Below are 55,921 nucleotides of genomic sequence, written 5' to 3'. Positions count from 1 at the left end.
CCAGGTGCGCACCGGCGGCGTCCCCGACGCAGGTGTGCCCGGCGGCGGCCACCGCGGCGCGGACCAGCTCGCGGCGGGCGGCCAGCTCGCGGCGCAGCCGGCGCAGGTGCCGGGCCAGGTCGCCCGAGGCGGCCAGCGCGGCGAACACCCGCTGCCCGGACCGGCCGGGCCGCTGCCCGGTGGCGGTGCGCCGCTCGAGCAGCCGGTCGCGCAGGTCGGACGGGGCCACCAGCCAGCCGAGCCCGAGGGTGGGGGTGAGCACCTTGGACGCCGTCCCGAGGTGGACGACCACGTCGGGGGCGAGCGCGGCCAGCAGCGGCAGCGGGGCGACGTCGTAGCGCAGCTCGCCGTCGTAGTCGTCCTCCCAGACCGTGAAGCCCTCCGCCCGGGCCCGCTCGACCAGCGCGGTGCGGCGGGCGGCGGGCAGCCGGCCGCCGAGGGGGAACTGGTGCGCCGGGGTGCAGTAGACCGCGTCCAGCCCGGCGGGGACGGCGTCGACCACCAGGCCGTCGTCGTCGACCGGCAGCGGGACCACCTCGACGCCGGCCGCGCGCAGCGCGCCGACCGCGCGGCGGTAGCCGGGGTCCTCCACCCCGACCCGGGCGCCGGGACCCAGCAGGCCGGCCAGCTCGACGACCGCGGCCGACGTGCCCGCGGCGGCGAGCACGTCGCCGGGGTCGGCGGGCAGGCCGCGGTGGCGGAGCAGGTGGTCGACCACCGCGGCGCGGAGCACCGGGTCCCCGGCCGCGTCGTAGCCGGCGTCCGGGGGCCGGTCGCCGGCCGCCCGCCAGGCCCGGCGCCAGGCGGCCGGGTCCAGCACCTCGGTGCACGGCGCGCCCGGCCGCAGGTCCACCCCGGGGCCGGCCTCCGCGGGGGGACGCCCGGTCGCCGGGGCCGCGGGGACGGCGGCGCCGACCACGAAGGTGCCCACCCCGCGGCGGCCGGCCACCCAGCCCTCGGCGAGCAGCTGGTCGTAGGCCGCCGCGGTGACCGTGCGGCTGACGCCGAGCGCCCGGGCCAGCTCCCGGGTCGAGGGCAGCCGGTCGCCCGGGCGCAGCCACCGGGCCCCGCGCAGCCCGTCGGCCAGCTGCACGGCCAGCGGCACCCCCGAGCCCCGGTCGAGCACGACGGGGGGCGGCTCGGTCACCGGTGGCCTCCTGGAACAGGTGCGGATTGGCTCTCGGAGGATGCCACGGCCGCCACCACGATGGACGGCGTGAGCACCCCGCTGTCCCCCACGCCCCGCTCGACCGTGCGCCGCAACGCCGTCCGCGCCCGCACCGATCGCGCCGACCTGCACGCCGTCCTCGACGCCGGGCTGGTCGGCCACCTCGGCCTGGCCATGCCCAGCGGGCCGGTGGTGCTGCCGACCGGCTACGGCCGGGACGGCGAGACCCTCTACCTGCACGGCTCCAGCGGCGCGGCGTCCCTGCGGGCGGCGGCCGGGGGCGTGCCGGTCTGCTTCACCGTCACCCTGGTCGACGGCATCGTCTACGCGCGGTCGGCCTTCCACCACTCGATGAACCACCGGTCGGCGGTCGTGCAGGGCACCGCCCGGCTGGTGACCGACCCCGAGGAGCGGCTGCACGGGCTGGCCGTGCTCACCGAGCACCTGGCACCCGGGTCGTGGGACCACAGCCGGCGCCCGGACCGCAAGGAGCTGGCCGCGACCGCGGTGCTCGCGCTGGACCTGACCGAGGCCAGCGTGAAGATCCGCACCGGCCCGCCCGGTGAGGACGAGCGCGACCTCGTCGACCAGGGGGCCGGGCCCGCCGCCGACTGGGCCGGCGTCCTGCCGCTGCGCACGGTCTGGGGGGAGCCCGAGCCCTGCCCGCTGCTGCCCGCCGGCACCCCCGTGCCGGAGCGGGTCAGCTCGCGGGCGTGACGCGCAGCAGCTGGTCGGTGCCGTCGCCGTTGTCGGTGGTCAGGTACAGCGCGCCGTCCCCGCCCAGCTGCGGGCTGCGCACCCGGCCGTAGGTGCCCTCGAGCTCGGGGATGCGGAACTGCTCGACGAGCGAGCCGTCGTCGGCCAGCCGCAGCGCGAGGACGCCGGTGTCCTTCTGCACGCCCAGCAGCAGCAACCCGTCGTAGGCGCCCCACTGCTCGCCGTCGAGGAAGGTGATGCCCGAGACGGCGATGGTCGGGTCGCCGGAGGACCACACGGCCTCGATCGCGCCGGGGATCTCCGGGTCGGTCATGGGCACGCTCTCGTCGTACTCGCCCTCCCCGACCGGGTCCCAGCCGTAGTTGCCGCCGTCGGTGGCGAGGTTGACCTCGTCGTCGACCTGGCTGCCCTGCTCGGCGGTGTAGACCGCCCCCGTGCCCGGCTGCACGGCGATGCCCTGCACGTTGCGGTGGCCGTAGCCCACGACCGCGTGGGAGGTGGGGTCGGTGAGCTCGAGGAACGGGTTGTCCGCCGACGGCTGCCCGGTGACCGGGTCGACCCGCAGCAGCTTGCCGGCCAGCGTGGACAGGTCCTGCGGGTTGGTGCCGACCGCGTTGTCCCCGGTGCCGACCAGCAGCTGGCCGTCGCCGTCGAAGCGCAGCCGGCAGCCGCCGTGCCGGCCGGAGTCGGCGTTCACCGGGATGCCCCCGACCAGCGGGTCGGCGACGCGGGTGGCCGACGTCCAGTCCTCGTCGACGGTCCAGGCGGTGACCTCGATGCCCGGGCCGCCGTCCGCGCCGGCGTCGGCGACGCCCATGCAGGTGTAGAAGCGCCGGTCCTCGGCGAAGCCGGGGTCCAGGACCAGGCCCATCAGACCGGTCTCGCCCTCGGCCCAGAGGTCGTCGAGGTCGGCGGTGACCTCCTGCGCGGTGCCGTCGGGCAGGACGGCGGTGAACCCGCCGCCGCGCTGGTCGAGCAGCAGGGTGCCGTCGGGGGCCTGCGCGACGTCCCACGGGTGGTCCAGGCCGTCGAGCACCACCTCGACGTCGAGCGCGGGGGCGTCGGCCGGTGCCTGCGTGGCCGCGGCGTCGGCATCGGAGGTCGAGGTGCCGGACGAGCAGCCGGCGAGCAGGACGAGTCCGGTCAGCAGGGCGGCGGGGCGACGGATCACCCCGTCCACTCTCCCTGGTGTCGCGACTACGCGCTGCGGGTGACCACGTAGTCGCACAGGGCCGACAGCGCCTCGCGGACCTCGCCCTCGGGCACCCGGCCCAGCCGCGCCCGCGCGCGGTCGGCGTAGGAGTGCAGCACCTCGGTGGCGCGGGTCAGCGACGCCGACCCGCGCAGCAGCGCCAGCGCCTCGGCGTGCTCGGCGTCGTCGGTGATCGGGCCGGCGACCAGCTCGCGCAGCCGGGCCTCGGCCGGGTCGTCGCCGGCGCGCACCAGCAGCACCGGCAGCGTGGCGATGCCCTCGCGCAGGTCGGTGCCCGGCGACTTCCCCGACGTCCCGCCGTCGCTGACGATGTCGATGAGGTCGTCGGCGAGCTGGAAGGCGACCCCGATCTCCTCGGCGTAGGCGGTGAGGTCCTCGACCACGGTGCGGTCGACGCCGGCGAAGGTGGCGCCGAAGCGGGCCGAGGTGGCGACCAGCGAGCCGGTCTTGTCGGCCAGCACCGACAGGTGGTGCTCGATCGGGTCCTCGCCCTCGGCGGGGCCGACGGTCTCCCGGATCTGGCCGGTCACCAGCCGCTCGAAGGTGCGGGCCTGGATGCGCACGGCCTCGGGGCCGAGGTCGGCGAGCAGGTCCGAGGCCCGGGCGAAGAGGAAGTCGCCGGTGAGGATGGCGATGCTGTTGGACCAGCGGCTGTTGGCGCTGGGCGCACCGCGCCGGACGGCGGCCTCGTCCATGACGTCGTCGTGGTACAGCGTCGCCAGGTGGGTGAGCTCGCAGACCACGGCGGCGGCGACCACGTCGTCGGCCTCGGCGTCGCCCAGCTGCGCGGCCAGCAGGGCCAGCACGGGCCGGAAGCGCTTGCCGCCGGCGGTCATCAGGTGCGAGGCCGCCTCGGCCACGAACGGGGAGTCGCTGACGGCCGAGGCGTGCAGCAGGTCCTCGACCCGGGCCAGGCCCGCCGACAGCGAGTCACCCAGCGGGCCCTCGGGCAGCCACGAGCCCACGGTGGACGCCGGCCTGCCCGGCCGGTTCCACGCCTGCGTCTGGCTGCCGTCACCGGTTGCGGTGAGGGCGCTGGCTCCGCTCATCGTCGCTGAATCTAGTCGCCGCAGGCCGGGGCGCCGACGGCTGGCCTACCCGACCAGCCGGGCGGCGCCGTCGGCGAGGTCCAGCACCGACCCGGGGACGACGCCCAGCACCAGCGTGGCGGCCACGGTCACGGCCAGCACGACGGTCGTGGGCAGGCCCGGGACGCCGACCGAGGGCCCGTCCTCGGCCGGGTCGGAGAAGTACATGAGCACGACCAGCCGCAGGTAGAAGAACCCCGCGACCGCGCTGGTGACCAGGGCGACGACGGCCAGCGGCCAGGCGCCGACCTCGATGGCGGCCCGGAAGACGGCGAACTTGCCGGTGAAGCCGCTGGTGAGCGGGATGCCGGCCAGCGCGAGCAGCAGGAAGGTCATGATCGCCGCGGTGAGCGGTGAGCGCCGGGCCAGCCCGGCCCACTGCGACAGCTGCGTGGCCTCCCCGTCGCCGTCGCGGACCAGGGTGACCACCGCGAAGGCGCCGAGGGTGGTCAGCCCGTAGGCCAGCAGGTAGAACAGCGTCGCCGCCAGGCCCGAGCCGGTGCCGGCGCCCAGGCCGATGACGCCGGTGAGCAGGAACCCGGCGTGCGCGATGGAGGAGTAGGCCAGCATCCGCTTGACGTCGGTCTGGGTCAGGCCGAGGACGGCGCCGACCACCATCGACACGATCGCGATGCCGTAGACCAGCGGCCGCCAGGTCCAGTCCGCCGTCCCGAAGGCCACGTACAGCAGCCGCAGGACCGCGCCGAACGCGGCGACCTTGGTGCAGGCGGCCATGAACGCGGTCACCGGGGTCGGGGCGCCCTGGTAGACGTCCGGCGTCCAGGTGTGGAACGGCGCGACCGAGGCCTTGAACATCAGCCCGACCACGAGCAGGCCGAGGCCCAGGACCAGCAGGGTGCCGGTGCCGTCGGTGGTGACCGACTCCCGGATGCCGGCCAGCCGCACGGTGCCGGTGGCGCCGTAGACCAGGGCCAGGCCGTAGAGGAAGAAGGCCGAGGCGAAGGCGCCGAGCAGGAAGTACTTGACCGCCGCCTCCTGGGACAGCAGCCGGCGCCGGCGGGAGAGCCCGCAGATCAGGTACAGCGGCAGGCTCAGCACCTCGAGGGCGATGAACATGACCAGCAGGTCGTTGGCCGCGACGAACAGCATCATGCCGCCGACGGCGAAGGTGGCCAGCGGGTAGACCTCGGTCTGCACCCGCTCGTCGGTGAGCAGCTCCCGGTCCCGGGGGCTGCCCGCGGGGACGGCGGCCGAGGCGACGAACGCCGACCTGGCCGGGTCCAGCGCCCGCTCGGCGAACAGCAGGACCGACAGCGCGCCCAGCCCGGCGATCGTGGCCTGCAGGAACAGGCCCGCGCCGTCCACGGCGAGCGCGCCGGCGGCGGTGACCTCCCCGCGCCCGGCCAGCAGCAGGGTGCAGGCGAAGCCGCCGACGGTGCCGACCAGCGCCAGGGCGACCTGGGTGGGCTGGCGGACGTGCCGGGGGGCGAAGGACTCGACCAGCACGCCGACCAGCGCGGCCCCGAAGACGAACAGGAACGGGCTGAGGGCGGACAGCGAGAGGTCCGGTGCCTCGATCATCAGTTGGCCCCCTGCTCGGCGGTGGCGGGCTGGGTCCCCGCGGGGTCGGAGCCGATGTCGCCCATGGTGGCGGCCACGGCCGGGTTGATGAGGTCCAGCAGGGGCTGCGGGTAGACGCCCAGGCCGATGACCAGGGCCAGCAGCGGGGCGACGACCACCATCTCGCGGCGGCGCAGGTCGGGGAAGGCCGTGTCGGTGACCTTGCCGCGGGCCGGGCCGTGCACCGCCCGCTGGATGAGCAGCAGCACGTAGAGGGCGGCCAGCACGATGCCGACGGTGGCGACGATCGTGAACACCGGGCGGGTCGGGAAGGAGCCCAGCAGCACCAGGAACTCCGACACGAAGCTGTTGGTGCCCGGCAGCGCGAGGCTGGACAGGCCGGCGACCAGGAACACCCCGGCCAGCACCGGTGCCTTCTTCCCGATGCCGCCGTAGTCGGCGATGCTGCGCGACCCGCCGCGGGTGATGACCATCCCGACGACGAGGAACAGGATCCCGGTCGAGATGCCGTGGTTGACCATGTAGAGCACCGCGCCCGACCCGCCCTCGGCGGTGAAGGCGAAGATGCCCAGCGCGATGAAGCCGAAGTGGGCGATCGAGGTGTAGGTGACCAGCCGCTTCATGTCCGACTGGCCCATCGCCAGCAGCGCGCCGTAGAGGATGCCGGCCACCGCCAGGCCCAGGATCCAGGGCGCGAAGGTGCGGGAGGCGTCGGGGAACAGCGGCAGGCAGTAGCGGATGAAGCCGAAGGTGCCGACCTTGTCCAGCACCCCGACCAGCAGCACCGCGCCGCCCACCGGGGCCTCGGCGCCGGAGTCGGGCAGCCAGGTGTGGAAGGGCACCAGCGGGGCCTTGATGGCGAAGGCGACGAAGAAGCCGAGGAACAGCAGCTTCTGCACACCGGGGTCGATGTCGAGCTGGCGCAGCGCGTCGAAGGCGAAGGTGCCCTCGCCGATCTGGGAGTTGCTCACCACGTACAGGCCGATGACCGAGGCCAGCATGACCAGCCCGCCGAGCAGGCTGTAGAGGAAGAACTTCACCGCGGCGTACTGCCGGCGGGGCCCGCCGAAGCTGCCGATGATGAAGTACATCGGGACGAGCATGGCCTCGAAGAAGACGTAGAACAGGAACACGTCGGTGGCCGCGAAGACGCCGACCATCATCGACTCGAGCACCAGCAGCCAGGCGAAGTAGGCCTTCATCGAGCGGCCGCCGGGGCCGGTGTCGCGCCAGGACGCGACGACCACGACCGGCACCAGGACCCCGATGAGCAGCAGCATCACCAGCGCGATGCCGTCGACGCCGAGCGCGAACTGCACCCCGAAGGCGGGGATCCAGTCGACCGCGGTGGTCAGCTGGAACCGCTCGCCACCGGTGTCGAACGCGACCGTGGCCAGCACGGCGAGGACGAGCACCAGCAGGCTGACCGCGAGCGCGGCCTGCTTGGCCAGCGCGTCGCGGCCCTTGGGCAGCGCGGCCACCGCGGCACCGCCGACCGCGGGCACCACGATCATCGTGAGCAGCCAGGGGACGTCGCTCACGACCGGGACTCCTTCGTCCGAGGGGGGTTGCTCATCCCGCCGTCACCGCCAGCAGGGCACCCGCGACGAGCACGGCGCCGCCGAGCATGCCGAGGGCGTAGGACCGGACGAAGCCGGTCTGCGCGCGGCCCAGCCGGGCCGAGGACCCGCCCAGACCGGCGCCGATGCCGTTGACCACGCCGTCGACGCCCTTGTCGTCGACGATCCGCAGGGCGCGGACCAGCCGCATGCCCGGGCGCATGAACACCGCCTCGTTGACCGCGTCGGCGTACAGGCCCGCTCGCGCGGCGCGCACCGGCGCGGACACCCGGACCGGGGCCGTGGTGGGCACCTCCCGGCGGCCGACCAGCAGCCACGCGGCCAGCACGCCCAGCGCCACCACGACGGTGACCAGCACGCTGACCGCCAGCGGCGGGATCGCGTGCGCGGCCGCCTCCTCGGGCTCCCCGAACACCGGGGCCAGCCAGTCGGCCAGCGGGAAGGCCTCCACGAGCAGGAAGCCCGCGGCCACCGAGCCGACGGCCAGCACGACCATGGGCAGGGTCATCACCGCGGGCGACTCGTGCGGGTGCACGCCGTCCTCCCAGCGGGGCTCGCCGAAGAAGGTGAGCAGCACCAGCCGGGTCATGTAGAACGCGGTCAGCCCGGCGCCGAGGACGGCGACCCCGCCCAGGACCCAGCCCGAGGCCCCGCCGCGGTCGAAGGCGGCCTCGATGATCGCGTCCTTGGTCCAGTAGCCGGACAGGAACGGGAACCCGATGAGCGCCAGGTAGCCCAGCCCGAAGGTCACGAAGGTGGTCTTCATCGTCGTGGCCAGCCCGCCGAAGCGGCGCATGTCGGTGCGGTCGCCCATGCCGTGCATCACCGACCCCGCACCCAGGAACAGCCCGGCCTTGAAGAAGCCGTGGGTGAGCAGGTGGGCGATGCCGGCGGCGTAGCCGACGGGGCCCAGGCCGACGGCCAGGAACATGTAGCCGATCTGGCTGACCGTGGACCAGGCCAGCACCTTCTTGATGTCGTCGTAGGCGCAGCCGGCGACCGCGCCGATCATGATCGTGACCGCGCCGATGACGACGACGACGGTCTGCGCGGCGGGCGCGGCGTCGAACAGCGGCGCCGAGCGGGCGATCAGGTAGACCCCGGCGGTGACCATCGTCGCGGCGTGGATGAGCGCCGACACCGGGGTCGGGCCCTCCATGGCGTCGGGCAGCCAGGCCTGCAGCGGGAACTGCCCGGACTTGCCGCAGGCGCCCAGCAGCAGGAGCAGGCCGATGGCGGTGACGGTGCCCCCGGCCAGCAGCCCCGCCGAGCCGAGCACGCCCTCGTAGGAGGTGGTGCCGAGCTGGGTGAACATCAGGAAGATCGCCAGCGCCAGGCCGACGTCGCCGACCCGGTTCATCACGAACGCCTTCTTCGCGGCCGTGGCCGCCGCCGGGCGGGTGTACCAGAACGCGATGAGCAGGTAGGACGCCAGGCCGACGCCCTCCCAGCCCACGTAGAGGGCCACGAAGCTGTTGCCCAGCACCAGCAGCAGCATCGCCGCGACGAACAGGTTGAGGTAGGCGAAGAACCGCCGGCGGCCGGGGTCGTGGGCCATGTAGCCCACCGAGTAGACGTGGATGAGCGCCCCGACACCGGTGATCAGCAGCGCGAAGGTCATGGACAGCGGGTCGACGAGCAGCCCGGCGCTGACGTCGAGCTGCCCGGTGGAGACGAAGGTGAACAGGTCGACGGAGACGCTGCGCTCGTCGAGCCCGGCCAGCTCGACCGTGGAGAGCACGGCGAGCACGAACGCGGCGGTGACGGTGCCGATGGCCAGCAGGTGGCCCCACCGGTCGGTGCGCCTGCCGCCCAGCAGCAGGACGGCGGCCCCGGCCAGCGGCAGCGCGATGAGCAGCCAGGTGGCGGCGAGGAGCCCGGTCGCGGGCACGGTGTCCATGTCGGCGCCCTCAGTACTTCAGCAGGTTCGCGTCGTCGACCGAGGCCGACCTGCGGGTCCGGTAGATCGACATGATGATCGCCAGCCCGACCACGACCTCGGCCGCGGCGACCACCATGACGAAGAAGGCGATGACCTGGCCGTCGAGGGTGCCGGTGGACCGGGCGAAGGTGACCAGGGTGAGGTTCACCGAGTTGAGCATCAGCTCGATGCACATGAAGACCACGATGGCGTTGCGCCGCACCAGCACGCCCACGGCGCCGACGGTGAACAGGATCGCGGCCAGCACCAGGTAGTTCGTGAGGCTCATCGGGCCGTCCCCCGGGTCGTGCCGAGCGCGGCGTCCGAGCCCCCCGCGGCGGGGTCGCCCGGGGGCAGCTCCTCCACCACCTGGGGCTCGACACCGGTGGCGTAGCTGGCCTCCGACGGGCTGCCGTCGGGCAGCCGGCCGGGTGCGGCGATGGAGTTGGCCCGGGCGTAGACGCCGGGCCCGGGCAGGGTCTGCGGGTGGTCGCTGGTGAGGAAGCGGGCCCGCGAGCGCTCCTTCTGGGTCAGCCGGCTGCCGGGTTCGCGCTCGATGTGCGCGAGCACCATGGCGCCGACCGCGGCGGTGATGAGCAGCGCGCTGGTCACCTCGAAGGCCAGCAGGTAGCGGGTGAACAGCAGCCCGGCGATGGCCTCGATGTTGCCGTCGGCCGCGCCGCCGGCGCCGCCCTGCACGCCCTCCAGGCCGGTGACCACCATGCCCTCGGTGGCCCGGGCGATGCCCGCGCCGACCAGGCCGGCGAAGCCGATGCCCAGCACCGTGGCCGCCACCCGCTGCCCGCGCAGGGTCTCCACGACCGAGTCCGAGGAGTCGCGGCCGACCAGCATGAGCACGAACAGGAACAGGATCATGATCGCGCCGGTGTAGACGATGATCTGCACCGCGCCGAGGAACGGCGCCTCCTGGACGACGTAGAACACGCCCAGCGCCAGCATCGTGTTCACCAGGAACAGCGCCGAGTGCACGGCGTTGCGGGCGAACACCATGCCCAGCGCGCCGGCCAGGGCGATGGGGCCGAGGATCCAGAAGACGACGGTCTCCGCCGTCCCGATCTCGATGCCGGCCCCCATCACGAGCCTGCCCGCAGGTAGTAGTCCTTCTCGTCGTCCCCCAGGCGCATGGGGTGCGGGGGCTGCTCCATGCCCGGCAGCAGCGGGGCCATCAGCTGCTCCTTGGTGTAGACCAGGTCGCCGCGGGAGTCGTCGGCCAGCTCGAAGTCGTTGCTCATGGTCAGCGAGCGGGTCGGGCAGGCCTCGATGCACAGGCCGCAGAAGATGCAGCGCAGGTAGTTGATCTGGTAGATCCGCCCGTACCGCTCCCCCGGGGAGAAGCGCTGCTCCTCGGTGTTGGTGCCGCCCTCGACGTAGATGGCGTCGGCCGGGCAGGCCCAGGCGCACAGCTCGCAGCCGACGCACTTCTCCAGCCCGTCGGGGTGCCGGTTGAGCACGTGCCGGCCGTGGTAGCGCGGCTTGGTCACCTTGGGCTCGTCCGGGTACTGCTCGGTGGTCACCTTCTTGAACATCGTCGAGAAGGTGACGCCGAAGCCCTGCGCGGGGCCGGGCAGCCGGCTGGTGCGGGGGGCCGGCGCGGAGCGGGTGCCGCCGGCCTGCTCGACCTCGCCGCCGCGCCGCTCCTCGGGGGTCAGGTCAGGCATCGTCGTCCTTCCGGGGGGTGGGGCTGGGGCGGCGTCGCCCCGAGGCCACGGGGGCGCCGGCGGCGACCGGCTCCTTGCTGGCCAGGCGGGGCGAGGGCGGCACCACGAGGTCCATCGGCGGGATGGGGAACCCGCCCTCGGCGCGGGCCGGTCCGCTGCGCTGGGCCGGCCGGTGCCGGGCACCGCCGGTGCGGACCGGGGGCAGCACCTCGGGCTCGGTGGGGTTGGTCGACCCGGCGGCGGCGGCGACCGCGGCGATCCGGGTGGGCTCGTTGCTCTTGCGGGAGGCCACCAGCAGCACCCCCAGCACCACCGCGGCGATCGGCAGCCCGACGTAGACGGCCACCTCGCCGCTGGACAGGTCGTACTCCCGCGAGACGGTGCGCATGGTGGCGACGGCGAGGATCCACACCAGCGCGGTCGGGACCAGCACCTTCCAGCCGAAGCGCATGAACTGGTCGTAGCGCAGCCGGGGCAGCGTGCCGCGCAGCCAGATGAACACGAACAGCGCGGCGACGACCTTGAGCAGGAACCACAGCAGCGGCCACCAGCCGGAGTTGGCGCCGTCCCAGATCGAGATCGGCCACGGCGCCCGCCAGCCGCCGAGGAACAGCGTCGCGGCCAGCGCGGAGACGGTGACCATGTTGACGTACTCGGCGAGGAAGAAGAGCGCGAACTTCAGCGAGGAGTACTCGGTGTGGAACCCGCCGACCAGCTCGGACTCGGCCTCGGGGAGGTCGAAGGGCGCCCGGTTGGTCTCCCCCACCACCGCGATGACGTAGATGATGAAGCTGACCGGCAGCAGGACGGCGTACCAGCTGGGTCCGTCGAAGGTGAGGCCGAAGAAGTCCAGCCGGTTGTCCCCGGCCTGGGCGGCGACGATCTCCGAGGTGCTCATCGTCCCGGCGTAGAGGAACACCGCGACGATCGACAGACCCATCGCGATCTCGTAGCTGACCATCTGGGCGGCGCTGCGCAGGCTGCCCAGCAGCGGGTAGGTGGAGCCCGAGGCCCAGCCGCCGAGCACGATCCCGTAGACGCCCATGGCCGAGCAGGCCAGCACCACCAGCACGCCGATGGGGGCATCGATGAGCTGCAGCGGCGTGCGCTCGCCGAGGATCGAGACCTCCGGGCCCAGCGGGATGACCGAGAACGCCAGGAACGCCGGGATGGTGGCGATGACCGGGGCCAGGAAGTACACCGGCTTGTCGGCCAGCGCCGGCATGATGTCCTCCTTGAACGCGAGCTTCAGGCCGTCGGCCAGGCTCTGGAGGTAGCCGCGCGGGCCGACCCGGTTGGGGCCGGAGCGCTGCTGCATGCGGGCGACGACCTTGCGCTCGAACACGATCGCGAACAGCGTCATGACGACCAGCAGGCCGAACACGCCGACGATCTTGATGAGCACGAGCCACCAGACGTCCTGGCCGAAGTCGGCCAGGGTCGGGGAGTCGTTCATGCCGTGCCCCCTGCGGCGCTGATCGTGACGACCCCGCCCGGGGCGGTGCCGAGGTCGGTGCGGACGTGGCTCCCCGGGGAGCGCATCGGCAGCCAGACCACCCGGTCGGGCATGTCGGTGATGCGGGCGGGCAGCGTGATGGAGCCGGTGTGCCCGGTGACGGTGACCCGCTCGCCGTCGGCGACGCCGAGGCGCAGGGCGGCCTCCTCGGCCAGCCGGACCACCGGCGGGCGGGCGGTGCCGGCCAGCGCCGGCTCGTCGCGCTGGAGCGTGCCGTCGTCCAGCAGCTGGCGCCAGCTGGCCAGCACGGCCTGGTCGGCGCCCAGCCGCGGGCTGCCGGCGGGCGCGACGTCCAGCCCGCGGACCTCGCGGCTGCGCCCGGCACCGCCGAGCGCGACCAGCTCCCGGCGGGCGGCGTCCACGGTGGTCAGCCCGAGGGCCACCCCCATCGCGTCGGCCAGCCCGGTGAGCACCCGGGCGTCGGTGAGCTGGCCGCTGCCGTGCAGGGTGGCGTCGAAGGGCCGCACCCGGCCCTCCCAGTCCAGGTAGCTGCCGGCCTTCTCCGGTGCCGCGGCGACCGGGAGCACGACGTCGGCGTGCGCGGTGACCGCGGTGCCGAACAGCTCGAGGCTGACCACGAACCCGGCGGCGGCCAGCGCGGCCTCCGCCAGCGCCGGGTCGGGCGCGTCGGCGGGGTCGACGCCGCCGACCAGCAGCCCGCCCAGCCGGCCGTCGCGGGCGGCCTGCAGGATGCCGGTGACGTCGCGGCCCTCCTTGCGGGGCAGCTCCACGCCCCAGGCGGCCTCGACGTCGGCGCGGTCGGCGGCGTCGGCGACGCCCCGCCCGCCGGGCAGCAGGTTCGGCAGCGCACCGACCTCGACGGCGCCGCGCTCGCCGGCCCGCCGGGGCACCCAGGCGATGCGGGCGCCGGAGGCGGCGGCCAGCGCCGAGAGCGCGGACAGCGCTCCGGGCACCTCGGCCAGCCGCTCGCCGGCCAGCACGACCGCGCCCTCGGCGCGCAGCGCGGTCGCGGCCTGCGCGCCGACGCCGCCGGCGGACTCGGTGGCCAGCGCCCGCAGGACGGCGGCCTCCATCCCGGGCGGGGTCGCCAGCAGGACGGCGTCCAGCTTCTCGTCCGCGGGCGTGGCGAAGGGTGCGACGTCGAAGACCGGCAGCGCCCGCTCGCGGACCGCCCGGCGCAGCCGCAGGAAGACGATCGGCGACTCCTCCTCCGGCTCGAACCCGACCACGAGCACGGCGGGCGCGGCGGCGAGCTCGTCGTAGGTGACCGCGCCGGCGCCCGGGGCCGTGCCGGCGACGTGCGCGGCCAGGAAGGCCAGCTCCTCGGCGGAGTGCGCGCGGGCCCGGGCGTCGACGTCGTGGGTGCCCAGCGCGACGCGGGCGAACTTGGCGTAGGCGTAGGCGTCCTCTACGGTGAGCCGGCCGCCGGGCAGCACGCCGACCCCGCCGGCCTCGCGGGCGGCGGCCAGGCCCGCGGCCGCGGCGGCCCAGGCCTCGGGCCAGGACGCCGGCACCAGCTCGCCGTCGCGCCGGACCAGCGGCGTGGTGAGCCGCTCGTTGGCCGCGGCGTACCGGAAGGCGAACCGGCCCTTGTCGCAGTTCCACTCGGTGTTGACCGCGGGGTCGTCGCCGGCCAGCCGGCGCAGCACGGTGCCGCGGCGGTAGTCGGTGCGCTGGGCGCAGCCCGAGGCGCAGTGCTCGCAGGTGCTGGGCTCGCTGCGCAGGTCGAAGGGGCGCGACCGGAAGCGGTAGGCCGCGCTGGTCAGCGCCCCGACCGGGCAGATCTGCACGGTGTTGCCGGAGAAGTAGGACTCGAAGGGCTCGTCCTCGTAGATGCTGACCTGCTGCAGGGCGCCCCGGTCGAACAGCTCGATGAACGGGTCGCCGGCCACCTGCTGGGAGAAGCGGGTGCAGCGGGCGCACAGCACGCACCGCTCACGGTCCAGCAGCACCTGCGAGCTGATCGGCAGCGGCTTGGGGTAGGTGCGCTTGGTGCCCTCGAAGCGGCTCTCGGCGTGGCCGTTGCTCATCGCCTGGTTCTGCAGCGGGCACTCCCCGCCCTTGTCGCAGACCGGGCAGTCCAGCGGGTGGTTGACCAGCAGCAGCTCCAGGGTGCCGGCCTGCGCGCCCTCGGCGACCTCGCTGGTCAGCTGGGTCCTGACCACCATGTCGGGGGCGACGGGGACGGTGCAGGAGGCGACCGGCTTGCGCTGGCCCTCGACCTCGACCAGGCACTGCCGGCAGGCGCCGACCGGCTCCAGCAGCGGGTGGTCGCAGAACCGTGGGATCTGCACGCCGATCTGCTCGGCGGCCCGGATGATCAGCGTGCCCCCCGGCACCGCGACGTCGAAGCCGTCGATGGTCAGCCGGACGTGGTCCTCGGGCGTGTGCGGCCCGGGGACGGCGGGGACCTGGGCGGGGGCGGGCTCGGGGGTGGTCATGCCATGGCTCCCACGGGCTCGAGCTTGAGCGTCCGACCCAGGCGGCCCTGCTCGTCGGGCGGCAGCAGCGCCACGTAGTCGTCCTTGAAGTACTTCAGGCTGGAGGCGATGCAGCTGGTGGCGCCGTCGCCCAGCGCGCAGAACGACCGGCCCAGGATGTTGTCGCAGGTGTCGGTGAGCAGGTCCAGGTCGCGCGCGCTGCCGTGCCCGGCGACCAGCCGTTCCAAGATCTGGACCAGCCAGTACGTGCCCTCCCGGCAGGGGGTGCACTTGCCGCAGCTCTCGTGCGCGTAGAACTCGGTGAACCGCAGGGTGGCCTCGACGATCGAGTCGGTCTCGTCGAAGACCATCAGCGCGGTGGTGCCCAGCATCGAGCCGGCCGCGGCGACCGAGTCGAAGTCCAGCGGGACGTCGAGGTGCTCCGCGGTGAAGTACGGCGTCGACGAGCCACCCGGCGTCCAGAACTTCAGCTCGTGCCCGGGCCGCACGCCGCCGGCCATCTCCAGCAGCTCGCGCATCGTCGTCCCCATGGGGGCCTCGTACTGGCCGGGGTGCACGACCCGGCCAGAGATCGAGTAGATCTTGGGGCCGGGCGACTTCTCCGGGCCGAACTCCTTGAACCAGGCCGACCCGCCGCGCACCACGAACGGCACGCTGGCCAGCGTCTCCACGTTGTTCACCACCGTCGGGGCGCCGTAGAGGCCGGCGACGGCGGGGAAGGGCGGCTTGAGCCGGGGCTGGCCGCGGCGGCCCTCCAGGGAGTCCAGCAGCGCGGTCTCCTCGCCGCAGATGTAGGCGCCCGCGCCGGCGTGCACGACGACGTCGAGGTCGACGCCGGAGCCGTGCACGTCGCGGCCCAGGTGGCCGGCGGCGTAGGCCTCGGCGACGGCGGCCTGCAGCCGGCGGTGCGCGTGCACCGCCTCGCCGCGCACGTAGACGACGGCGTAGGAGCAGCGGATCGCGTAGGAGGCGATGGCCACGCCCTCCACCAGCGAGTGCGGGTCGGCCATCATCAGCGGCACGTCCTTGCAGGTGCCGGGCTCGCCCTCGTCGGCGTTGACCACCAGGTACTTGGGCTTCGCGGCCGGGCCGGTGGGGGTCTCCCCCGGCTTGGGCTGCGGGATGAAGCTCCACTTCATGCCCGTGGGGAAGCCGGCGCCGCCGCGGCCGCGCAGGCCGGAGTCCTTGACCAGGGTGACCAGCTCGTCGGGCGTCATGCCCAGCGCGGTCCGCCAGGCCGAGTAGCCCTCGGTGCGCTCGTAGGTCTCGATGGTCCAGCTGCGCGGCTCGGCGAACCGGCTGGTCAGCACAGGTGTGAGCGGCATGGGTCAGACCTCTCGCGGGACGGACGTGCCGGACCCGGACTGGGCCTGGCCGTCGGCGTCGGGGGCGGGTGCGTCGCGGTCGGCGGCCTCGCGGCCGGCCGGCTCGGCGCGGTCGGGGTGGTTCTGCTCGGCGCCGGAGCGCTCGGCGGGGTTGTCCGCGGCGGCCACCTGGGTGTCCGCGGCGGCGGCACCCGGCGTCCGGCCGCCGTCGGCGTCGGGGCGGACGGCGGCTGGGGCTGCGGCGTCGGCACCCGGCCGGGGCTCCGCGTCCGGCATGGCGGGGGCGCTCTCGCCGCGCTCGGCGGCCAGCCGGACCCCGCGCAGGGTGGGGACGCCGGCGCTGGGCCCGTCGACGGCGGCGCGGGCGGCGGCGTCGTCGGCGTGCTGGCTGAACCCGGCGAGCTGGCGGGAGATGCCGCGGAAGTCGGTCAGCGGCGCCCCGCGGGTGGGGTCGGGCTTCTCCCCGCGGCGGAGCGCGGCGACCAGTTCGAGGGCGGAGCCGACGTCCTGCTGGTCGTAGAACTCGTAGTCCACGGTCACGACCGGTGCGTAGTCGCAGGCGGCCAGGCACTCGGCGTGCTCGAGGGTGATCGAGCCGTCGGCGGTGGTCTCGTCGTGGTGCACGCCCAGCTCGCCGGCCACCGCGTCGAAGATCCGCTGCCCGCCCAGGACGGCGCACAGCGTGTTGGTGCAGACGCTGACCAGGTGCCGGCCGGTGGGGCGGCGCTTGAACATCGTGTAGAACGTCGCGACCGCGCCGACCTCGGCCTTGGTCAGGCCCAGCTCCTGCGCGCACAGCGCCACGCCCTCGGGGGTGACGTAGCCCTGCACGGACTGCACCAGGTGCAGCATCGGCAGCAGCGCCGAGCGGGGCACCGGGTAGCGCGCCATGATCTCGCGGCACTCGGTGCGCGTGGTCTCGGTCAGCGGCGGCAGGTCCTCGTGCACCTCGACGGCACTGGAGTCCAGGCCCGTGACCGCCGTCCCCTCGGCGGACCCCGGCAGCGCGCTCATCGGTCGACACCCCCCATGACCGGGTCGATGGAGGCGATGGCCGCGATGACGTCGGCGATCATGCCGCCCTCGCTCATCGCCGCGGTCGCCTGCAGGTTGGTGAAGCTGGGGTCGCGCACGTGCACCCGGAAGGGCCGGGTGCCGCCGTCGCTGACCACGTGGAAGCCGAGCTCGCCGCGGGGGCTCTCGACCGCGGTCCAGACCTGGCCGGCCGGGACCCGGAATCCCTCGGTGACCAGCTTGAAGTGGTGGATCAGGGCCTCCATCGACTGGCCCATGATGTGCTTGACGTGGTCCAGGGAGTTGCCCATGCCGTCGGCGCCGAGCGAGAGCTGCGCGGGCCAGGCGATCTTCTTGTCCTCGACCATCACCGGCCCCGGCCGCAGCCGGTCCAGCGCCTGCTCGATGATCTTCATCGACTCGTTGACCTCGGCCATCCGGACCAGGTAGCGGCCCCAGGCGTCGGCGGTGTCGGCGGTGGGCACCTCGAAGTCGTAGGTCTCGTAGCCGCAGTACGGCTCGACCTTGCGCAGGTCCCAGGGCAGGCCGGCGCTGCGCAGGATCGGGCCGGTGACGCCGAGGGCCACGCAGCCGGTGACGTCGAGGTAGCCGACGTCGCGCAGCCGGCGCTGCCAGATCGGCTGGCCGGTGAGCAGCCGGTGGAACCCGGCCACCCGCTCGGGCATGATCGCCAGCCACTCGCGGATCCTCGCCTCGATGCCCTCGGGCAGGTCCTGCGCGACGCCGCCGGGGCGGACGTAGGCGTGGTTCATCCGCAGCCCGGTGATCTCCTCCAGCAGGTCCAGCACGAGCTCGCGCTCGCGGAACCCGTTGGTCATGCCCGTGAGCGCGCCCATCTCCATGCCGAAGGTGGCCAGACCGACCAGGTGGGAGGCGATCCGGTTGAGCTCCATGACCAGCACCCGGATGGTGGTCGCGCGCTCGGGCACCTCGATGCCCAGCAGCTTCTCCACCGCCAGGCAGTAGCCGGTCTCGTTGAACAGCGGCGCCAGGTAGTCCATCCGGGTCACGAAGGTCGTGCCCTGGGTCCAGGTGCGGTACTCGACGTTCTTCTCGATGCCGGTGTGCAGGTAGCCGATGACCACGCGGGCCTTGGTGACCGTCTCGCCCTCGAGGTCGAGCACCAGCCGCAGCACCCCGTGGGTGGAGGGGTGCTGCGGGCCCATGTTGACGACCAGCCGCTCCTCGGCCGGGCCGTCGAGACCCGACCCACCCGACCCGAAGGTCAGGTCCCAGTCGCCGCCGGTGACGGTGTAGACGCGGCCCTCGGTGGTCTCGCGGCTGCCGGCGTACGGGTCGGTGGTGGTCACCGGTAGGACCGCCTCTCGTCCGGGGGCGGGATGGTCGCGTCGTGGTACTCCACGGGGACCCCGCCGAGCGGGTAGTCCTTGCGCTGGGGGTGGCCGTCCCAGTCGTCGGGCATGAGGATCCGGGTGAGCGCCGGGTGGCCGTCGAAGACGACGCCGAACATGTCGAAGCACTCGCGCTCGTGCCAGTCCGACGTCGGGTAGACGCGGGTGGCGCTGGGCACGTGCGGGTCGGCCGCGGTGACCGCGACCTCCAGCCGGATGCGGCGGCGGTAGGTCATCGAGGTCAGGTGGTAGACCACGTGCAGCCGCTCGCCGGTCGGGCCGCCGGCGTCGAGGTAGTCGACGCCGGACACGCTGCTGCACAGCTCGAACCGCAGCGCGTCGTCGTCGCGCAGCGCCTGCAGCAGGGTGAGCAGGTGCGCAGCGTGCACGAACCAGGTGATCTCGCCCCGGTCGACCAGCACCCGGCGGACGGCGGCGTCGTAGGTGGCCTGCCCGACCGCGTCGGCCAGCGCGTCGGCGACCTCGTCGAACCAGCCGCCGTAGGGCCGGTCGGTGGAGTGCAGCGCGACCGCGCCGCCGGGCTCGACGCGGACCAGGCCGCCGAAGCCGGAGGTGTCGCCGCTGCCGGTGACCCCGAAGGCCCCGGTGCGGAACGCGCCCGTCACGGCCGTTCCCCCGGCAGCAGGACGGCGTTGCCGCCGCGCTGCTCGATGGCGAACTGGCCGGTGCGGCCCGCGGCGGCGGCCTCCTCGTAGGCCTTCCGCGCCTGCTTGTCCGCGCGCACGGTCGACGGCATCTCGACGTGCAGGTCCTTCGCCGTCCCGTCGGTCCGGGCCGCGGCGAGCGCCGCCGCGCGCTTGGGACCCAGCGGCTCGTGCTGGATCTTGTGGTGCAGCTTGAGGATGGCGTCCATCAGCATCTCCGGCCGCGGCGGGCAGCCGGGCAGGTACATGTCCACCGGGACGATGTGGTCGACGCCCTGCACGATCGCGTAGTTGTTGAACATGCCGCCGGAGCTGGCGCACACGCCCATCGACAGCACCCAGCGCGGCTCGGGCATCTGGTCGTAGATCTGCCGCAGGACCGGGGCCATCTTCTGGCTGACCCGGCCGGCCACGATCATCAGGTCGGCCTGCCGCGGGCTGGCGCGGAAGACCTCCATGCCGAAGCGGGCCAGGTCGTAGCGGCCGGCGCCCGAGGCCATCATCTCGATCGCGCAGCAGGCCAGGCCGAAGGTGGCCGGCCACAGCGAGGACTTCCGGGTCCAGTTGACCAGCTTCTCGACGCTGGTCAGCAGGACGCCGCTGGGGATCTTCTCCTCGAGGCCCATCTCAGTCCCACTCCAATCCGCCGCGGCGCCAGACGTAGGCGTAGGCGATGAAGACCGTGGCGATGAAGACGACCATCTCGACCAGACCGAAGACCCCGAGCTGGTCGTTGGCGACCGCCCACGGGTAGAGGAAGACGATCTCGATGTCGAAGACGATGAAGAGCATCGCGGTCAGGTAGTACTTGATCGGGAAGCGACCGCCGGACAGCGGCTGGTCGACCGGCTCGATGCCGCACTCGTAGGCCTCGAGCTTGGCGGAGTTGTACCGGCGCGGGCCGATGAAGGGCGCCGCGGTGACCGAGAACAGCGCGAACCCGGCGGCCAGCACGAACAGGCCCACCAGCGGCGCGTAGGTCGCCAGCATCAGCGCCTCCCCCGGTTCCCGGTCCGCTTGTGAATTGGTTCACAAGTCGACACGTCAGAACCCTATGCCCGAGATCACAGTTCCCGGAAGGGACCCCCTCCCGGCGCGTCGCGACCCAGGGCACCCTCACCGACGTCCACGCAGGTCACGGGCGGGGTCATCCGCTCACCGCGCAGCGGTCCGCTCACCGGGCAGCCATCCGGTCACCGGGCAGCGGTCGGTTCACCGCGCGGTCGGCCGGTCACCCGGCAGCTGTCCGGTGACCCGGCAGCTGTCCGGTCACCGCACACCGTGACCGGACAGCTGCGCGGCGACCGGATGGCCCCGGTGAACGATGGCCGCGGCGGTGACGGGTTGCCGCTGCGGTGACCGGGTGCCGGCGGGGTGACCGGCCGGAGGATCAGCGGGAGGGGGTGAGGCGGTGCAGCACGTCGAGGGCGCGGTCGACGGCGTCGCCGTCGCGGCCGTCGGAGAGGTTGCCCATCAGCCGCAGCGCGACCGAGACCGCGGCCGGGCGCTTGAGGCCGTGGGCGGTGGCGAACCGGACCAGCTCCGGGCGGGCCAGCCCCTTGAGGAACAGCGCGCCCAGCCGGTGGTGCGCGCCGAACTCCGCGCGCAACCGCTCCGGGTAGCGGCGCAGCACCGCCTCCCGCGCCGGGCCCGCGGGCGCGGCCAGCGCGGCGAGCACCACCTCGGACGCCGTCCGGGCGGTCTCCATGGCGTAGCTGATGCCCTCGCCGTTGAACGGGTTGACCGTGCCGGCGGAGTCGCCGACCAGCAGCAGCCCGCGGGTGTAGGCGGGCCGCCGCGACAGCGAGGTGGGCAGCCCGGCGCCGCGCAGCGGGGTGCCCGGCGACTCGGGGTCGATGCCCCACGACGCGGGCAGCGAGGCGATCCAGCGCCGGTAGACGGTGCGGGTGTCGTCCTCGCCGGCGTACCGGGTGTCCAGCAGGCCGAAGCCGACGTTGGCCGTGCCGTCGCCCATCGGGAAGAACCAGCCGTAGCCGGGCATCGACGCGGCGTCGGGGCCCTGCGCGGTGAGGTCGAAGGAGATGTCGAGGTAGGGGTCGTGGGTGCGCGGGGTCGGCAGGTACTGCCGGACGGCGACGCCCAGCGGCAGGTCGGTGCGGCGGGTGAGGCCGATCGCCTTGGCCAGCCGGCCGGACAGGCCCTCGGCCGACACCACCAGCGCGGCCCGGTGCTCCTCGCCGTCGGCGGTGCGCACGCCGCACACCCGCCCGGCGTCGTCGAGCAGCGGCTCGGTGACGGTGACCCCGAACCGGATGTCGGCGCCGGCGGCGACGGCGTGCCGGGCGAGCTGGGCGTCGAGGTCGGCGCGGGTGCGGATCAGGCCACCGGAGGGCCAGCGCGCCAGCCGCGGCCAGTCGACCTCGACGACCTGGCCGCCGCCGTGCACCCGCAGGCCGCGGTGCCGCTGCCAGTCGGCGGTGGCTGACACATCCACGCCCATCGCGGACAGCGCCGCGACCCCGCGCGGGGTCAGCCCGTCGCCGCACACCTTCTCGCGCGGGAAGTGCGACTTCTCCAGCACCAGCACGTCGAGCCCGGCCCGGGCCAGCCACCAGGCCGCGGACGACCCGGCCGGCCCGGCCCCGGCGACCACCACGTCGTGCTGCTGCGTCGCCACGGGGGCGAGTCTAGGAAGGCGGGGGCGCGATCGGGTCGGTCGGGCTGGGCACCGGGGACGGCGGCGCGGGCTCCGACGGCACCGGGTCCACCGGGGTGGGCGGGGGTTCGACGGGGCCGGGGTCGGGCGTGGGCGGGAACGTCATGCGCCCGGTGTGCCCGTCCTCACACGGGGTCAACCGCGCTTGGTGCCCCGGTGCAGGGCGACGATGCCGCCGGTGAGGTTGCGCCAGGCGACGTCGCCCCAGCCGGCGGCCTGCAGCTTGGCCGCCATCGGCTGCTGCGGCGGCCACGCCCGGATCGACTCGGCGAGGTAGACGTAGGCCTCCGGGTTGCTGCTCACCGCCCGCGCGATCGAGGGCAGCGCCCGCATCAGGTACTCCAGGTAGACCGTGCGCCACGGCGCCCAGGTCGGGGTGGAGAACTCGCAGACCACCAGGGTGCCGCCGGGACGGGTGACCCGGGCGAACTCGCGCAGCGCGGCGTCGGGGTCGGCGACGTTGCGCAGGCCGAAGCTGATGACGACGCCGTCGACGCTCTCGTCGGCCAGCGGCAGCGCCATCGCGTCCCCGGCCACCATCGGCACCGGCCGGTGCGCCCCGGCGCGCAGCATCCCCTGGGAGAAGTCGCAGGCGATCGCGGTGACCCCGCCGGAGGCGAGCTCCACGGTGGAGACGCCGGTGCCGGCGGCGACGTCGAGCACGGTCTGGCCGGACCGGGCGCCCAGCGCCTCGCGGGTGGCCCGCCGCCAGCCGGCGTCCAGCCCGCCCGACAGCACGGTGTTGGTGACGTCGTAGCGGCCGGCGACCCGGTCGAACATCGCGGCGACCTCGGCGGGGCGCTTCTCCAGCGTCGCCCGGTAGCCGGCCTGTGTCCGATCTCCTGCGCTCACGCCCGATCACGATACGGGCGCGCTGCCTATCGTGACCGGTGTGACCGGTACGGCGACGACCACCCAGCGGGTGGTCACCACTCCCCTGGGCCGCCGGCGCAGCGACCTGCTGACCAAGCTGCCCGCGCAGGGCGCGCTGGCCTGGGTCCGCGACGGCGAGGGCCTGGTCGGCTGGGGCGAGGTGGACCGGCTGGAGGTCACCGGCCCCGGCGCGCTGGAGCGGGCCGCGCAGTGGTGGGCGCAGCGGTGCGCGGCCACCGAGGTGGTCGACCCGGTGGGCCTGCCCGGCTCGGGTGCGGTGCTGTTCGGGTCGGTCGCCTTCGACCCCGAGCGCGGCCGGTCGGTGTTCGTCGTCCCCGCCGTGGTGCTCGGCCGCCGGGACGGCGAGACCTGGGTGACCGTGGCCGGCGACGACCACCCCGAGGTCACCGAGTTCCCCGCCCAGGCCGCCGACACCTCCATCGGCCGGCTGGTCTACGCCGACGGCGCGCTGGACCCGGTGACCTGGTGCGGCCGGGTGTCCGAGGCGGTCCGCCGGATCGCGGCCGGCGACCTGGGCAAGGTGGTGCTGGCCCGCGACGTGCTGGTCCGCGCCGACCACCCGCTGGACCCCCGCCGGCTGCTGCTGCGGCTGGCCGCCCGCTTCCCCTCCTGCTGGACCTTCGCCGTCGAGGGCCTGCTCGGCGCGACCCCGGAGCTGCTGCTGCGCCGCACCGGCGACGAGGTGTCCTCCCGGGTGCTGGCCGGCACCGCCGCGCGCAGCTCCGACGCCGCGGCCGACACCGCGCTGGGTGCCGGGCTCGCCGGCAGCGCCAAGGACCACGCCGAGCACCGCTACGCCGTGGACAGCCTCGCCGCGGCGCTGCGGCCCTGGTGCACCGACCTCGACGTCCCGTCACGGCCCTCGGTGCTCACGCTGCCCAACGTCCGGCACCTGTCCACCGACGTCCGCGGCCACCTCGCGCCCGGCGCCCCCGGCCTGCTGCAGCTGCTGGCGGCGGTGCACCCCACCGCGGCGGTCGGCGGCACGCCCCGGGAGGCCGCGCTGGAGCTCATCCGGGAGGTCGAGGGCATGGACCGTGACCGGTACGCCGGCCCCGTCGGCTGGCTGGACGCCCGCGGGGACGGCGAGTTCGGGCTGGCGCTGCGCTGCGCCCAGCTGACCGGCGGCGCGGGCGGCGCCGAGGCCCGGCTGTTCGCCGGCTGCGGCATCGTCGGCGACTCCGACCCGATGGCCGAGCTCGCCGAGACCCAGGCCAAGCTCGCCGCGGTGCAGGCGGCCCTGCAGGACTAGTCGAGCGCGGTCGCGGCCGCCTCGCGCAGCGCCGTGGCCAGCTCGGCCTCCACCCGCTGGTCACCGCGCACCACGACCACCCGCGGACCACCCAGCGCCAGCGCGCCGCGCAGGCCGTCGGCGTCGTGCACCGACGTCGCCGCCCAGCCCATCGCCCGGGCGACGGCGACCAGGTCCCGGCCGTGCGGGGTGCCGAAGACCCGGCGGTAGCCCGCGGCGTGCTCGGGCCGGCCGGGCTCGAGCTGGGCGAAGATCCCGCCGCCGTCGTTGTCGGGCACCACCAGCGTCAGGTCGGGCACGGCCTCGCCGTCGCCCAGCAGCAGGCCCTGCAGGTCGTGCAGGAACGTCAGGTCGCCCAGCAGCGCGAACGCCGGCCCGCCGCCGGCGCCCTGGTGGGCCAGCGCGGCCCCGACCGCGGTGGACACGGTGCCGTCGATGCCGGCCACGCCGCGGTTGGCCAGCACGGTCAGCCCGGCCCGCGGCACGGCGTACCGGTCGACGTCGCGCACCGGGTTGGACGACCCGACCACCAGCAGCGCGCCGGCCGGGAGCTCGGCCACCAGGTCGCGGGCCAGCCGCGGCGCGGTGAGCCGGGTGGTGGCGTCCAGCACCCGGTCCACGGCGGCGCCGACGCGGTCGGCCGCCCCGGCCCACTCCTGCGCCCAGCCGTCGGGGACGACGTGGCCGGAGACGTCGACCTCGCCGAGGACGGCGCCGGGGTCGGGCAGCACCCCGCCCACCCGGACGCTCCCCCGGCCGGCGTCGGGCCAGCGGGGGTGCGGGGAGACGGTGTCGACGACGACGTCGGGGGAGGCCAGCAGCGCCGACACCGGCCGGCTCAGCGTCGGCCGGCCGACCACCAGCACCCGGTTGGGCCGGTGCGCGGCGGCCCACGGCGTGCCCAGCAGCAGCGCGGTGCCGCGCACGGAGGTGGTGCCGCCCCAGGTGCCGCTGCTCGGCTCGCCGAGCACCGGCCAGCCGCGCTGACCGGCGACGACGGCGGTGCTGCGGCCCAGCGCGACGGGGGCGTCGCCGGCGACGACGAGGGTGCGGCGGGCGCGCGCCGGGCCGGGGGTGCCCGGCGGCGGCGGGGTGGTCACCATCGCGCCGGGGCCCGCGCCGGGGCCGGTGCCGGGGGCGACCGTCGTCCAGGGGGCGTCGTCCGGGCGACCGGCCCACACCCCGGACGGCGGCGCGGGCCGGGGGTCGTGCCCCTCGGGCAGCAGCGGGTCGCGCAGCGCCAGGTTGAGGTGCACCGGCCCGGGGTCGCCGGACAGCGCACCGGTGGCGACCAGCAGGGCCCGGGCGGCGGTGGACCGCCAGTACCGGTTCTGCGCGGCCTCCCGGCCCTCCTCGGGCGTGCCGACGTCGGCCGCCCAGCGCACCGTGCCGCCGTAGAGGCCGGGCTGCTCGATCGTCTGGTTGGCGCCGGTGCCGCGCAGCTCCGGGGGCCGGTCGGCGGTGAGCAGCAGCAGCGGGATGCCGGACTGGTCGGCCTCGAGCGCGGCGGCGTGCAGGTGCGCGGTCGCCGTGCCCGAGGTGGTGAGCACCGGGACCGGGCGGCCGGTGACCTTGGCCAGCCCCAGGGCGAGGAAGGCCCCGGTGCGCTCGTCGATGCGCACGTGCAGCCGCAGCCGGCCCGACAGCTCGGCCTGGTGCAGCGCGAGGGCGACCGGCGCCGACCGGGAGCCGGGGCAGACGACGGCGTCGGTGACGCCGCCCCGGGCGAGCTCGTCGACCAGCACGCGGGCGAAGGCGGTGGCGGGGTTCACGCCGGGGCCCCCACCGAGGCCACCCGGTCGCGGCGGTCCCGCCAGCGCTGCTCGGTGACGGGGTCGGCCGCGGGGACCCGGTCGGGCACCACCGCGCGCACCGGCAGCGCGCCGTCCACCGGCAGCAGCGGCTCGGTGGTGACGTCCTCGGTGAACAGCGCGACCGTGGCCAGCCCGCAGGCGAAGGGCAGCTCGGGCAGCGCCGCGGCCAGCGCGACCCCGGCGGCGATGCCCACCGAGGACTCCAGCGCCGAGGACACCACGCACGGCAGGCCGTGCGCCTGGGCCACCTCCAGCGCGGCCCGCACCCCGCCCAGCGGCTGCACCTTGAGGACGACGACGTCGCACGCCTCGCGCAGGTCCACCCCCGCGGGGTCGGCCGAGCGGCGGACCACCTCGTCGGCGGCCACCCGCACGTCGACCCGGCGGCGCAGCGCGACCAGCTCCTCGACGGTGGCGCAGGGCTGCTCGACGTACTCCAGGCCGTACCGGTCCAGGGTGCGGATCCGCTCCACGGCGCGGTCGACCGACCAGGCGGCGTTGGCGTCGACCCGGACCGCCCCGCCCGGGCCCAGCGCGTCGCGGACGGCCTCCACCCGGGCCTCGTCGTCGGCGTCGGTCTGGCCGGGCTCGGCGACCTTGACCTTCGCGGTCCGGCAGCCCGACGCGGTGACCACGGCGTGCGCCTGCTCGGGGCCCACGGCCGGGACCGTGCAGTTCACCGGCACCGCGGCGCGCACCGGCGCCGGCCAGCCGACGGTGGCGGCCTCGACGGCCGCGGCCCACCAGCGGGTCACCTCGGCGTCGGCGTAGTCCCAGAACGGGGAGAACTCGCCCCAGCCGGCCGGGCCGCGCACCAGCACGCCGTCGCGGACGTCGATTCCGCGGAACCGGGTGCGCAGCGGGGTGCGGTACACCCGGAGGTCGGTCAGCTGCGGGTCCACCTCGTGATCCTAAGGAGCTCACTACCCTGGCTGCTCGTGGACCGGCGGCTGACCCTGGTGCCCGCGCCGGCCCTCGGCCCCGCGGTGCTCACCGACGTCTGGCCCGCCGTCCGCGCCGCCCTCGACGGCGGGGCGCCGCTGTCCGTCGTCCCCGCCGACCCCGGCCCGGCCGCCCGCGCCCGCGCGGTGCTGCGGCCGGACCTCCCGCTCGAGGACGGCGCCGACCTCGTCGTCCTCACCTCCGGCTCCACCGGCGACGGCCGCGGTGTGCTGCTGCCCGCCGCCGCCCTGCGGGCCTCGGCCACCGCGACGCTGGACCGGCTCGGCGGCCCCGGCGGCTGGCTGCTGGCGCTGCCGGTGAGCGCGGTCGCCGGCCTGCAGGTGCTGGTCCGGTCCGCCCTGGCCGGCGCGCCGCCCGCGGTGCTGGCCCCCGGGGAGCGGCTGGCCGACGCGCTGCCCCGGGTACCCGGCGACCGCCGGTACGCCGCCCTGGTGCCCACCCAGCTGCGCCGCCTCCTCGACACCGAGCCCGGCGCACTGCGCGCCCTGGACGCCGTGCTCGTCGGCGGTGCGGCCACCGACCCCGCGCTCCTCGCCCGCGCCCGCGCGGAGGGCGTCGGCGTGGTCACCACCTACGGGATGAGCGAGACCGCCGGCGGCTGCGTCTACGACGGCGTCCCGCTGGACGGCGTCGGGGTGCGGGTGGCCGACCGCGGCGTCGAGCTGACCGGCCCGCAGCTGGCGCTGGGTTACCGGCTGGACCCGGCCGCCACCGCCGAGGCGTTCGTCGACGGCTGGTTCCGCACCCGCGACGCCGGCACGCTGGTCGGGGGCCGGCTGCAGGTGCACGGCCGGCTGGACGACGTGCTGGTCTCCGGCGGGGTCAACGTGGCCCCGCAGGCGGTCGAGGCCGCGCTGCGCGAGCACCCCGCCGTCGACGACGCCGTGGTCGCCGGCCGGCCGGACCCCGAGTGGGGCCATCGGGTGGTCGCCGCCGTCGTCCCCTCCCCCGGCGCCGAGCCGCAGCTGGCCGACCTGCGGCCGTGGGTCGCCGAGCGCCTGGGCGCACCGGCCGCACCCAAGGAGCTGCTGCTGGTCGACGCCGTCCCCGTCCTGCACACCGGCAAGCCCGACCGCCGGTCGGTCACCCGCCTGTTCGAAGGAGCCTGATGGCCACCCCCGCCCAGTGGCTGGCCGGAGCCCGGCCCCGCACCCTGCCCGCCGCCGTCGCCCCCGTGCTGGTCGGCACCGGCGTCGCCGTGGCGCTGGACGGGTTCCGGCCGGTCCCCGCGCTGCTGGCCCTCCTCGTGGCCTTGGCCCTGCAGGTCGGGGTCAACTACGCCAACGACTTCTCCGACGGCCGCCGCGGCACCGACGCCGACCGGGTGGGCCCGATGCGGCTGGTCGGGTCGGGCGCGGCCGGCGAGCGCGCCGTGCTGGTCGCGGCGGTGCTGTCCTTCGCCGTCGCGGGGGTGGCCGGGCTGGCGATGGCCGCGCTGTCGAGCTGGTGGCTGGTCGCGGTCGGGGCGGTGAGCATCCTGGCCGCCTGGACCTACACCGGCGGCCCGATCCCCTACGGCTACCGGGCGCTGGGCGAGGTGTTCGTCTTCGTGTTCTTCGGCCTGGTCGCCACCGTGGGCACCACGTTCGGCCAGACCCGCACCGTGGAGGGGCTGGCGTTCGCCGCCGCCGTGCCGGTGGGCCTGCTGATCACCGCGATCCTGGTGGTGAACAACCTGCGCGACGTGCACGGCGACGCGGCGGTCGGGAAGCGGACGCTGGCGGTGCTGCTCGGCGAGCGGGCCACCCGGTGGTTCTTCACCGGCCTGGTCGTCGCCGCGTTCGTGGTGGTGCTGCTGGTCGGGCTGGCCCGGCCGTGGGCGCTGCTGGGGCTGCTGGCCGCCCCGGTCGCCGTCCCCCCGGTCCGCACGGTGCTGTCGGGCGCGCGCGGGCCGGCGCTGATCGCGGCCCTGGGCGGCACCGGACGGGCCACCCTGGTGACCGGCGTGGTGTTCGCCCTGGGGCTCGCGCTCAGCTGATCGGGTCGTCGGTGCCCTTCAGCCGGGCGCGCAGGTCGGCCTTGCTGGCCTTGCGGGTGACCGAGCGGGCGGCCATGGCCTCGGTGAGCTTGTCGCGCAGCGGGCGCAGCAGCACGAACGACAGCGGCATCGACAGCAGCAGGCCGAACAGCAGGCCGGGGAAGCTGCCCAGGCCCAGCAGCCACAGCAGGGCGACCAGCGCGGCGGCCAGCAGGATGCGCCCGAGGGTGTAGAGCGCCAGCAGCGGCCACACCGACGGCGGCTGCGCCGGACCGCCGGTCGGGCTCACCGGTCGGTTCTGCTCACTCTGCGCGGCCATGGCGGCCCTCCCACTTGGTCGACAGCACGACGGTCGTCCGGGTGCGTGCGACGCCCCGGATCCGGTTCAACGCGTTGATGGTGTCCTCGAGTGCCGGGATGTCGGTCACCCGCACCTTCAGCACGTAGCCCTCGGTGCCCGCGGTCCGCCAGCAGTCCTCGACGTGCGGCAGCGCGGACATCGCCTCCAGGATCCCCACGTCGTCGACCTCGTCGCTGTCGATGACGCCGATCAGCGCGGTCACCCCGAGGCCGACCGCGGCCGGGTCGACCACCGCGGTGTAGCCGGTGATGACCCCGGCGGACTCCAGCTTGCCCACCCGCTCGTGCACCGCGGGGGCGGACAGGCCGACCTGGCGGGCCAGCTCGGCGTAGCTGGCGCGGCCGTTGGCCTGCAGCAGCGCGAGCAGCTGCTCGTCGACGGCGTCGATGTCAGCCTCCTGGTTGGCGGTGCCGATCTGTGGGCATCCCCGAGTATCGCCGGGGCGCCTACATTGGGTGGCCGGTGGGTCGCGCACGACAGCGGGGAAGAGGTGGACCGGTGGTCTTCTTGGTCATGCTGGTGATCGCCATCGCGGTGGTCGTGCTCGTCATGCGGGCAGCGGCCACCCAGGGCGGCAACGGCAACGGCGGTGGTGGTCTCCGCCGTCCCCGGCCGCCGCGCGGTCCCCGGCCGCCGCAGCGCCCCGTGGCGCCCGACGACGACCCGGACTTCCTCCGCGAGCTCGACCGGCGCACCCGCCGCGACGACGGGTCCACCCCCGCCTGAGGTCAGGCGGCGGTGGTCGGCCGGGTCTGGCCGCCGCCGAAGAACCGGCGCCAGCCGGTGCGCCGGGTGGGCTGCTCCGGTGCGCCGGCCCCGGCCTGGGCGGCCGCGTCCAGCACGGCCAGCACCGAGCCGTCGTCGGCCGGGTGGACCGCGAGCGGCTCGACGGGGTCGGCCCCGGGCCAGCCCAGGCCGTCGGCGAAGTGGGTCTCCGCCGGCCAGCCGACCGCGGTGCTGCCGGGCTCGGCGGCCTGGTGCTGCACGACGTTCGGCGCGCGCGGCGGCTGCGGCCCCTGCGGCCCCTGCTGACGGCGCTCCAGGGCGTCGGCCACCAACGGGTGCACGGTGGCCCCGTCGAGGGCCGAGTGCTTACCCACCGTGGGCTCCTGCGTACGTGCGCATACGAGCAGGGTGACACGGTTTCCCGCTCCGAGCACGTGTTCTGCGCCGTCCGTCCCCCGACAGTGGGGGTGACGGAGAGTTACACCGGTGTCAGTTCACCCCGCCGTAGGAGTGCAGGCCGGTGGACACCATGTTCACGTAGAGCAGGTTGAAGATCATCACGCCCAGGCCCACGACGTTGATCCAGGCCGAGGGGCGGCCGCGCCAGCCGGCGGTGGTGCGGGCGTGCAGGTAGGCGGCGTAGACGACCCAGGCGATGAAGGCCCAGGTCTCCTTGGGGTCCCAGCCCCAGAACCGGCCCCACGCGCTCTCGGCCCAGATGGCGCCGGCGATCACGGCGAAGGTCCAGATCGGGAAGCCGAAGACTGCGGTGCGGTGCGCGGTGCGGTCCAGCGCGGCGGCACCGGGCAGCCGGTGCACGATCCGCGACAGCGGCTGCTCACCGGCGGCGACCTTGGCCTCGTACCGGGCGCGGACCAGGTACATCACGCTCGCGATGCCGGAGACGAAGAAGATGCCGAAGCCCAGGATCGCGGTGGTGACGTGCACGGCCAGCCAGGCCGAGCGGAGCGCGGCGACCAGCGGGCCGGCCGAGGCGTAGAGGAACAGCCCGATGCCGACCATGGAGAGCACGACCGGGGCGAGCACGAAGATGCCGATGTGCCGCAGCGACGGGGTGCGCACCGCGAGCACCAGGTAGACCACGACGGCGACCAGCACGACGGCGGTGCCGAACTCGTACATGTTGCCCCAGGGCAGCCGGCCGGTGGCCATGCCGCGGGTGACCAGCACCCCGGCCTGCACGACCGCGCCCAGCGCGGTGAGGGCCATCGCGACCATGCCCCAGCGGCGGGCCCGCGCCGGCTCGTCGTCGGCGGTGCCGCCGGGACGGGCCACGGGCTGCTCGGCCGGGCCACCGCCGGCGGCGACCAGCTCGCGGGCGGGGGCCGTGCGGCCGCCGAAGGCGAGCTCGGCGCAGAAGGCGACGACGGCCAGGGAGTAGAGCCCCACCGCGACGGAGAAGAGCGTGTCCGAGGTCGCGGCCAGCGATTCGTTGATCACGTGCGGGGGTTCTCCTCGGTGCGGGCGCGGCGGGTCAGGGCCGCCGCGACGTCGTCGGTGAGCGCGGTGAAGCGGGGGGCGGTGTCGGCGCTGCCGCGGGTCAGCGCCCCGACCACCAGGACGGTACCCGCGCCGTCGGGACCGGCGGTGGCGCGGGCGAAGACCCGTTCCCGGCGCAGCAGCAGCATGCCGAGCAGGCCGACCAGGATGGCGATCGCCGAGACCAGCACCCACACCTGGCCGGGGTCGTGCGAGACCTGCATCGCGGCGAACTGCTTGACGCCGGAGAAGGTGATGACGGTGCCGTCGGCCAGCGTGGTGGACTCCCCCACCTTCAGGTTGGCCTCGCCGACCCGGGTCAGGTTGCCGCGGTCGATCTGGGTCTGGTCCAGGGAGTAGACGTTCTGCGGCAGCCCGGAGTCCAGGCCGAGGTAGCCCTCGTAGACGAAGACGGCGACCTGCGGGTCCAGCGGCCGGGGGTCGACCGAGGTCAGCACCCCGCCCTGCACCGAGCCGGTGGGCGCGAACAGGCCCTGCAGGGCCAGCTGCTCGTCCGAGCCGGGCACGTCGGGCAGCTTGAGCGCGCCCTCGCTGGACATGGTCTGGGTCTCGGCGGGCAGGAACGGCGCGGAGATGTCGGTGAAGGAGTCGCCGTTGGGGAAGGTCACGCTGAACACCGGGGCGTACCCGTGGCCGGTGACGTAGACCCGGTCGCCGTCGAAGCGCAGCGGGCTGTTCACGCCGATCGTGGTGCCCCGGCTGGCCGACCCGGCCAGGCCGTACTGGATGTCGGCGGTGAAGGAGGCCGCGGTGAGGTTCTCCTCGTACTCGGCCTTGAAGTCGTCGAGGGTGACGCACAGCGGCGACATCTCCCCGGCGTCGACCAGCGCGCCCGAGCTGTAGTTGTCGTACTGCTGGAAGGTGTTGCAGAACCGGTCGCCCTCGGTGACCAGGATGCTGCCCTCGTAGCCCCACAGCTTGCCGCCGGCCAGGCCGAGCAGCAGCGCCAGCAGGGCGAGGTGGAACACGACGTTGCCGGTCTCCTTGAGCAAACCCTTCTCCGCCGACAGCTCCGGGCCGTACCGGCCTTCGCGGCGCACCACCCGGAAGCGGCGGACCCGCAGCTCCTCCTCGACCACGTCGAGGGTGGCGGTGCCGTCCAGGCCGGAGTCCAGGCTCCGGTGGTCGGGCAGCCGGTGCAGGTGCCGCGGGGCGGGCGGGGGCGCGGCGAACACCGCACGGGCGTGCTCGACCGCCCGCGGCACGACGCAGCCGATGAGCGAGAGGAACAGCAGCAGGTAGATCGCGGCGAACCAGGGCGAGGAGAAGACGTCGAACAGGTAGAACCTGTCCAGCACCGGCGCGAGGTCCGGGTGGTCGGCGAAGTACCGGGTCACCTGGCTCTGCGACAGCGAGCGCTGCGGCAGCAGCGAGCCGGGCACCGAGGCGACGGCGAGCAGGAACAGCAGCACCAGCGCCGTCCGCATCGCCGTCAGCGACCGCCACCAGCGCAGCAGCGTCGTCCCGACCCGGCTCGCGGGCGACGGGCCGGACGGGGGCGGCGGCGCGGCCGCGGGCCGCTCGACGGTGGTGGTCACAGGAAGAACTCCCCGAAGCCGGTGGAGGCGAGCCAGGAGCGGAACCAGATCATGCCCTCGCCCCACAGCCCGGTGAGCAGCAGCAGGCCGACGACGACGAGGACGGCGCCGCCGGTGCGGCTGACCGCGGCGGCGTGCCGGCGCAGGAACCCGGTGGCCCCGACCGCCCAGCGGGCGCCGAGGGCGACCAGCACGAACGGGACGCCGAGGCCCAGGCAGTAGGCGATGCCGAGGAAGGAGCCGCGGGCCGCGGTGGCCTCGGCGAAGGCCAGCGAGTTGACCGCGGCCAGCGTGGGCCCCAGGCACGGCGTCCAGCCCAGGCCGAACACGACGCCGAGCAGCGGTGCACCGGCCAGGCCGGTGGCCGGGCGGACCGACAGCTTCCTCGTGCGCTGCAGGAACGGCAGCCAGCCCAGGAAGCCCAGGCCGACGACGACGGTGACCCCGCCCATGACCCGGGTGATCTCGTCGTTGTAGACCAGCAGCCAGCGGCCCAGGCCGCCGAACAGCGCGCCGAAGGCGACGAAGACGGCGGTGAAGCCGAGGACGAACAGCAGCGCGCCGGTGACCATGCGCCCGCGCGGGGGCCGCTCGTCGGTGCGCACCGCGGTGGCCACCGCCCCGGTCCCGCTGGCGTCGCCGGCGGGCTGCCGGGCCGGGGTGCCGGTGCCGACCAGGCCGGTGACGTAGGACAGGTAGCCGGGGACCAGCGGGAGCACGCAGGGCGAGGCGAAGCTGATCAGCCCGACGAGGGCGGCGACGGCCGCGGCCACCAGCAGCGGCCCGTCGGTGACCAGCCCGGCGAAGGTCTCCCCCACGGCTCAGTCCTCCTCGAGCAGCTGGTCGATGGTGGCCTGCAGGTTCGTCTGGGTGACCGCGCCGGTGTAGACCGCGGCGACGTCGCCGGACCGGTCCAGCACGATGGTCGAGGGGATGGCGGCCGCCGGGAAGTCGCGGAAGGCGAGGGCGACCTCGCTGGCCGGGTCGAACAGGGACGGGTAGGTCAGCCCCTTGTTGTCCACGAAGGCCTGGGCGAGCTGCTGCTGGTCCTTGACGTTGACGCCGAGGAACTGCACGCCCTGCGCGGCGACGTCGACGTAGACGTCCTCGAACTCCGGGCTCTCCACCCGGCACGGCGCGCACCAGGAGCCCCAGAAGTTGATCACCGCGACGTCGCCGTCGAGCTCCTGCGAGCTCCAGGACTCCCCGTCGAGCAGGGTGCCGCTGAACTCCGGGGCGCTGGAGCGCTCGCCCTCGGGGATGACCTCGCCGGCCGGGGTGGCCGCGACGAACCGGAACTCGCCGCCGTTGTTCACGTCGACCTGGTCCGAGCCGGTGGAGCACCCGGCGAGCGCGAGGACGGCGACCAGCCCGGCGAGCAGCATCTTCATGCGCCACCCACCGTGCCCTTCCCGGCCGGGCCGGCGGGCTCGGCGTAGTCGACCCGGACCAGCTCGTCGCCGGCCCAGGTCAGCGAGGTGACGCTGGCCAGCCCGCACTGGCGGCGCCGGGGGTCGTGCAGGTAGCTGCGGCCCTCGACGGTCAGCCGCAGCACCCAGATGGGCAGCTGGTGGCTGACGCAGACCGCGGCCGAGCCCCGGGCGGCGTCGCGGGCGGTGTGCACCGCACCCAGCATCCGCTCGGCGATCTCCCGGTACGGCTCGCCCCAGGAGGGCCGGAACGGGTTGCGCAGCCGCCACCAGTTCGCCGGGTGCTTGAGCGCCCCGTCGCCGACCCCGAAGGTCTGGCCCTCGAACTGGTTGCCCGCCTCGACCAGCCGGTCGTCGGTGGCGATGTCGAGCCCCAGCGTCGAGGCGATGGGCGCGGCGGTCTCCTGCGCGCGCTGCAGCGGCGAGGCGACGAGGTGGGTGATGGGCCGGTGGTGGCCGAACCACTGCGCGGCGGTCGCGGCCATGCCGTGCCCGGCCTCGGAGAGGTGGAACCCGGGCAGCCGCCCGTAGAGCACGCCGGTGGGGTTGTGCACCTCGCCGTGCCGCATCACGTGCACGGTGGTCGTCTCGGCGGTCACGGCTGCAGCGCCTGCGCGTCGTGCGACACCGCGGGGGCGGTGCCGGGGGTGGCCGCGGCGGCCGCGCGGGCGGCGGCGGGCAGCGCGTCGAGCACGTGCTGCACGGCCTCGTCGTCCATGGCGGCGTTGACGAACCAGGACTCGAACGCCGACGGCGGCAGGTACACCCCGTCGGCCAGCATCGAGTGGAAGAAGGCGGTGTGCCGCGCGGTCTCCTGGGTGCGGGCGTCGTCGTAGTCGCGCACGACCCGGCCGTCGGGCACGAAGAACACCGAGAACATCGACCCGGCCGTCTGCAGCCGGTGGGCCACCCCGGCGGCGGTGAGGGCGTCGGTGAGGGCACCGGAGATCGTGGCGGCGACGGCGTCGCAGCGGGCGTAGACCTCGTCGGTGCAGTGCCGCAGCGTGGTCAGGCCGGCGGCGACCGCCACGGGGTTCCCGGCCAGGGTGCCCGCCTGGTAGACCGGCCCGAGCGGGGCCAGCTGCTGCATCAGCTCGGCGCGGCCGCCGAAGGCCGCGGCGGGCAGCCCGCCGCCCATCACCTTGCCGAAGGTGACCAGGTCGGCGTCGTAGTGCTCGTGCCCGCGCCAGCCCGAGCGGCTGACCCGGAACCCGGTCATCACCTCGTCGACCAGCAGCAGTGCGCCGTGGGCGGCGGTGATCCGGCGCAGCTCGGCGTTGAAGCCGGAGAGCGGGGGGACGACGCCCATGTTGCCGGCGGCGGCCTCGGTGGCCACCACGGCGATCTCGCTGCCCCGCTCGGCGAAGACGGCCTCGACCGCGGCGACGTCGTTGTAGGGCAGCACCACGGTGTCGGCCGCGGCGCCCGTGGTGACGCCGGGGGTGTCGGGCAGGCCGAGGGTGGCCACGCCGGAGCCGGCCGCGGCGAGCAGGGCGTCGACGTGGCCGTGGTAGCAGCCGGCGAACTTGACGACGACCGGGCGGCCGGTGGCGCCGCGGGCCAGCCGGATGGCCGAGAGCACGGCCTCGGTGCCGGAGTTGACCAGCCGGACCTGCTCCACGCCGGCCCGGTCGACGATCTCGGCGGCCAGCTCGACCTCGCCGCCGGTGGGCGTGCCGAAGGAGAACCCGCGGGAGGCCGCGTCGGTGACGGCGGCGACGACGGCGGGGTGGGCGTGGCCCAGGATCATCGGGCCCCAGGAGCTGACCAGGTCGACGTAGCGGCGGCCGTCGACGTCGGTGATCCAGGGGCCGGAGCCCGACGCCATGAAGCGCGGGGTGCCGCCGACGGCGCGGAAGGCGCGCACCGGGGAGTTGACCCCGCCGGGGGTCACCGCGCGGGCGCGCTCGAACAGGTCGGCCGAGGCCGGGGCGTCGTACGGGTAGCTCACGGCTCCACTGTCCCAGGCTGCGCATCGCTGCCGTCGGCCCCCGTCAGGGCTGTGCGCAGGGCAGCGGTGAGCTGTGCGGGCCGGCGGGTGGGCACCAGCACCGTGGTGCCGTCGGTGCGGCGCACCGGCAGGCCCACCCGGCCCTTCGGCACGTCGGCCCCGCCGCCCAGCACGGGGGCGCCGACGTCCACGCCGACCTCGCCGTCCAGCGAGGCCGGGTCGATCTCGGCCAGCGGCAGCCGCTCGCGGCCCACCACCAGGCCGGCGTCGGGGCCGCGGCCGGTGACGGTGACCGTCCAGACCCGGTTGGCCGAGACGGTGCCGGCCGCGACGATGCCGAGCACGGCGACGACGGCGACCACCCACACCAGCAGCGGCACGTCCTGCCCGGGCAGGACGGCGCTGAGCACGGCCAGGACGACGAACGCCGCGGCCATCGACCACAGCGTCCGCCAGGACCCGCCCGGCTCGGTGTAGATCACCGCAACCAGGCGGCGGCCTCGACCGCCCAGTAGGTCAGCACGGTCGACGCCCCGGCCCGGCGGATCGAGGTGAGGGTCTCCAGGATGGCCCGGCGGCGGTCGACCATGCCGCGCTCGGCGGCCGCCTCGACCATCGCGTACTCACCGCTGACCTGGTAGGCGCTCACCGGGACGTCGACGGCGTCGGCGACCTGGCGGACGATGTCCAGGTAGGGCAGCGCGGGCTTGACCATGACCGCGTCGGCGCCCTCGGCGAGGTCCTGCCGGACCTCCCGCAGCGCCTCGGCGGCGTTGGGCGGGTCCATCTGGTAGGTCGAGCGGTCGCCGAACTGCGGAGCGCCCTCGGCGGCCTCGCGGAACGGGCCGTAGAAGCCCGAGGCGTACTTGGCGGCGTAGGCCAGGATCGGGACCTCGGTGAACGCCGCGGCGTCCAGGCCGGCGCGGATGGCGGCGACCTGGCCGTCCATCATCCCGCTGGGCGCCACGAGGTGCGCCCCGGCCTGCGCCTGCGCGACGGCCACCGCAGCGTAGCGGTCCAGCGTGGGGTCGTTGTCGACCACGCCGGCCGGGGTGACCACGCCGCAGTGGCCGTGGTCGGTGTACTCGCACAGGCAGAGGTCGGCCATGAGCACCAGTTCGTCGCCGAGGTCGGCCCGCAGCTGCTGCAGCGCCACGTTGACCACGCCGTCGGCGGCGTCGGCCTGGGAGCCCACCGGGTCCTTGTCGGCGGGGATGCCGAACAGCATCAGCCCGCCGATGCCGGCCTCGGCCGCCTCGGCCGCGGCCTTCCGGAGCGACTCCTGCGAGTGCTGCACGACGCCGGGCATGGAGCCGATCGGCTGCGGGGAGTCGATGCCCTGCTTGACGAAGACCGGCAGCACGAAGTCGGCGGGGGCCAGCCGGGTCTGCGCGGTCAGCCGGCGCAGAGCCGGCGTCGAGCGCAGCCGCCGTCCCCGGGCGAAGCCGGGGGTCGCGCCGCCCGGGAGGCCCCCGCCGGTCACTCGGCGGACCCGCCCTCGGCCTCGGCGCGGCGGGCCTCGGCGAACGCGGCGAGCGCGTCCACCAGCGGGCCGACCGCGGCGGTCTCGGGCTGGACGTCGACCCGCAGGCCGAACTCGGTGGCGCTGGCCGCGGTGGCCGGGCCGATCACCGAGACGACGGTGCGGGCGTGCGGCTTGCCGGCGATGCCGACCAGGTTGCGCACGGTCGAGGACGAGGTGAAGCAGACGGCGTCGAAGCCGCCGCCCTTGATCGCCTCGCGGACCGCGGCGGCCGGCGGGGCGGCGCGCACGGTGCGGTAGGCGGTGACGTCGTCGACCTCCCAGCCGCGGTCCTTCAGGCCCGCGGTCAGGGTCTCGGTGGCGATGTCGGCGCGCGGCAGCAGCACCCGGTCGATCGGGTCGAACACGTCGTCGTAGGGCGGGAAGTCGACCAGCAGGCCCTCGGAGGACTGGTCGCCCGAGGGGACCAGCTCGGGCACGATGCCGAACTCGCGGACCGCCTGGGCGGTCTGCTCGCCGACGCAGGCGACCTTGACCCCGGCGAACGCGCGGGCGTCGAGGCCGAGCTCGGTGAACTTCTCCCGCACCGCGCGGACGGCGTTGGTGGAGGTGAACACGATCCAGCCGTAGCGGCCGGTGACCAGGCCCTTGACGGCGCGGTCCATCTGGGCCGGGCTGCGCGGGGGCTCCACGGCGATGGTGGGCACCTCGACCGGCACGGCGCCGTAGGCGCGCAGCCGCTCGCTCATGTCGCCGGCCTGCTCCTTGGTGCGGGGCACCAGCACGCGCCAGCCGAACAGCGGGCGCGACTCCCACCAGCCGAGCTTGCCGCGCTTGTCCACGACCGCGCCGACGGTGACGACGACCGAGCCCGACAGCGACTCGACGCCGGCGTCCTTCTCGGCGACCTGGGACAGCTTGGCCGCGACGCTCTTCTGCGCGGTGCCGGTGCCCTCGACGGTGACCAGCACCGGGGTCGAGCCGGACAGCCCGCCCTCGACCAGCCCGGCGGCGACGCCGGCCAGCTGGTCGGCGGCGACCTGCAGCACCAGCGGGCTGCCGGTGCCGGTGGCCGCGGCGGCCAGCGCGGCCGGGTCGGCGGCCTCGTCGCCGCGCAGGTCGGCCTGCACCGAGCCCGCGCCGACGGCGACGCCGGCGTAGGCCGGGACGGCGGTGCCCACGGCCACGCCGGGGACGACGTCGAAGGGCACGCTGGTGCGGGTGACCGCGAGGGTCTCCTTGACCACGGCGTCGGTGGTGAACGGGTCGCCGGCGACGAGCCGGACGACGACCGAGCCGTTCTTCGCGGCGGCCACGGCGGTCTTCGCGACCTCGGCGGGCTCGCCGGTGGCCACGGCGAGCTCGAGCTCGGGGTGGGCCTCGCGCACGGCGTCGGCCAGCGGCGCCGGGACGTCGGCGTCGTGCAGCACCAGGTCGGCTGCGGCCAGCGCGTCGGCGGCGCGGGCGGTCAGCAGCCCGGGGTCGCCGGGGCCGGCGCCGACGAAGACGACTCGGCCGGTCTGCTTGCGTGAGCGCGTCATCGCGTGCTCTCCATCTCCGACCCCGGGGTGGGGTCGCTTGCGGTCGGGCTGGGGGTCTGGGGGGTCGTGCTGGGGATCACCGGCTGGCCGCCATCAGGGCGGCCGCACCGCGGTCGAGCAGCTCGGCGGCGAGCTCGCGGCCCAGCCGGGCCGCGTCGGCGGCGGGTCCGGAGGTGGAGCCGCGCACGGCGTCGCTGCCGTCGATGGCGGTGACCGAGGCCCGCAGGTAGACCTCGTCGCCGCCGTCCTCGGCCTCGCCGACCTCGGCGTGCGCGGCGACGGGCGCACTGCAGCCGGCCTCCAGGGTGGCCAGCACGGTGCGCTCGGCGACGACGCAGGCGCGGGCGCCGGCGTCGTCGAGGGCCGCCAGCAGCGACCGGGTGACGTCGTCGTCGCTCCGGCACTCCACGGCCAGGGCACCCTGCGCGGGGGCGGGGAGCACCTGGAGCGGGTCGAGCACCTCGGTGACGGCGTCGAGCCGGCCGAGGCGGGCCAATCCTGCCCGGGCGAGGACCACCGCGTCCAGTTCGCCCGAGGTCACCTTGCCCATCCGGGTGTCGACGTTGCCCCGGATCGGGACCACCTCGAGGCCCAGGCCGAGGGCCCGGAGCTGGGCGACGCGGCGGGGGGCGCCGGTGCCGACGGTGGCCCCGGCGGGCAGCTCGCCGAGGGTCAGGCGGTCGCGGGCGACGAGGGCGTCGCGCGGGTCCTCGCGCGGGGGCACCGCGGCGATGACCAGGTCGGGCTCCTCGGCCGTCGGGAGGTCCTTGTAGCTGTGCACGGCCAGGTCCACGGTGCCCGCGCGGAGCGCGTCGCGCAGGGCGCTGACGAACACGCCGGTGCCGCCGAGCTGGGTGATCGCCGCCGCGGACCGGTCGCCCTCGGTGGTGATGTGCACCAGCTCGACCGCGCGGCCGCTGGCCGCGGCGATGGCGTCGGCGACGTGCTGGGACTGGGTGAGCGCGAGCTGGCTGCGCCGGGTCCCCAGCCGGAGGGGCGCGGTCACGACAGCTCCCGGTCGGCGGGCAGCTGGTCCAGCGTCGTGCCGGCCGACGGGTCGACCGACACCGCCTGCGCCAGCGCCGAGGCGGGGTCGGCGCCCAGGCCGAACAGCGCGCGCAGCGCGTCGGCGTAGTCGGTGCCGCCGGGGCCGGCGGCGAGCTCCTTGACCCGGACGGTGGGCTCGTGGAGCAGCTTGTCCACCACCCGGCGCACGGTGCGGGCGATCTCCGCGCGGGCGCGGGCGTCGAGGTCGGGGAGCCGGGTGGACAGCCGCAGCAGCTCGGCGTCGACGACCTCGGCGGCCTGGCTGCGCAGCGCGGAGACGGTGGGCGCGACGGCGGCGGCCTGCCGCTCGGCGCGCAGCAGCGAGGTCTCCAGCTCGACCAGGGCGTGCGCGGCGGCCACGTCGTCGGCGGCGACCGACCCGGCGACCGGCCGGCCCGGGTGGGCGGAGCGCTCGCCCTGCAGGGTGGCGAGGTCGACCACGTGCACGCCGGGCAGGGTGGCGACGGCGGCGTCGACGTCGCGGGGCAGCGCCAGGTCGACCACGACCAGCGGGGCGGTGCGCCCGGCGGTGGCGGCGGTGACCACGTCGGTGCCGATGACGGTGCCGGTGGCGCCGGTGCAGGTGACCAGCACGTCGGCGGCGGCGAGCTCGGCGGTGAGGTGCTCGAGCTCGGCGGCGCGCCCGCCCACGGACTCGGCCAGCCGCGTCGCGGTGGCCGGCGTCCGGCTGGTGACGGTGACCTGCGCGCCCCGGCGGGCCAGGGTGGTCGCGGCCAGCGCGCCCATCGAGCCCGCGCCGACGACGAGGACGGGGCGGCCCGCGAGGTCGCCGATGCGGTCGGTGACCCGGTCCAGGGCCACCGAGACCAGGGAGGCGCCGGCCTTGTCGATGCCGGTCTCGGCGTGCACCCGCTTGCCCACCCGCAGCGCGCGCTGGGTGACCGGGTGCAGCTCGCGGCCGATCGTGCCCTCGGCCTGGGCCAGCGCGTAGGCCGAGCGCAGCTGGCCGAGCACCTGGGTCTCGCCGACCACCATGGAGTCCAGGCCGGCGGCGACGGTGCACAGGTGCCGGGCGGCCTGGTCCTCGTAGTGCACGGTGACGTAGGGCGAGAGGTCCTCGACGCCGGTGCCGGCGTGCCGGGCGAGCACCCGGCTGACGTCGGTGACCCCGCCGTGGAAGCGGTCGACCTCGGCGAAGATCTCGACCCGGTTGCAGGTGGCCAGCACGAGCGCCTCGGAGACGTGCTCGCACTCGAGCAGCTCGTGCAGGGTCTTCACGGTGTCGTCGCCGCTCATCGCGACCTGCTCGAGCAGGGTGACCGGCGCGGTCTGGTGGCTGATGCCGACGGCCAGGAGGCTCACGGGAGGACCACCTGCTCGCCGACCACCTGCACGCCCTTCTGCTGGTCCAGGAACGCCAGCACCTGGAGCTCCACCGACAGGTCCACCTGGCGCACGTCGACGCCGGCGGGGACCTGCAGCGTCACCGGTGCGAAGTTCACGATGCTGCGCACGCCGGCGTCCACGAGCCGGTCGCAGACCGACTGCGCCACCGGCGCGGGGGTGGTGACCACCGCGATGGTCACGCCGTGCTCGGCCACGACCTCCTCGAGGTCGTCGACCGGGCGGACGACGGTGCCGCCGACGACGTCGCCGACCCGCGCGGGGTCGGCGTCCAGCAGCCCGACGAAGGAGAAGCCGCGGGTGCCGAACCCGGCGTACCCGGCCAGCGCGGAGCCCAGGTTGCCCATGCCGACCAGCACGCAGGAGCGGGACTGCTCGACGCCGAGGGCCCGGGCCAGCCGCTCGCGCAGCGCGGGGACGGCGTAGCCGACGCCGCGCACGCCGCAGGGGCCCAGGTAGGAGAGGTCCTTGCGCAGGCCGGCGGGGTTGACCCCGGCGGCCGAGGCGAGCTCCCCGCTGGACACCGACGCGCGGCCGGCGTCGGCCAGGCCGGTGAGCACGCGCAGGTAGACGGCCAGGCGGGCGACGGTGGCCTCGGGGATGACCCGGGTCCGCGGATCGCGCGACTCGCTCATCGGCCCTCCTCGTCGGTCCGCACGCAGCACCCCGGCGGCGGAGCCGGCATCGGGGGGATGGCTGCCGGCCCCGTCTCGGGCCGGCAACGCCACGGTAACCGCTTGTGAACGTCGGAACAAAGTCCGCAGGGGCGTTCGTGCAGGTCACGGCGCACAGGTGTGGCCGAGACCACCGCGTCAGCGGCCGGCGAGGTCCTGGCGGAGCCGCGGGACGTCGACGGTGAAGTAGCTGTGCTCGCGGCCGTCGAGCAGCACGACCGGCACCCGGTCGCCGAACTCGGCCTGCAGCTCGGGGTCGGCGTCGACGTCGACGGCGGTGACGGCGAGGCCGTGCTCGGCGGCCACCCGGTCCAGCGTCTCGGCCGCGACCGCGCACAGGTGGCAGCCCTCGCGGGTGAGCAGCTGCAGCCGCGGTCCCCCCTCAGGCATCGACGCCCTCGGCGTGCTCGGTGTCGGCGGCCACCCGGTCCAGGCCCAGCTCGCGCAGCCGGGCCCGGCTCACCTTGCCGGTCAGCGAGTGCGGCAGCTGCGGGACGAACACCACCCCGGCGGGCACCTTGAACCGGGCCAGCGAGCGGGCGGCGAACGCGCGCAGCGCCTCGGCGTCCAGGTCCGACCCCTCGGCACGGACGACCACCGCCCGCACCGACTCCCCGGTGCGCTCGTCGGGCTGGCCGATGACCGCGGCCTCGACCACCTCGGGGTGGGTCTCCAGCACCCGCTCGACCTCCAGCGGGTAGACGTTGAACCCGCTGACCAGCACCAGGTCGCGGCGCCGGTCGACCAGGTGCAGGTCGCCCTCGGCGTCGCGGTAGGCGATGTCGCCGGTGGGCAGCCAGCCCTCGGCGTCCGGGCCGTCGGCGCCGTCGGGCCAGTAGCCGCGGAACAGGTTGGGCCCGCGCACGCACACCTCGCCGGCGCTGTCGGGCGGGTCGTCGCCGAACGGGTCGCCGAAGACGTCCTCGCGCACCTTGCTGCCCGGGTCGGGGCCGGCCTCGGGACCGCCGGCGGTGTCGCGCAGCACCAGCTCGACGCCGGGCACCGGACCGCCGATGCAGCCGGGCTTGGCCCGCCCGGTGGCCAGCGTGGTGGCCAGCACGGGGGCGGCCTCGGTGAGGCCGTAGCCCTCCCACACGGTGACCGCGGCGCGCTCGCGCATCGCCGTCCACACCCGGGGGGCCAGCGGCGCGGAGCCGGAGCTGGCGGTGTGCACCGCGGCGAACGCGCGCCGCAGTGCGGTGTCCGAGCCCGCGGCGTCGGCGGCGGCCAACCAGGCCTGGTACATCGGCGGGGCGGCCGGGACGGCGGTGACGCCCTCGGCGGCCATCAGGGCGAGCGTGCCGGCGGGGTCGAAGGACTCCACCACGACGCCGCAGGAGCGGGTGGCCGCGACCAGGCCCAGGCCGCCGTTGAGGCCGTAGACGTGGAACAGCGGCAGCGCGAGCAGGACGACGTCGCCCTCGCGCACCGGCGCCGGCTGCAGCGCGAGCACCTGCTCGAGGTTGGCCAGCAGCGCGGCGTGCGGCAGCATCGCGCCGCGCGGGTGGCCGGTCGTGCCGCTGGTGTAGGCCAGCAGGGCCAGCGCCCCGGGGTCGTCGGGGTCGGCGGGCGGGGCGTCGTCGGCGGTGGGCGGCCCCACCACGGCCGGGACGCCGGCCACGTCGGCCCGCGGCCGGGTGACCACGTGGGCGCGGGCACCGGAGTCGGTGAGCACGTAGCTGGTCTCGGGGTCGGTGTAGGCGGTGTTCACCGGGACGACGACCAGCCCCGCCCGCAGCGCGCCCAGCACGGTGAGCACCCAGTCCACGCCGTTGGGCAGCTGCACGGCCACCCGGTCGCCGGCGGTGAGCCCGCGGGCGGCCCACCCGGCCGCGACCCGGTCGACCTGCTCGGCCAGCTCGCCCCAGGTCAGCCGCCGGTCGCCCTGCACCAGGGCGGGGGCGGCGGGGTCGGCGTCGGCCGCTGCGCGCACCAGTCCGTGGAACGTGCGGGCTGCTGGGACCACCGGGGTCTCCCTCCTCGACGCGGTCGGCGGGTGCCGTCCGCGCACCTCACGTGGACGCGGAGGCCCGATGTTGTCACCATGGGTCGGACCTGCGCAGGTCAGGGCACCGCCGTCCGTCCCGCGCGCCGACGACGACGACGGGGGTGCCGGTGTCCGCCCACGGTCGCGCCGCCGGTGACGTGGGTCTGGACCCGGACGGGCTGCGCGTGGCCCGGCCGCGCCCCACCCCGCACCCGCGGGCCGCCGCGCCCGCCCCGCGCCGTCCGCAGGACGAGGAGGCGCCCCGCCCCGGCGCGCACCGGCCCACCCCGCACCGCCTCCCGGAGCCCGGACCGCTCGAGGCCGTCGAGACCGTCGAGGCCGCGGAGGTCGAGGTGGCGGAGATCGACGACGCCGAGCTGGACGCCGTCGAGCTGCCGGCCCGGCCGGAGGGCGCCGAGCAGGTGGCCGTCTGGACGCTGGTCGAGCGGGCCCAGGCCGGCGAGGCCGAGGCGTTCGGCGAGCTGTACGACCGGTACGCCGACATGGTCTTCCGCTACCTCTACCACCGGGTCCCCGACCGGCAGACCGCCGAGGACTTCACCAGCGAGACCTTCGTGCGCGCACTGCGCCGGATCGACTCGCTGAGCTTCCAGGGCCGCGACGTCGGCGCCTGGCTGGTCACCATCGCGCGCAACATCGTGCGCGACCACGTGAAGAGCAGCCGGTTCCGGCTCGAGGTGGCCACCGCCGACATGCGCGACGCCGACCGGGCCACCGACGGACCCGAGGACGCCGTGCTGCAGGGCCTGACCAACGAGCAGCTGCTGGCCTGCGTGGCCCAGCTGGGCGACGAGCAGCGCGAGTGCATCGCGCTGCGCTTCCTGCAGGGCCTGTCGGTGGCCGAGACCGCCGCGGCGATGGGCAAGAAGGACGGCGCGATCAAGGCGCTGCAGCACCGCGCGGTCAAGCGGCTGGCCGCGCTGCTGCCGGAGGGCCTGCGATGACCCGTCCGGGGGGTGTCGGAAGTTACCCACGGGTACCCCGTATCGGGGCCCCGGGGGCCTCGTTGACACCGCTGACACGGCCCTCCGGGCCGGTCGGTGCGCACGGGGACGAGGGATGACGGTGGACGACGGAGGGCGCGAGGAGGCGCTGGTCGAGCGGCTGCGGCTGCTCGGCCACGACGAGCCCGCGCTGGGCGCCGACGTCCGTGCGGCGCAGCGCGCCCGCCTGGTGGCGATGGCCGCCGTCCGCCCCGTCGCGACCGGGGACGACGCCGTGCGCAGCCCCGAGCCCGCGCCGACGTGGTGGCGCCGGGCGTTCGCCGGCCCCCCGGCCGACGCCCCCTGGCCCCGCTGGCGCACCCGGCTGACCGCCGGCATGGCCGGGGCCGCCATGACCGTGGGCGCGCTGTCCGGCCTGGTCGCCCTGGCCCGGGACGCCGAGCCCGGCGACCTGCTCTACGGGCTCAAGCGCGGCACCGAGCAGACCCAGCTGGCGCTGGCGTCCGACGCCGACCGCGCGCTGACCCTGCTCGGCTTCGCCACCACCCGGCTCGACGAGCTGACCGAGCTGACCGGCGGGGACGCCGGCGCGCTCCCGGCCACCGTCGGCGCACCCGAAGGCACCGGGCCCGCCCTGTCGGCCGCCGGGGTCGACGCGGCCACCGTCGTCGACGTGCTCACCACCATGGACGAGCAGACCACCGAGGGCACCTCGTCGCTGACCACCGCCGTCGTCGACGGAGCCGACGCCGCGGCGCTCGGGGTGCTCGCCGGGTGGGCGGCCGAGCAGCGGGCCGGGCTGACCGCGCTCGACGTGCCGGCCGGGGCCGAGGAGGCGGTGGCCGCCTCCCTGGTGCTCGTCGACCGGGTCGCGGCCCGCGCGGCGTCCTGGCAGACCGCGCTGACCTGCCCGGACGGCCCCACCACCGCCGCGGTCGACCCGCTGGGCCCGGTCGCCGGCGACTGCGCCGTCCCCCAGGGCACGGTCCCCGCTGGGCCGCCGACGGCCGCGCCCTCCGGCGACGTCCCCGCCGGGTCGACGGCCGCGCCGGCCCCGCCGACGGGGCCCGGCACCGTCCCGGGCACCGCCGCGGTCCCGACCGCGGGTGCCGATCCCCGGCCGACCGGCTCCGCCGCACCCACGACGTCCGCCGCCCCGGCCGCCCCGGCCACCCCGGCCGTGCCGTCGGTGGTGGCGCCGGCGCCCACGCCCGCCACGCCCACCAGCACCCCGCCGTTGGTGGAGGTGCCGCTGCCGCTGCCCTCGACGACGGTGTGCCTGGGCGGGCTGATCTGCGTCGGCGGCTGACCCCGCGGCGGGGTCGGCCGTGGCCGACGGCACAGCGACCCCGGCGGCGGCTCGGCCGTTAGGGTCGGCAGGGGCTGAGACGCAGCCGCGACGGGAGGGGCGACCAGTGGTCCGTGTGCCGTTCCGCGGTCGCGCTGCCCGCACCCCCGCGGACCTGGAGGACGAGGAGACCCGCGCGCTCGTCGCCGGTACCGCCTCGGCCGCCGCTGCCGAGGTGCACGGGCCGGCCCCGGTCGACCCCGACCCCACCGCCGCGGCGTTCTTCGACTGCGACAACACCATGATGATGGGCGCCTCGCTGTTCTGGTTCGCCCGCGGCCTGGCCGCCCGCAAGTACTTCACCGGCCGCGACGTGGCCTCCTTCGTCTGGCAGCAGGCCAAGTTCCGGATCGCCGGGTCGGAGTCCGCGGTCGACATGCACACCGTGCGGGACAACGCGCTGGCCTTCATCGCCGGCCGGCCGGTCAGCGAGATCGTCGACGCCGGCGAGGAGATCTACGACGAGCTGATGGCCGACCGCATCTGGGCCGGCACCCGGGTGCTCGCGCAGCGGCACCTCGACGCCGGCCAGCGGGTCTGGCTGGTCACCGCCACCCCGATCGAGCTCGCCGACATCATCGCCCGCCGGCTGGGCCTGACCGGGGCGCTGGGCACCGTCTCGGAGGTCGTGGACGGCCGCTACACCGGCCGGCTGGTCGGCGAGCTCATGCACCACGAGGCGAAGGCGCAGGCCGTGCGCGCGCTGGCCGAGCGGGAGGGTCTCGACCTCACCCGCTGCACCGCCTACAGCGACTCGTCCAACGACCTGCCGATGCTGTCGCTGGTGGGCACCGCGGTGGCGGTCAACCCCGACACCGAGCTCAAGGCGGTCGCCCGCTCCCGCGGCTGGGTGGTCAAGGACTTCCGCACCGGGCGCAAGGCCGCGCGCATCGGCGTCCCCACGCTGGGCGCGGCCGCCGTGGGCGGTGGCGCGGTGAGCGGGCTGCTGGCGCTGCGCCGGCGCAACCGCTGGCCCTTCTAGCTGAAGACGGAGCGCCGCTGCAGCAGCAGCTGGTAGAGGGACTGCTGGATGGTCTCGCGCACCTGGTCGGTCAGGTTGAACACCAGCATCGGGTCGTCGGCGGCGGCCGGGCCGTAGGACGCGGTCTCGATCGGCTCGCCGAAGGCGATGAACCACTTCGAGGGCAGCGGCACCAGGCCCAGCGGACCGAGCAGCGGGAAGGTCGGGGTGACCGGCAGGTAGGGCAGCCCGAGGATGCGCGCCGCCGTCTTCGCGTTGCCGATCATCGGGTAGATCTCCTCGGCCCCGACGATGGCGCACGGCACGATCGGCGCCCCGGTGCGCAGCGCGGCGGTGACGAACCCGCCCCGGCCGAAGCGCTGCAGGGTGTAGCGCTCGCTGAAGGACTTCCCGATGCCCTTGAAGCCCTCGGGGAAGACGCCCACCAGCTCGCCGTCGGTGAGCAGCCGCTCGGCGTCCTCGTTGCAGGCCAGGGTGGCGCCGAACTTGCGCGACATGGAGCCGATGAAGGGGAACTGGAAGACCAGGTCGGCGCCGAGCAGCCGGAACCGGCGCTGCGCCGGGTGGTCGTCGTGCAGCGCGACGGTGGTCATCAGTGCGTCGAGCGGGATCGTGCCGGAGTGGTTGGCGACCACCAGGGCGCCACCGGTCCCGGGGACGTGCTCCATCCCCTGGGTCTCCACCCGGAACCACTTCTGGAACAGCGGGCGCAGCACCGGCAGCAGCAGGTGGTCGGCGAGGTCGGGGTCGAAGCCGAACTCGTCGGTCTCGTACTCCCCCGTGAGCCGGCGGCGCAGGAACTCCAGCCCTCCGGCCAGCTGCTCCTCCCAGCCCGACCCGGCGGCGGGGGCCTCGGCGGTCTCCTCCGGGCCGTCGGGGTGCAGCCGGATCACCCGTGCCTCAGGCATCGCGCACCGCCCGCAGACCGCCGGCGGCGGGCTGCGGCTCGCGCCGGCCCGCCACCGCACCCAGTGACCCCACGGCGGCCGCCGTGCGCCCGACGACGTCCTCGGCGCCCTCGACCACCGCGCCGACCAGCCCGGGGTCGACCACGGGCACCACGGTGCGGCCGTAGTCGGCCAGCGCCTCGGCGGTGGTGTAGCGCGGGGTGTAGCCGAACTCCTCGCGCAGCACGCGGGTGTCGACCACCCGGCCGAAGTTCAGGAAGCGCAGCTGCTCGGGCGAGTAGTCGGTGATCCGCGCCTGGCGGGTCAGCCGGCCCAGCGGGCCCATCGCCTGGCTGGGCAGGGGCAGCGCGATGCGGCCGAGCCGGCGGATGGCCTGGGACAGCAGCACGGTGCCCTCGGCCCCGACGTTGACCGTGCCGGCGAACCCGCCGGTGGTGGCCTGCACCAGGACGGCGAGGGCGTCGTCCTCGTGCAGCAGCTGCACGCGGGCGTCGTAGCCCAGCGCCGTGGGCACCACCGGCAGCCGCAGGAACCCGGTCAGCAGGGAGTCGATGCGCGGGCCGATGAAGTTGGTGAACCGCAGCACGGCGACGTCGACCTCGGGCCGGCGGCGCGAGAAGGACCGCACGTAGCCCTCGATGTCGAGGCTGTCCTTGGCGAAGCCGCCCCCGGGCACCTGGCGGGCCTGCATGGCCTCGGTGAACACCGCGGGGTCGCGCGGGCTGGCGCCGTAGACGGCGCTGGTGGACTTCAGCACCAGCCGGCGCACGGTGGGCACCCGCTGGCAGGCCGCCAGCAGCTGCATCGTCCCGATGACGTTGAGCTCCTTCATCGAGGTGCGCCCGCCGCTGCCGGCCGGGGTGGAGCTGATGTTCATGTGCACCACGGTGTCCACGCCGGCCGCGGCGATGACCTTGCCGATCAGCGGGTTGCGGATGTCGGCGCGCACGAACTCGGTGCGCCCGAGGCGGCGCTGCACCTCCGGGCGCGGGGGGACCGTGTCGACCCCCAGGACCCGTTCGATGGAGGGGTCCGCGGCGAGCTCGGCCGCCAGCGCGCCGCCCAGCCACCGGCTCACGCCGGTGACGAGCACGACCGCGGGCGGCACGAGCGTCAGCTCACTTCTTGTTGCGGCGCTGGACGCGCGTCTTCTTCAGCAGCTTGCGGTGCTTCTTCTTCGCCATCCGCTTGCGGCGCTTCTTGATGACAGAACCCATGGTGATGCTCCCGACGTCGTCGCAGTTCGTGTGCGCCGTCCCCCGCAGGGGCCCGGTCGCTCGACGGCCGAGACTACCTGGTGGCCGTCGGTGACGGCCGGTCGTGCTCCCCGCCCGGGGGAGCCGCCGCCGGGACCCGACGGCGGCGACCCCTGCGTAGCGAGGTACCGCTGGTGGTGCTGGGTGGTGCTGGGTGGTGCTGGTGGCGCGGTGGATCAGGCGGTGCAGGTCACGCGATGTCGGTGTAGGCGTCGCGCAGGTAGTCCTGGACGGCGCGCTCGGGCACCCGGAAGGACCGGCCGACGCGGACGGCGGACAGCTCGCCGCCGTGGACGAGGCGGTACACGGTCATCTTGGAGACGCGCATCATCGCGGCCACCTCGGCGACGGTCAGGAAGGTGACGGCCGAGCGCTGCGGCGCGGCCGGGGCCTGACGGTTCACCGGCGCGGCGGCCGGGTGGGCCGCGGGGACCGGGCGGGCGACCGCGGCGGCCTGGACCGGACGGCCGACGGGCCGGGGGCCGGGCTGGGCGGGGCGGACCTGGTAGGCGCGCTGGGGCATGGTCATGGGTCGTTCTCCTCCGCTACTGCATGCATCGAGGCCGTCGGCTTCCCCACCGTCGGTCGGGTCACGTACGTGCTGGGAGAAACGTTAGGGGCCTGGTGGGACAGAAGCGATGGGTGAAACGAACAGGCGGACCGGTCCGTCCTGGTCACTTGTCGACACGACTGACAGTGCTTGCTTGTTCACGGGGCGTCTATGACATGTCGACACGGCGACACGGCGACATCTCGACGTCAAGGGTGCACAACTGAACGCCCTGCCGTTGTGCAATCACCCTCCGTCACCTGAATGACAAATTTGTCATTCAGGTCAGCGGCCGAGCTCCACGGAGCGGTCGTGCGCGGCCTCGATGGCCGCGATCAGCGCCGCGCGGACGCCGTGCCGCTCCAGCTCGCGGATGGCCGCGATCGTCGTCCCGCCCGGGCTGGTGACCGCCTCCCGCAGCTGCACCGGGTGCTCCCCGGAGTCGCGCAGCATGGTGGCCGCGCCGAGCGCGGTCTGCACGATCAGGTCGGCGGCCAGGGCGCGCGGCAGGCCGAGCAGGATGCCGGCGTCCACCATCGCCTCGACGAGGTAGAAGAAGTAGGCGGGCCCGCTGCCCGAGAGCGCGGTGACGGCGTCCTGCTGCTTCTCCGGCACCCGGCGCACCTGGCCCACCGCCGACAGCAGGGCCTCGGCCTCGTCCAGGTCGGCCGCGCTCGCGTGCGCGCCGGCCGACAGCACGCTCATGCCCTCGTCGACCAGCGCCGGGGTGTTGGGCATGACCCGCACGACCGGGGTGCCGGCCGGCAGCGCCGCCTCGACGCGCGCCGTGGGCACCCCGGCGGCCACCGACACGACCAGGTGGCCGGGGTCGACGTGCGGGGCGAGGTCGACCAGCAGCGCGTCGACGTCCTGCGGCTTGACCGCGATGAGCAGCACCCGGCAGGCGGCCGCCGCGCCGGCCAGGTCCAGGGCCCGCACCCCGTGCCGGGACTCCAGCTCCGCGGCCCGCTCGGGGCTCCGCTCCACCACGACGATGCCCTCGGCCGCGCCGGGCCGGCGGACCAGCCCGGAGACCAGGGCCTCGCCGATCTTGCCGCCGCCGACGACGGCGAGTCCGGACCGCTGCTGGGTGGGTGCGCTGCTCACGCCCGGGAACGCTAGCGGCCCCCGCCGCCGGTGGCTCAGCCCCCGGCGAGCAGCCCCGCGGCCGGGACGACGCACAGCAGCGTGCCGGCGAACAGCAGCACCAGCAGCAGCCGCAGGCCGACCGGGCCCTGCCCGCGGCGCTGCCGCCAGGCCGAGACCCCGCCGACCAGGCCGGTGATGGCCAGCGGCGCGGCGACCACGGCCACGTAGGGCTGCAGCTCCCACAGCACGGTGAACAGGTAGTAGAGGCCCACGCCCACGGCCAGGGCGAGCACCAGCTCGCCGGCGAACCGCACCCAGGCCACCGCGGCCTGCGCCGTGGTCAGCGGCTCGGCGTCGCCCTCGGCGTCGGCGTCGGCGGGGAGCACGATCTTGGGGATGGGGCCCGTGGTGGGCACCGGTTCGGACCCGGAGCGTCCCCCGACCGGGGTGCGGCCGGTGCGCAGGCCCGGGATCGCCGCGGTGGAGGGGGCGGGCTCGCCGGCGACCGGCTGCTCGACGGTGGCCGGTGCCGGGTCCGGGGCGCGCCGCTTGCCCAGCCGCAGGCCCGACGACGCCCGCGGCGGGGCCGCCTTGGCGTCCACGGGGGGCGGCGGGGTGGTGGCCCGGGAGGCGTCGCGGCCGGTGTCGTCGGGGCGCCGGCCGGTGTCGTCCCCGGCCACCCTGCCGACGACCTTGCCGGTGCCCGCGCCGGTGTCGGGGCCGCCGCCCCGGCCGGCCTTGGTCTCCTCGACCGTGCGACGGCGCTTGGGCCGCACCGGGCCGGTGGTGCCCGGCCGGGTGCCCGCCTCGGACTCCAGCCCGTGCTCGCGCAGGATCTCCGCGAGCGAGCGGACGGAGTGATCGGCGTCGCTCATGCGCCCTCCAGCCCGTCCAACCGTCGCAGGATGACGCCCTCGCGCAGCGCCCAGGGGCAGATTGCCACGAGGGGCGCCCCGACCGCCCGCATCGCGGCGCGCGCCACGACCGCGCCGGCCGGCACCTGGTGCGCCCGGTCGACCGAGACGCCCTGCAGCTCGGCCAGCGCGGAGGAGTCGATCCGGGACACGAAGCCCACCAGCTGGTCCAGCCCGGCGGCGGTCAGCTGGCGGGGCACCCGCAGCCCGGCGGAGTAGGGCGCGGCGCCGGTGAGCCGGGCCAGCGTGCGGAAGGTCTTTGAGGTGGCCGCGACCAGGTCCGGCGGGCCGGCGGCGGCCAGCCGCCGGGCGGCGGGGGCCAGCAGGCGGGCGGCGTGCGCGTCCAGCTCGTCGAGGCCGGCCAGGTCGGGACGGCGACCGGCGTGCGCGTCGGGCAGGTACCGCCGGGTCATCCGGCCGGCGCCCAGCGGCACCGACAGGGCGACGTCGGGGTCCTCGTCGACGCCGGTGGCCAGCTCCAGCGACCCGCCGCCGATGTCGAGCACGAGAAGCCGGCCGGCGCTCCACCCGAACCACCGCCGGACGGCGAGGAAGGTCAGCCGGGCCTCGTCCTCGCCGCTGAGCACCTGCAGCTGCACGCCGGTGGCCTCGACCACCCGCTCGAGCACCTTGGCGCCGTTGGCGGCCTCCCGGATGGCGGAGGTGACGAAGGCCAGCAGCTCCTCGCAGCCGGACTCGGTGGCCACCTCGCGGGCCCGCCGGACGGCGGCGGTGAGCGCCTTCTCCCCCGCCTTGGACAGCTGCCCGTCGGCCCCGACGTGCTCGGCCAGCCGCAGCACCGACTTGTCGGAGTGGGCCGGCGTGGGGTGCGCACCGACGTGCGCGTCGACGACGAGCAGGTGCACGGTGTTCGAGCCGACGTCGAGCACACCCAGCCGCATGGTCGGACAGTCTGCCGGGTCGCCCGGCGCCGACGGGCACGTGGTGGACTGGCACCCGTGCAGCCGCCCCCGGAGGAAGTCGACCCCGACCACGCCCGCGAGTGGCTGGAGTTCACCGACCCGGCCGACCCCGAGCACCGGGTGCGCGCGGACCTGACCTGGCTGACCTCCGCCTGGACCTGCGTGTTCGGCCGCGGGTGCGCAGGCGTGGTGGAGGGCCGGGCCCAGGACGGCTGCTGCAACCACGGCGCCTTCTTCACCGACACCGACGACCTGACCAGGGTGGCCGCCGCCGTCGAGGAGCTCACCGACGCCGACTGGCAGCGCCGCGGCGAGTGGGCCACCGACTGGACCGAGCCCGACACCCTGGACGAACCGGGCGCGGACGGCGCCACCGAGGCCGCCCTGCGCACCCGCGTGGTCGACGGGGTGTGCGTGTTCAACAACCGGCCCGACTTCCCCGGCGGCGGGGGGTGCGCGCTGCACGCCCTCGCGCTGCGCACCGGCCGGCACCCCCTGGAGACCAAGCCCGACGTGTGCTGGCAGCTGCCGGTCCGCCGGGAGCAGGAGTGGGTGGACCGGCCCGATGACACCCGCGTGCTGGTCAGCACGATCGGCGAGTTCGACCGGCGCGGGTGGGGTCCGGGCGGGCACGACCTGCACTGGTGGTGCACCGGCTCGCCGGTCGCCCACGTGGCGACCGAGCCCCTGGTCGACACCTACGGGCCCGAGCTGACCGAGCTGCTGGGCGCCCCGGCCTACGCCGAGCTACGCCGGCTGGCCCACGACCGGCTGGACCTCGGGCTGGTGGCCCCGCACCCGGCCAGCCCGGTGCCCGTCGAGCTGCACCGCCGCCGCCCCACCTGAGCCCAGCCGGGTGCGGAAGGCCTGCCGGTAGGCCCGCGGGCTGATCCCGCGCCGCCGGGCGAAGTGCTCGCGCAGCCCGGCCGCGGTGCCGAAGCCGGCCAGCCGGGCGACCTCCTCGACGGGGGCGTCGGTGTCGGCCAGCAGCGTCTCCGCGGCGGCCAGCCGCTGCCCCAGCAGCCAGGCGTGCGGGGTGGTGCCGGTGGTGGCGCGGAACCGGCGGGCGAAGGTGCGGGGGCTCATCAGTGCGCGCCGGGCCAGCTGGTCGACGGTGAGGTCCTCGGCCAGGTGCTCCTGCACCCAGGCCAGCACGACGCCGAGCAGGTCGTCCTCGCAGCGGGCCACCGGGGTGTCCACGTACTGGGCCTGCCCGCCGTCGCGGTGCGCCGGCACGACCATCTCCCGGGCCAGCGCGTTCGCCGGACCCGGCCCGTACTCCCGGCGCACCCAGTGCAGCAGGGTGTCGACCCCGGCGGCGGTCCCGGCGCCGGTGATGACCCGGCCCTCGTCGACGTACAGCACCCGGGGGTCGACGTCCACGGCCGGGAACCGGGCCGCCAGCTCGCCGGCCATCCGCCAGTGCGTGGCTGCCCGGCGGCCGTCCAGCAACCCGGCCTCGGCGAGCACGAACGCACCGCTGCAGTGGCTGATCAGCTGGGCGCCGCGGGCGTGGGCGGCGCGCAGCGCGTCCAGCACCGCGGGCGGGCACCGCCGGTCGGCCTCGTGCTGGGCGGTGACCACCACGACGTCGGAGCCGGCCAACCGCTCCAGCCCGTGCTCGACCAGCACGGTGAGCCCGGTGTCGGTGCGCACCGGGCCGGGCTGCTCGGCGACCAGGGCGTAGTCGAAGCGCGGCAGGCCGAAGCGGGTGTGGTCGTAGCCGAACACCTCGCTGGCCGAGCCGAGCCCGAACGCGCCGAGGGTGCCGTTGCCGGCCAGGACGCTGACGACGACGGGACGGGTCACGCCGACAGCATGGCAGGAAATCGGCGTTCATGGGCATTCCTGCCACTCGTCGTCGTGGCCGGGCCCGGCCAGGCTCGCCGCATGCTGCTCATCACCTGCCCCACCACCGGCGCCGACGAGCTCGTCGCCGACCGGCACGCCCGCCCCGTCGCCGACCCCCGCACCCGCCCCGGCGTGGTGGCGGTCGCCGTCCGCTGCCCCTGCGGCGGCGACCACGTCTACCTCACCGGACGGCGGATCGAGGAGGCCCGCGCCCGGGTCGCCTGCGGTCGCCGCGCGGACCGGCGCGTCCCCGCGTAGCTTCGAACACATGAGCGACGCAGACGACCTCGTGAACTCCGGCCAGCCCGGCGACCCCACGGCCGAGAAGGACCCGCACGACTGGGTCACCGGCGACGAGCCGGCCACCGGCGCGCAGAAGAGCTACCTGTCCACGCTGGCCCAGCAGGCCGGCGAGGAGGTCCCCGACGACCTCACCAAGGCCGACGCCTCCATCAAGATCGACGAGCTCCAGGAGGAGACCGGCCGCGGGGCCTGACCCCGCGGCCGGCCCGCCCGGCTCAGCTCTCGAACTTGTAGCCCAGACCCCGCACGGTCACCAGCCACTTGGGCGTGGCGGGGTCGGGCTCGATCTTGGCGCGCAGCCGCTTGACGTGGACGTCGAGGGTCTTGGTGTCCCCGACGTAGTCCGAGCCCCACACGCGGTCGATCAGCTGCCCGCGGGTGAGCACCCGGCCGGCGTTGCGCAGCAGGAGCTCGAGCAGGTCGAACT

The 55,921-nt window shown here is 75.5% G+C and carries 58 protein-coding genes (2 of these 58 running past the window's edge); 11 read left to right on the top strand and 47 right to left on the bottom strand.

Features of this window, described 5'->3' with window-relative positions; translation table 11 throughout:
• Nucleotides 1-1,147: the 5' portion of an aminotransferase-like domain-containing protein gene (locus BM158_RS05070; protein WP_091555208.1), read on the bottom strand. 203 nt of this gene lie to the left of the window's left edge; 1,147 of the gene's 1,350 nt are visible here — the first part of the coding sequence; its start codon is at nt 1,145-1,147; its stop codon lies beyond the left edge, outside the window.
• Nucleotides 1,148-1,216: 69 nt separating this feature from the next.
• On the opposite strand from BM158_RS05070, the gene BM158_RS05065 reads away from it, so the two are divergent.
• Entirely contained in the window at nt 1,217-1,885 is a 669-nt protein-coding gene (locus tag BM158_RS05065) for a pyridoxamine 5'-phosphate oxidase family protein (RefSeq protein WP_409359881.1), read from the top strand.
• Here the strand turns inward: BM158_RS05065 and BM158_RS05060 are convergent.
• From BM158_RS05060 to BM158_RS04975, 18 genes are all read right to left on the bottom strand, one after another.
• Entirely contained in the window at nt 1,869-3,056 is a 1,188-nt protein-coding gene (locus BM158_RS05060; RefSeq protein WP_091556346.1) for a PQQ-dependent sugar dehydrogenase, read from the bottom strand. The genes BM158_RS05065 and BM158_RS05060 overlap by 17 nt on opposite strands.
• A gap of 26 nt (nt 3,057-3,082) precedes the next feature.
• The gene (locus BM158_RS05055) at nt 3,083-4,147 is read right to left on the bottom strand and encodes a polyprenyl synthetase family protein (RefSeq protein WP_091555204.1); all 1,065 of its coding nucleotides are present in this window, start codon (nt 4,145-4,147) and stop codon (nt 3,083-3,085) included.
• A 45-nt stretch (nt 4,148-4,192) separates the two neighbouring features.
• Nucleotides 4,193-5,728, bottom strand: coding sequence for an NADH-quinone oxidoreductase subunit NuoN (gene nuoN / locus BM158_RS05050; protein WP_091555201.1), 1,536 nt, complete (start codon nt 5,726-5,728; stop codon nt 4,193-4,195).
• Nucleotides 5,728-7,269 (bottom strand): NADH-quinone oxidoreductase subunit M, encoded by a 1,542-nt coding sequence (locus BM158_RS05045; RefSeq protein WP_091555199.1) that lies wholly within the window; start codon nt 7,267-7,269, stop codon nt 5,728-5,730. The genes nuoN and BM158_RS05045 overlap by 1 nt, the downstream gene beginning before the upstream one ends.
• 31 nt (nt 7,270-7,300) lie before the next feature.
• A complete protein-coding gene (nuoL, locus tag BM158_RS05040; RefSeq protein ID WP_091555196.1) occupies nt 7,301-9,208 on the bottom strand; it encodes an NADH-quinone oxidoreductase subunit L in 1,908 nt (635 codons plus the stop codon).
• Between the two features lie 10 nt (nt 9,209-9,218).
• On the bottom strand, nt 9,219-9,518 hold the full coding sequence (gene nuoK / locus BM158_RS05035; RefSeq protein ID WP_091061307.1) for an NADH-quinone oxidoreductase subunit NuoK: 300 nt from the start codon (nt 9,516-9,518) through the stop codon (nt 9,219-9,221).
• Nucleotides 9,515-10,324: an NADH-quinone oxidoreductase subunit J gene (locus BM158_RS05030; RefSeq protein WP_091555194.1), complete on the bottom strand. Its 810-nt coding sequence runs from the start codon at nt 10,322-10,324 to the stop codon at nt 9,515-9,517. Before BM158_RS05030 ends, nuoK begins: the two co-directional genes overlap by 4 nt.
• A complete protein-coding gene (gene nuoI / locus BM158_RS05025) occupies nt 10,324-10,908 on the bottom strand; it encodes an NADH-quinone oxidoreductase subunit NuoI (RefSeq protein ID WP_091555193.1) in 585 nt (194 codons plus the stop codon). Before nuoI ends, BM158_RS05030 begins: the two co-directional genes overlap by 1 nt.
• On the bottom strand, nt 10,901-12,364 hold the full coding sequence (nuoH, locus tag BM158_RS05020) for an NADH-quinone oxidoreductase subunit NuoH (RefSeq protein WP_091555191.1): 1,464 nt from the start codon (nt 12,362-12,364) through the stop codon (nt 10,901-10,903). The genes nuoI and nuoH overlap by 8 nt, the downstream gene beginning before the upstream one ends.
• Nucleotides 12,361-14,826 (bottom strand): NADH-quinone oxidoreductase subunit G, encoded by a 2,466-nt coding sequence (locus BM158_RS05015; protein WP_091555189.1) that lies wholly within the window; start codon nt 14,824-14,826, stop codon nt 12,361-12,363. Before BM158_RS05015 ends, nuoH begins: the two co-directional genes overlap by 4 nt.
• Nucleotides 14,823-16,151: an NADH-quinone oxidoreductase subunit NuoF gene (gene nuoF / locus BM158_RS05010; RefSeq protein ID WP_091555188.1), complete on the bottom strand. Its 1,329-nt coding sequence runs from the start codon at nt 16,149-16,151 to the stop codon at nt 14,823-14,825. The genes BM158_RS05015 and nuoF overlap by 4 nt, the downstream gene beginning before the upstream one ends.
• Nucleotides 16,152-16,154: 3 nt before the next feature.
• Nucleotides 16,155-17,165 carry an NADH-quinone oxidoreductase subunit NuoE gene (nuoE, locus tag BM158_RS05005; protein ID WP_091555186.1) on the bottom strand — a complete coding sequence of 337 codons (1,011 nt, stop codon included), beginning with the start codon at nt 17,163-17,165 and terminating at the stop codon, nt 16,155-16,157.
• Nucleotides 17,162-18,496, bottom strand: a complete 1,335-nt coding sequence (locus tag BM158_RS05000; protein ID WP_091555184.1) for an NADH-quinone oxidoreductase subunit D — start codon at nt 18,494-18,496, stop codon at nt 17,162-17,164. Before BM158_RS05000 ends, nuoE begins: the two co-directional genes overlap by 4 nt.
• Nucleotides 18,493-19,164 (bottom strand): NADH-quinone oxidoreductase subunit C, encoded by a 672-nt coding sequence (locus BM158_RS04995; protein ID WP_091555182.1) that lies wholly within the window; start codon nt 19,162-19,164, stop codon nt 18,493-18,495. The genes BM158_RS05000 and BM158_RS04995 overlap by 4 nt, the downstream gene beginning before the upstream one ends.
• A complete protein-coding gene (locus BM158_RS04990) occupies nt 19,161-19,829 on the bottom strand; it encodes a NuoB/complex I 20 kDa subunit family protein (RefSeq protein WP_091555180.1) in 669 nt (222 codons plus the stop codon). Before BM158_RS04990 ends, BM158_RS04995 begins: the two co-directional genes overlap by 4 nt.
• 1 nt (nt 19,830) lies before the next feature.
• Nucleotides 19,831-20,193: an NADH-quinone oxidoreductase subunit A gene (locus BM158_RS04985; protein WP_165640194.1), complete on the bottom strand. Its 363-nt coding sequence runs from the start codon at nt 20,191-20,193 to the stop codon at nt 19,831-19,833.
• 400 nt (nt 20,194-20,593) lie between these two features.
• Complete coding sequence (locus tag BM158_RS04980; protein WP_091555177.1) at nt 20,594-21,841, bottom strand: geranylgeranyl reductase family protein; 1,248 nt, start codon at nt 21,839-21,841, stop codon at nt 20,594-20,596.
• A gap of 174 nt (nt 21,842-22,015) precedes the next feature.
• Complete coding sequence (locus tag BM158_RS04975; protein ID WP_229827636.1) at nt 22,016-22,732, bottom strand: demethylmenaquinone methyltransferase; 717 nt, start codon at nt 22,730-22,732, stop codon at nt 22,016-22,018.
• Between the two features lie 40 nt (nt 22,733-22,772).
• Here BM158_RS04975 and BM158_RS04970 point away from each other — a divergent pair, with 40 nt between their 5' ends.
• Nucleotides 22,773-24,026 carry an isochorismate synthase gene (locus BM158_RS04970; protein ID WP_091556344.1) on the top strand — a complete coding sequence of 418 codons (1,254 nt, stop codon included), beginning with the start codon at nt 22,773-22,775 and terminating at the stop codon, nt 24,024-24,026.
• On the opposite strand, the gene menD is transcribed toward BM158_RS04970, so the two are convergent.
• Both menD and BM158_RS04960 read right to left on the bottom strand, forming a co-directional pair.
• Complete coding sequence (menD, locus tag BM158_RS04965; protein ID WP_091555173.1) at nt 24,023-25,798, bottom strand: 2-succinyl-5-enolpyruvyl-6-hydroxy-3-cyclohexene-1-carboxylic-acid synthase; 1,776 nt, start codon at nt 25,796-25,798, stop codon at nt 24,023-24,025. The two genes, BM158_RS04970 and menD, sit on opposite strands and share 4 nt — an antisense overlap.
• Entirely contained in the window at nt 25,795-26,742 is a 948-nt protein-coding gene (locus BM158_RS04960) for an o-succinylbenzoate synthase (protein ID WP_091555171.1), read from the bottom strand. Before BM158_RS04960 ends, menD begins: the two co-directional genes overlap by 4 nt.
• Nucleotides 26,743-26,778: 36 nt before the next feature.
• On the opposite strand from BM158_RS04960, the gene menE reads away from it, so the two are divergent.
• Together menE and BM158_RS04950 are read left to right on the top strand one after the other, a co-directional pair.
• Nucleotides 26,779-27,912 carry an o-succinylbenzoate--CoA ligase gene (menE, locus tag BM158_RS04955; RefSeq protein ID WP_091555169.1) on the top strand — a complete coding sequence of 378 codons (1,134 nt, stop codon included), beginning with the start codon at nt 26,779-26,781 and terminating at the stop codon, nt 27,910-27,912.
• Nucleotides 27,912-28,781 (top strand): 1,4-dihydroxy-2-naphthoate polyprenyltransferase, encoded by an 870-nt coding sequence (locus BM158_RS04950; RefSeq protein WP_091555167.1) that lies wholly within the window; start codon nt 27,912-27,914, stop codon nt 28,779-28,781. Before menE ends, BM158_RS04950 begins: the two co-directional genes overlap by 1 nt.
• On the opposite strand, the gene BM158_RS04945 is transcribed toward BM158_RS04950, so the two are convergent.
• Both BM158_RS04945 and BM158_RS04940 read right to left on the bottom strand, forming a co-directional pair.
• The gene (locus BM158_RS04945; RefSeq protein WP_229827637.1) at nt 28,774-29,070 is read right to left on the bottom strand and encodes a DUF4229 domain-containing protein; all 297 of its coding nucleotides are present in this window, start codon (nt 29,068-29,070) and stop codon (nt 28,774-28,776) included. The two genes, BM158_RS04950 and BM158_RS04945, sit on opposite strands and share 8 nt — an antisense overlap.
• Nucleotides 29,071-29,083: 13 nt before the next feature.
• Complete coding sequence (locus BM158_RS04940; RefSeq protein ID WP_229827638.1) at nt 29,084-29,617, bottom strand: Lrp/AsnC family transcriptional regulator; 534 nt, start codon at nt 29,615-29,617, stop codon at nt 29,084-29,086.
• Nucleotides 29,618-29,640: 23 nt separating this feature from the next.
• On the opposite strand from BM158_RS04940, the gene BM158_RS04935 reads away from it, so the two are divergent.
• Entirely contained in the window at nt 29,641-29,868 is a 228-nt protein-coding gene (locus tag BM158_RS04935) for a hypothetical protein (protein WP_091555163.1), read from the top strand.
• Between the two features lie 2 nt (nt 29,869-29,870).
• On the opposite strand, the gene BM158_RS04930 is transcribed toward BM158_RS04935, so the two are convergent.
• From BM158_RS04930 to BM158_RS04860, 15 genes are all read right to left on the bottom strand, one after another.
• Nucleotides 29,871-30,242 (bottom strand): hypothetical protein, encoded by a 372-nt coding sequence (locus BM158_RS04930; protein WP_091555162.1) that lies wholly within the window; start codon nt 30,240-30,242, stop codon nt 29,871-29,873.
• 115 nt (nt 30,243-30,357) lie between these two features.
• Nucleotides 30,358-31,329: a c-type cytochrome biogenesis protein CcsB gene (gene ccsB, locus BM158_RS04925; protein WP_091555160.1), complete on the bottom strand. Its 972-nt coding sequence runs from the start codon at nt 31,327-31,329 to the stop codon at nt 30,358-30,360.
• Entirely contained in the window at nt 31,326-32,927 is a 1,602-nt protein-coding gene (resB, locus tag BM158_RS04920) for a cytochrome c biogenesis protein ResB (RefSeq protein WP_091555159.1), read from the bottom strand. The genes ccsB and resB overlap by 4 nt, the downstream gene beginning before the upstream one ends.
• Entirely contained in the window at nt 32,924-33,745 is an 822-nt protein-coding gene (locus BM158_RS04915) for a cytochrome c biogenesis CcdA family protein (RefSeq protein ID WP_091555157.1), read from the bottom strand. The genes resB and BM158_RS04915 overlap by 4 nt, the downstream gene beginning before the upstream one ends.
• Nucleotides 33,746-33,748: 3 nt before the next feature.
• A complete protein-coding gene (locus tag BM158_RS04910; protein ID WP_091555155.1) occupies nt 33,749-34,318 on the bottom strand; it encodes a TlpA disulfide reductase family protein in 570 nt (189 codons plus the stop codon).
• Entirely contained in the window at nt 34,315-34,956 is a 642-nt protein-coding gene (locus tag BM158_RS04905) for a histidine phosphatase family protein (protein WP_229827639.1), read from the bottom strand. The genes BM158_RS04910 and BM158_RS04905 overlap by 4 nt, the downstream gene beginning before the upstream one ends.
• The gene (gene hemL / locus BM158_RS04900) at nt 34,953-36,308 is read right to left on the bottom strand and encodes a glutamate-1-semialdehyde 2,1-aminomutase (RefSeq protein WP_091555153.1); all 1,356 of its coding nucleotides are present in this window, start codon (nt 36,306-36,308) and stop codon (nt 34,953-34,955) included. Before hemL ends, BM158_RS04905 begins: the two co-directional genes overlap by 4 nt.
• On the bottom strand, nt 36,305-36,790 hold the full coding sequence (locus BM158_RS04895) for a hypothetical protein (protein WP_229827640.1): 486 nt from the start codon (nt 36,788-36,790) through the stop codon (nt 36,305-36,307). Before BM158_RS04895 ends, hemL begins: the two co-directional genes overlap by 4 nt.
• Nucleotides 36,787-37,791 (bottom strand): porphobilinogen synthase, encoded by a 1,005-nt coding sequence (gene hemB, locus BM158_RS04890; protein ID WP_091555151.1) that lies wholly within the window; start codon nt 37,789-37,791, stop codon nt 36,787-36,789. The genes BM158_RS04895 and hemB overlap by 4 nt, the downstream gene beginning before the upstream one ends.
• Entirely contained in the window at nt 37,788-39,332 is a 1,545-nt protein-coding gene (locus tag BM158_RS04885) for a uroporphyrinogen-III synthase (RefSeq protein WP_091555150.1), read from the bottom strand. The genes hemB and BM158_RS04885 overlap by 4 nt, the downstream gene beginning before the upstream one ends.
• Before the next feature lie 76 nt (nt 39,333-39,408).
• Nucleotides 39,409-40,338 carry a hydroxymethylbilane synthase gene (gene hemC / locus BM158_RS04880; protein WP_091555147.1) on the bottom strand — a complete coding sequence of 310 codons (930 nt, stop codon included), beginning with the start codon at nt 40,336-40,338 and terminating at the stop codon, nt 39,409-39,411.
• A complete protein-coding gene (locus BM158_RS04875; RefSeq protein ID WP_091555145.1) occupies nt 40,335-41,702 on the bottom strand; it encodes a glutamyl-tRNA reductase in 1,368 nt (455 codons plus the stop codon). Before BM158_RS04875 ends, hemC begins: the two co-directional genes overlap by 4 nt.
• Nucleotides 41,699-42,379 carry a redox-sensing transcriptional repressor Rex gene (locus BM158_RS04870; protein WP_091555143.1) on the bottom strand — a complete coding sequence of 227 codons (681 nt, stop codon included), beginning with the start codon at nt 42,377-42,379 and terminating at the stop codon, nt 41,699-41,701. The genes BM158_RS04875 and BM158_RS04870 overlap by 4 nt, the downstream gene beginning before the upstream one ends.
• Before the next feature lie 177 nt (nt 42,380-42,556).
• Nucleotides 42,557-42,808 (bottom strand): glutaredoxin family protein, encoded by a 252-nt coding sequence (locus BM158_RS04865; protein ID WP_091555142.1) that lies wholly within the window; start codon nt 42,806-42,808, stop codon nt 42,557-42,559.
• The gene (locus BM158_RS04860) at nt 42,801-44,384 is read right to left on the bottom strand and encodes an AMP-binding protein (RefSeq protein WP_091555139.1); all 1,584 of its coding nucleotides are present in this window, start codon (nt 44,382-44,384) and stop codon (nt 42,801-42,803) included. Before BM158_RS04860 ends, BM158_RS04865 begins: the two co-directional genes overlap by 8 nt.
• A gap of 179 nt (nt 44,385-44,563) precedes the next feature.
• On the opposite strand from BM158_RS04860, the gene BM158_RS04855 reads away from it, so the two are divergent.
• The 3 genes from BM158_RS04855 (at nt 44,564) to BM158_RS04845 (ending at nt 47,700) form a co-directional block, all read left to right on the top strand.
• Entirely contained in the window at nt 44,564-45,370 is an 807-nt protein-coding gene (locus BM158_RS04855) for a sigma-70 family RNA polymerase sigma factor (protein WP_242657453.1), read from the top strand.
• A gap of 115 nt (nt 45,371-45,485) precedes the next feature.
• Entirely contained in the window at nt 45,486-46,679 is a 1,194-nt protein-coding gene (locus tag BM158_RS22645; RefSeq protein WP_091555137.1) for a DUF5667 domain-containing protein, read from the top strand.
• 115 nt (nt 46,680-46,794) lie between these two features.
• Nucleotides 46,795-47,700 (top strand): HAD family hydrolase, encoded by a 906-nt coding sequence (locus BM158_RS04845; protein ID WP_229827642.1) that lies wholly within the window; start codon nt 46,795-46,797, stop codon nt 47,698-47,700.
• Here the strand turns inward: BM158_RS04845 and BM158_RS04840 are convergent.
• From BM158_RS04840 to BM158_RS04810, 7 genes are all read right to left on the bottom strand, one after another.
• On the bottom strand, nt 47,697-48,608 hold the full coding sequence (locus BM158_RS04840) for a lysophospholipid acyltransferase family protein (RefSeq protein WP_091556335.1): 912 nt from the start codon (nt 48,606-48,608) through the stop codon (nt 47,697-47,699). The genes BM158_RS04845 and BM158_RS04840 overlap by 4 nt on opposite strands.
• Entirely contained in the window at nt 48,601-49,716 is a 1,116-nt protein-coding gene (locus BM158_RS04835) for an NAD-dependent epimerase/dehydratase family protein (protein WP_091555134.1), read from the bottom strand. Before BM158_RS04835 ends, BM158_RS04840 begins: the two co-directional genes overlap by 8 nt.
• Before the next feature lie 10 nt (nt 49,717-49,726).
• Complete coding sequence (locus BM158_RS04830) at nt 49,727-49,825, bottom strand: 30S ribosomal protein bS22 (protein WP_012854759.1); 99 nt, start codon at nt 49,823-49,825, stop codon at nt 49,727-49,729.
• A 229-nt stretch (nt 49,826-50,054) separates the two neighbouring features.
• A complete protein-coding gene (locus BM158_RS22940; RefSeq protein WP_229827643.1) occupies nt 50,055-50,393 on the bottom strand; it encodes a helix-turn-helix domain-containing protein in 339 nt (112 codons plus the stop codon).
• Nucleotides 50,394-50,699: 306 nt separating this feature from the next.
• Complete coding sequence (gene proC / locus BM158_RS04820) at nt 50,700-51,521, bottom strand: pyrroline-5-carboxylate reductase (protein ID WP_091555132.1); 822 nt, start codon at nt 51,519-51,521, stop codon at nt 50,700-50,702.
• A 35-nt stretch (nt 51,522-51,556) separates the two neighbouring features.
• A complete protein-coding gene (locus BM158_RS04815) occupies nt 51,557-52,378 on the bottom strand; it encodes a hypothetical protein (protein WP_091555130.1) in 822 nt (273 codons plus the stop codon).
• Nucleotides 52,375-53,319, bottom strand: coding sequence for a Ppx/GppA family phosphatase (locus BM158_RS04810; RefSeq protein ID WP_091556334.1), 945 nt, complete (start codon nt 53,317-53,319; stop codon nt 52,375-52,377). Before BM158_RS04810 ends, BM158_RS04815 begins: the two co-directional genes overlap by 4 nt.
• Nucleotides 53,320-53,376: 57 nt before the next feature.
• Between BM158_RS04810 and BM158_RS04805 the strand changes: the two genes are divergently transcribed.
• A complete protein-coding gene (locus BM158_RS04805; protein ID WP_207506180.1) occupies nt 53,377-54,186 on the top strand; it encodes a DUF3109 family protein in 810 nt (269 codons plus the stop codon).
• Here BM158_RS04805 and BM158_RS04800 read toward each other — a convergent pair.
• Nucleotides 54,088-55,149 carry a helix-turn-helix domain-containing protein gene (locus BM158_RS04800; RefSeq protein WP_229827644.1) on the bottom strand — a complete coding sequence of 354 codons (1,062 nt, stop codon included), beginning with the start codon at nt 55,147-55,149 and terminating at the stop codon, nt 54,088-54,090. The two genes, BM158_RS04805 and BM158_RS04800, sit on opposite strands and share 99 nt — an antisense overlap.
• 81 nt (nt 55,150-55,230) lie before the next feature.
• Here BM158_RS04800 and BM158_RS04795 point away from each other — a divergent pair, with 81 nt between their 5' ends.
• Nucleotides 55,231-55,449 (top strand): hypothetical protein, encoded by a 219-nt coding sequence (locus tag BM158_RS04795; protein ID WP_091555128.1) that lies wholly within the window; start codon nt 55,231-55,233, stop codon nt 55,447-55,449.
• Nucleotides 55,450-55,459: 10 nt separating this feature from the next.
• Complete coding sequence (locus BM158_RS04790) at nt 55,460-55,687, top strand: DUF3072 domain-containing protein (RefSeq protein WP_091555127.1); 228 nt, start codon at nt 55,460-55,462, stop codon at nt 55,685-55,687.
• 22 nt (nt 55,688-55,709) lie between these two features.
• Here BM158_RS04790 and BM158_RS04785 read toward each other — a convergent pair whose 3' ends face one another.
• Nucleotides 55,710-55,921, bottom strand: the 3' end of a protein-coding gene (locus BM158_RS04785; RefSeq protein ID WP_091555125.1) for a response regulator transcription factor. The gene runs 469 nt beyond the window's last position; 212 of the gene's 681 nt are visible here — the last part of the coding sequence; the start codon falls outside the window, past its right edge; the stop codon is at nt 55,710-55,712.

This window comes from Klenkia taihuensis (genome assembly GCF_900112525.1).
GTDB classification, from domain to species: domain Bacteria; phylum Actinomycetota; class Actinomycetes; order Mycobacteriales; family Geodermatophilaceae; genus Klenkia; species Klenkia taihuensis.
This window is presented reverse-complemented; position numbering and strand designations above follow the sequence as displayed.

Excerpts from the sequence above, each read along its gene's own strand:
- BM158_RS04885 (WP_091555150.1), bottom strand. The coding sequence starts at position 39,332 with ATGACGCGCTCACGCAAGCAGACCGGCCGAGTCGTCTTCGTCGGCGCC.
- BM158_RS04830 (WP_012854759.1), bottom strand. The coding sequence starts at position 49,825 with ATGGGTTCTGTCATCAAGAAGCGCCGCAAGCGGATGGCGAAGAAGAAG.
- nuoL (WP_091555196.1), bottom strand. The coding sequence starts at position 9,208 with ATGGACACCGTGCCCGCGACCGGGCTCCTCGCCGCCACCTGGCTGCTC.
- nuoK (WP_091061307.1), bottom strand. The coding sequence starts at position 9,518 with ATGAGCCTCACGAACTACCTGGTGCTGGCCGCGATCCTGTTCACCGTC.
- BM158_RS04795 (WP_091555128.1), top strand. The coding sequence starts at position 55,231 with ATGCTGCTCATCACCTGCCCCACCACCGGCGCCGACGAGCTCGTCGCC.
- BM158_RS22940 (WP_229827643.1), bottom strand. The coding sequence starts at position 50,393 with ATGACCATGCCCCAGCGCGCCTACCAGGTCCGCCCCGCCCAGCCCGGC.
- BM158_RS04810 (WP_091556334.1), bottom strand. The coding sequence starts at position 53,319 with ATGCGGCTGGGTGTGCTCGACGTCGGCTCGAACACCGTGCACCTGCTC.
- BM158_RS22645 (WP_091555137.1), top strand. The coding sequence starts at position 45,486 with ATGACGGTGGACGACGGAGGGCGCGAGGAGGCGCTGGTCGAGCGGCTG.
- BM158_RS04870 (WP_091555143.1), bottom strand. The coding sequence starts at position 42,379 with ATGAGCGAGTCGCGCGATCCGCGGACCCGGGTCATCCCCGAGGCCACC.
- BM158_RS04790 (WP_091555127.1), top strand. The coding sequence starts at position 55,460 with ATGAGCGACGCAGACGACCTCGTGAACTCCGGCCAGCCCGGCGACCCC.
- BM158_RS05055 (WP_091555204.1), bottom strand. The coding sequence starts at position 4,147 with ATGAGCGGAGCCAGCGCCCTCACCGCAACCGGTGACGGCAGCCAGACG.
- BM158_RS04865 (WP_091555142.1), bottom strand. The coding sequence starts at position 42,808 with ATGCCTGAGGGGGGACCGCGGCTGCAGCTGCTCACCCGCGAGGGCTGC.
- BM158_RS05015 (WP_091555189.1), bottom strand. The coding sequence starts at position 14,826 with ATGACCACCCCCGAGCCCGCCCCCGCCCAGGTCCCCGCCGTCCCCGGG.
- BM158_RS04840 (WP_091556335.1), bottom strand. The coding sequence starts at position 48,608 with ATGCCTGAGGCACGGGTGATCCGGCTGCACCCCGACGGCCCGGAGGAG.
- nuoN (WP_091555201.1), bottom strand. The coding sequence starts at position 5,728 with ATGATCGAGGCACCGGACCTCTCGCTGTCCGCCCTCAGCCCGTTCCTG.
- BM158_RS05030 (WP_091555194.1), bottom strand. The coding sequence starts at position 10,324 with ATGGGGGCCGGCATCGAGATCGGGACGGCGGAGACCGTCGTCTTCTGG.
- BM158_RS04990 (WP_091555180.1), bottom strand. The coding sequence starts at position 19,829 with ATGGGCCTCGAGGAGAAGATCCCCAGCGGCGTCCTGCTGACCAGCGTC.
- BM158_RS04985 (WP_165640194.1), bottom strand. The coding sequence starts at position 20,193 with ATGCTGGCGACCTACGCGCCGCTGGTGGGCCTGTTCGTGCTGGCCGCC.
- BM158_RS04815 (WP_091555130.1), bottom strand. The coding sequence starts at position 52,378 with ATGAGCGACGCCGATCACTCCGTCCGCTCGCTCGCGGAGATCCTGCGC.
- nuoE (WP_091555186.1), bottom strand. The coding sequence starts at position 17,165 with ATGAGCGCGCTGCCGGGGTCCGCCGAGGGGACGGCGGTCACGGGCCTG.
- BM158_RS04950 (WP_091555167.1), top strand. The coding sequence starts at position 27,912 with ATGGCCACCCCCGCCCAGTGGCTGGCCGGAGCCCGGCCCCGCACCCTG.
- BM158_RS04910 (WP_091555155.1), bottom strand. The coding sequence starts at position 34,318 with ATGAAGATGCTGCTCGCCGGGCTGGTCGCCGTCCTCGCGCTCGCCGGG.
- nuoI (WP_091555193.1), bottom strand. The coding sequence starts at position 10,908 with ATGCCTGACCTGACCCCCGAGGAGCGGCGCGGCGGCGAGGTCGAGCAG.
- nuoF (WP_091555188.1), bottom strand. The coding sequence starts at position 16,151 with ATGCCGCTCACACCTGTGCTGACCAGCCGGTTCGCCGAGCCGCGCAGC.
- nuoH (WP_091555191.1), bottom strand. The coding sequence starts at position 12,364 with ATGAACGACTCCCCGACCCTGGCCGACTTCGGCCAGGACGTCTGGTGG.